Here is a 57,671-nt window from a genome sequence, read left to right on the forward strand (position 1 = left end):
ACCCGAGCCGAAGCAAAAACCCCATTCCTTCGGGCATAAAAAGAAATAGTTCTGTAGATACCCGCCGCCCGCGAGGGGCCCCCGCGGGCCCCCCCCCCCCCCCCCCCCCACGTCCGTCCGTGGGCCTGTCAGTCCAGGGCCCAGGCGACATCCCTGAGCAGGGCCTGCCGCCAGCCCGCCCGGTCGTGCTCGGAGGCCGAGCGCGACACCCGCACGGTCGCACCGGCCCGCCGGACCAGGTCCTCGACGAGTTCGCAGTGCGGGCGCATCCGGGTCTCGTGCTCGCCCAGGTCGAAGGCGATCCGCAGCCCGGCCGGGGCGGGGCGCTCCCGCAGGCGGGCGGCGACGGCGCCGCCGACCGGCCCGCCCAGCGGGTCGGCCGGCAGGTCGGCCGGGCCCGGAGCCTGGGGCGTCCACCAGAACGACCCCGACTGGCAGGCGACCCGGGACACCAGGTCAGGGAACTCCAGCGCCGCGTACACCGCGCTCAGCCCGCCGAGGCTCTGTCCGGCGACCACCAGCCGTTCCGGGTCCGCGGGGACCCCGCAGTCGGCCACCCGGGGGAGCAGTTCGTCCCGCACCGCCTGCCACAGCTCCGGCCGGCAGGTGTACTCGGCGAGCCGGTCCGCGGCCGGCAGGAAGACCAGGGTGACCGGGGGCAGTTCACCGGCGGCCGCCGCCGCGTCGAAGGCGGTCACGGCCGGGTGCAGGTACAGCCAGTCGTCCCCGTCGAGCAGCAGGACCACCGGTCCGCCCCCGGCCACCGGGTGGACCCGGGCGGTGCGCCGCCCGCCGAGCCGATCGCTCGCCCAGCGGATCCGGGTGGCCGGCAGCGGCAGCACGTCGTCGGCACCGACGGCCGGCCAGTGCGGCTGCGGCGGGGCGTCCGGGGTCGCGGCGATCGACCGCTCGCCGCCGGCCCCGACCGGGTTGAGCGGATCGGCGTACCACTCGCCGCCCGCGCGGAACCGGTAGGTCACCCGGAGCCGCGCGGGCATCCGCACCTCGGCGTACCAGCAGTCCGTGTCGCGCCAGCGGACCATCGGGACCGGGGCGGACCAGCTCTCGAACTCGACCTCCGCCGGGCCGCCGCGCCGCCGGAACAGGGTGCTCCACCCGCCGCCGGGGGCCGGTACGGAGGTGGGGCCCGGCGCGCCCCAGAACTCCTCGCCGCCGGGCCGGCCTGGCAGCCCGAACGCGGCGAAGGGGTGGTCGGGACCGGCCGGGGGGCCGGGAACGGGATCGGTCATGCCCGGGCTCCTTGTGAGGGAGGAGGGAGAACGTTAGGCTCGAAACCCAGGTTAGCCTAACCTAAGTGACCTGGCCCGGGGACGGCCGACCTGTGTTCCTGACCCGAGCTCAGCACATCATCCCAGTCGCCCACATGGAGGACCCGGACATGAGCACCAACCCCTTCGACGACCCCGACGGCCGCTTCCTGGTCCTGGTGAACGACGAGGGCCAGCACTCCCTCTGGCCGTCCTTCGCCGAGGTCCCCGGAGGCTGGACGACCGTCCTCGCGGAGACCACCCGCGACGCGGCCCTGGAGTACGTCGAGTCGAACTGGACCGACCTCCGCCCCCGCTCCCTCGCGGCCGCCACCACCGCCACCGCGGCGACCGACACCGCCTGACCGCAGGCACCCGCCCGTGCTGTGCAGCCGGCTGACCAACGCGAACATCCTCACCATGGACCCGGAGCATCCGGTCGCCCATGACCTGGGCATCTGGCAGGGCCGGATCGTCGGCCTCGACGAGGCCGTTACCTCCCTGCCCGCCCGCGAGGTCGTCGACCTCCAGGGGGCCACCGTGCTCCCCGGATTCATCGACAGCCACGTGCACCTCGCCTGGACCGGTCTGAAGCAGAGCGCGCCGAGCGTCGCCCCCTGCCGCGAGGTCGCCGCCGTGCTCGCCGCCGTCGCCGAGGCGACCGCCCGCACCGGCGTGCCCGGCGACTGGGTCGACGTGATGGGCTACGACCAGCGGGCCCTCGGCCGGCACCTGACCGCCGCCGAACTCGACACCGTCAGCCACGGGCGCAAGGTGTTCCTGATGCACGACTCCGGTCACGGATGCGTCGTCAACAGCGCCGTCCTGGACGCCGTCCTGGAGCTGCTCCCCGCCGGGGTCCCGCACCAGGACGGCTTCCTGGTCGAGGCCGCCATGGCCGAGGTCCGCCGCCTCCGGCTGCCCTACGCCCAGACCGAGATCGCCGACGCCGTCGAGCGCGCCGCCCGGACCTGCCTGGCCGAAGGCGTCACCGCCGTCGCCGAGGCCGGCATCGGCGGCGGCCTGCTCGGCCACAGCCCGGTCGAACTCGGCGCCTACCAACTGCTCCGCGACCGGGGGCGACTGCCCCTGCGGGTCCAGCTGATGGCCGCCGCAGACACGCTGCGCCCGCGCGCCGCCCACCGCGACGACCGGCTGCCCCGCACCCTGGACCTCGGCATGCGCACCGGTTTCGGCGATGACTGGCTGTCGCTCGGCGCCCTGAAGATCTACACCGACGGCGGCATGATGGCCCGCACCGCCGCACTCACCGCCCCCTACGAGGGCCTGGACCACACCGGTCAGCTGCAGGACCACCCCGAGCAGCTCACCCGGCTCGTCGTCGACGGACACCTCGCGGGCTGGCAGCTCGCCGTCCACGCCATCGGCGACCGCGCCGTCGACCTCGCCCTCGACGCCCTCGAACACGCCCAGCGCCTCCGGCCCCGACCGGACGCCCGGCACCGGATCGAGCACGCCGGACTGGTCCGCCCCGACCAGTTGCCGCGCTTCGCCCGCCTCGGCGTCGCCGCGGTCGTCCAGCCGGCCTTCCTGCACTCCTTCGGCGACGACTACGCGACCCTGATGGGCCCGGAACGCGCACCCTGGCTCTACCGGGGCCGGAGCTTCCTCGACCACGGCGTGCCCCTCGTGGGCAGCTCGGACCGCCCGGTCACCGACGGAGCGCCGCTGCGGGCGATCCAGTTCATGGTCGAGCGCGCCGCCGCCTCGGGCCGCCCGGTCGGCCCCGCCGAGGCGATCACCGTCGACGAGGCCCTGCACGCCTTCACCGTCGCCGCCGCCCGCGCCTGCCACTGGGAACACGCCGCCGGCAGCCTCGCCCCGGGCAGACGCGCCGACCTCGTCGTCCTCGGCGACGACCCACGACGCGTCGACCCCTCCCGGATCGCCGGGACCGAGATCGTGGCGACCTACGTCGACGGCCGCCCGGCGGGGGACGGGGACGGGCGGCGCGCCGCCGGCGAACGGAACACGAGTCCGCACGGGCCCGATGGTCCGGCCTCCGCCGGGCCCGCGGCATAGGATCACCGCTCGGAGAGGCCCCCGCCCGTCCGTGCCCGCCCCCGTGCCCTGCCCGTGGCCCATGCGGAGGAACCCGCCATGACCTACACCGTGGACTTCGAGACCGTGTCGACCGTCGGCCTGGAGTCGTCACCCGTCGCGGACGCACTCGCCGGGCTGCGGGCGAACGAGGCCCGGTACTTCCGGAACAAGTACGACCACACCTTCACGGTGGAGCCCGCGGCCGAGGCCACCGAGGTCGTCGACCGGGTGCACCGGATCCTCCGGGAGGAGCGCGGGATCGTCATCGCGTCCCGGCCCCTCGAAGCCACCGCCTTCGAGGTCGAGGGCATCAGGATGGCCTACGTCTTCTACGAGAGCGGCCTGTCGGTCAACGTGATGTACACCGTCGAGGACGCCAAGAAGCGGGCCGTCGGCTTCAAGCTCTCGGACGGGATGGAGGTCCCGGCGGAACTGGCCCAGCGGTTCAAGTTCGCCCGCCAGAAGTCCAAGCTCGCCGGGACGATCCGCGGCTCGTTCTTCGTCATCAAGAACGAGTACGGCAGCCGGTAGGCCGTCGGGCGGCCCACGGTCCCGCCCGCTCGCCAGCCGCAGCCCTGAGGACATCGCAGGCGGTCGCGGTACTCGAACTCGACTGCCCCGCGGACGCGGCGGCTCCGGCTCCGTCGCCGCCGCGAACGCCATGAGCAGCCCGTGCTCCGGCCTGCCGTCGCGGAGGCGGTCCCGGCGGGGCCGGGAGGCCGCCGCCGCAGAGGCGGGATCTACTTCAGCCTGAGGGTCATTTCGGTCTCCTGGTTGGGGGTGTTGCCCTGGGGGACCTTGACGAAGTACGCCCAGCGGTCCCAGTCGCTGGAATGGCTCGAGTCGCCCTGCCAGGTGGAGTCCAGGTACGACCCCCGGTGGGTGCTCACGATGTGCACCACGGACCGGTCGTGAAGAACGTCACCGGCATTTCCGCCGGAGCTCTTGATCTTCCCTTCGGCCGTGAGGGAGAAGGTGATTCTTCCCTTTTTGAAGGTCAGATTTCCGGACGAGTCCTGCTGGACGGTCCAATCACCGACGGTGATGGCTCCTGGCATTGTCTGCCCCTTTCAGGTTCAGGATTCACTGGTGCGGACGGTCGGCGGGGCCGGAGTGGCGGCATTCGCCGAACGGTTGCGGCACGGGCTTGCGTTAGCCCATGCGGGTTCTCCTCGAGGAGATTGGACCTGTACGAACTTTCTGGTGGGTAGTTCTCCGGCGACGGCAAAATTGTCGGGATCCGCGCCGCAGCAAGAAGGCTGCCGGTGCGCGGGCGGCGAGCGGCTGTCACGGAAGTGACTACAGGAGGATCGGAATGAGCATCGCCAAAAAAGTGGTGGCCTCGATCGCGGCTGTTGCCGCAGTGTCGGCCGTCGCAGTCACAAGTGCGGGAGCGGTGGCCGCCCGGCCTCGGTCCGTGGAATTCACCACAGCCGTGCAGAATTTCGCCGACAACCTCAATCTCGATTACTTCCACAGTACCGAGATCGACACCAGGCCTGCAGGCGGGTCGACCCAGGAGTGGATTTTCAAGCTGGTTGCGAAGACCGAGGACGGAACGGGCATCTACACGATCCGGTGGGGCGACCGGAGCTGCATTGCGAACAACGGGCTCGACCGGCCGGTGAACCTCAAGTTCTGCCAGGACGGTGATCTGGCGCAGCGGTGGATCGTCGACACGGCTCAGGATCACACCACGATCTCGAGCCAGAAGAACCCGAACCAGGTCCTGCAGGGCAACGGGGAGAACAAAACCGTTACAGCGGGCGGGGTCTTCGGTCGGCCCTCGCTCAGTCAGCTCTGGACTCTCTATCAGCCGTAGGACGTCGCCGGGCTCTGTCGTGTCGCGGGATCCGGGGAGGTCGCGCGGTCAGGGGAGGTCACGTGGTCAGGGGAATCCAGTAGAAATTTGATTCGCAGGATTCTTCCAGGTCCTCGGAGAGCGTGTACTGCTTTCCTGTGGGAACGGGGATGCTGAAGCAGTTGTCCCACACGTGCTGATCGCCGTTCGCCGACACCCTGACGCGGGGAAGGCCGTCGTACTCGATCTGGACATACGATTCCCTGTTCACTTTGTCCCTGGAGTGCACCATTCCGACGATCATCCCGTCCTGGGCTTCGGTGTGCGGGCCCCGGTAGCGGCGCTGCGGGCGGCCGACCTTCACGCTGTGGCGGGTGGGAGCGGCAATTCCGCTGGGGGTGATCATGAATGACTTGCTGGTTCTGCTGTTGTGGAAGACCAGATTGTCGTCCTTGTCGGTGGAGATTCTCCAGGGGTCGAGGAAGATCCCGGAGTCCGGCGCACTTGCCACTGTCGATCGTCCGCCTCTCGCCGGCCGGTTCTTTCCGGCCTGTCGGATGTCAGTGCAAGTATGGTGCGCCGTTCAAGTAGTTCGTGGACGACTCGCTGGTGAATCCCGCTTGCGTGTCGCCATTGGCCGTTAGTCTGAGTCGTCGCACTGGGGACCCCGGTGCGTGGAGTGAGTGAAACCGTCGCGCAATCGACCGAAAGGAAAGTCGTATGAAGTGGCGAGGTCTCGGCGGGAAGGCGTCCGCGGGGGCGGTGGTCTCCGTTCTGACGGTGGCACTGGTTTCCGTGGCCGGACAGGTGCCCGCACACGCGAACGACCTGGTGTACACGTTCCAGAATGTCGCGTCGGACCAGAATCTCGACATGGTGCAAGGGGTGAAACAGCTGCGCGCCTGGTCGCCGCAGTTCGACGGCAGCGACAACATCAAGCCCCAGCAACGGTTCGCGGTCAAGGCCGGGACGGTGCTGCCTGGTCATCTGCTCCAGAGCGTGGCAACGAGTCAGTGTCTGCGGGCGGTCGGAAAGGACCTGGCGGTCGAGTCGGCGGCGTGCAACCCGGGCGTGAAGGCTCAGCTCTGGAGCGCCTCGTTCGCATCCGACGGAGACCGGATCGAGAGCACCAAGTTCCCCGGTTACTGCATTCAGGACGAGGGAGCCGACAGGGCGGTGGTACTCCGTTCGTGCAACAACCAGACCAAGCAGTCCTGGATGGCGCTTTCGTAGCCGACCGCCGGACGGGGCCGCGGCCGTGCGGGCTTCGCACGGCCGCGGTGCGCTGTCGGCTCGTGGCGGACTGTCCGAGCCGCCGTCACTTGACCTTGACGGTTGCGGCGTGCACGGTCCCGAAGGTCGCGTCGCCCGTCACTTTGAGCGTCTTGGCGACGGTCGCGTCCTGCTGGGCCTTCAACTCGCCCTTGACCGTGGCGGTTTTCTCGGCTGTCAGGTCGCCGCCGACCGTGACGGTGCTCCTGGCGGTCAGTGCGCCGTGGATCGATCCGGTGCTCTTGGCGGTCAGCGTGCCGTCGATCGTGGCGGCTCTACTGGCTGTCAGGTCGCCGCCGACCGTGGCGGTGCTCTCGGCGGTCAGCGCGCCCGCCACGGTGAGCGTGCCCTTCGCCTTCACCGTGCCGTTGAGGTCGGTGGCGCCATCGACGGTGACGGTGTTCTTCGCCAGCAGCGGACCGTTGACGGTGAGCCGGTGGACCACCAGGTCGGGAGTGAGGACGGCGACGAGGGTGGTGAGGGAGCGTTCATAGGTGTTGCCGCTCTGCGCGAAGTGGCCCTGGAGCAGGAAGTTCGTGTCCTTCACCAGCGGGTCGGGGCAGGTCCACTGCCCCGGCGGTGTTTCGGGGCCCGGGGTGATGTGCGCCTTGGAGTCGTTCCAGTACATGGTGTAGGCGGCGCTGCGGGTCCCCTGCCATTTGAGAGTCGGCCGGTCGCCGTTGTTGATCTGCAGCGGGTCGGCACGGAAGCTGTGCAGCTCGAACTCCCGAGGTGCCTTCTGAACGGTATCGGTGATGCTCCTCTCGGAGGTGGAGCCACCCGTCGAGGTCTTCTCGATGACGAGGAGCTTCGCGTGGCCGGCCTCCTTGTTCAACTTGATGCCGCTGATCCGGAGTTCCAGGTCCCAGCTACCGTCGAAGGAGGCCGGCGCCTTGGGGGTGAAGATGACGTCGTACCAGGTTCCCGGCTCGTCGTCCCGATCCTTCGTCGTCCTGAACTTGGCCGTCCACCCTTCACCGTGGCCGATGCCGGACCCGCCCGTGACACGGGCCCTGATGGATTGGGCGTCCTTCTCCTCGACCCATGCGACGTCGGCGTTCCCCATCAGGAGTGCCACGGTGATCCTGTCGCACTGGACGAGCTTCGTCGAGGTGGGAGCTCTGTCGACGGTGAGGATCAGGTCCACCGGGTCCGGGTAGTCGACGGTGAGCTCGTCCGGGTAGGTCGAGATCCGGTAGTCCAGGAGCATGGGCCCTCCCTGGATGTAACGCTGCATGGTCACGAGGTTCCCTTCCGGCGGCGCACTTGCCCGCCAGCTGTGCCGGGGCGGAGTTGGAGGTAGCCGGCCCGGGCGGTGGGCACCGGGTCGTCGGGGTGCAGGCGGGTGTCGGCCGGCGCGACGGGGACGGACGTCCAGGTGGGGGTGGTGGCTCCGTCGGCGAGGGCGGGTTCGGCCCAGGTCCAGGTGCCGTGCAGGGCGGCGGGCTGCGGGACGACGATCCCGTCCACCGGATCGGCGTCCTTGGCCGAGGGCGGGACGGGGGAGGTGCGCAGCGGGGCGAGCAGCGGGGTGAGGCGGAAGGAGGCGCGGATGCGTTCCAGGGCCTGTCGAACGAGGTCGGCGGGAAGTTGCAGGGCCTCGCTGGGCAGGATGCCGGTGTGCGCGTGGACGGGGGCGTGGGGCTCGACCAGGAGCGTCAGGTGATGGGTGACGGGCGGTTGGGTGAGTGGCCGGGAGGGGAGTGCCAGGTGGTCGCCATTGCCGATGGGGACGGTGTAGGTCCTGTCCTTGACCGGGAAGTCGGTGCGGATGGTGCGGTAGCTGATGGCGTCCCCGGCGGCGCCGTGCGTGGCGTAGTAGCCGATCAGTCCGTCGGAGAGCCGATCCGCGGCGCCCAGGCGGACCGGCCAGGTGTAGGAGGGATAGTCCTCGGTCGGGGGGTCGAGAATCGTGTCCAGGCCGGGGTCGCTCAGCGGCGGGCCGTTGAGGTCGATGGTCACATCGGCGCGCAGCAGGGCCAGCGGCCGCCCGTTCAACTGGGCGGGTGCGAGGGGCAGATCGACCGGGGCGATCCGGGTCAGGGCGGTGTCGATGCAGGTGAGCAGGGTGTCCAGGTCGTCGGCGGGCTGCTCGAGCAGGGCTCGGACGAAGTTCCGCAGTTGCGGATCACCGGCCAGGAACGACGGGTCCTGAGGGTGGCCTGCGAGGGACTCGGGCAACGGGTTCCAGGCGGTCTCGCGCGTCCCGGAGGTGCCGGTGACCGCCCGGAGTTCGCCGAGCGGCGCGCCGTCGGGAGCGTGCACCTGGAGGCTCCGGTCGAGGTAGTTGAGCAGCAGCCAGCCGGCCAGCGGCCCGGCGGGGTCCTTGCCGGTCCGGGGAGTGGGGCGGTCCGGCTCGGGCAGGCAGGCTGTGGCGGGGCCGGCCGCGTAGCGGGTGCCGGTGGTGGCGTCGACGGCCTCCAGGCGCAGCCGGGCCGACTGCAGCAGCCGGGGTGGGAGCTGGACGAACCGCTGGGCTCCCTGGACGTGGGCGAACAGGTGCTTGGACGGTGTGACGCTGTCGGCGCGACGCGGCGCGAACTGCTTGATGCGGTCGCCGGTGTCGGAGAGGATGTCGACGCTCCGGCCGAACCGGTCGATGAGGCGCAGGTCGGCGAAGAAGAACTGTCCGGCACGCACCGGTTGGAAGGTCGTGCTCGACGATTCCCGGTCCCCGACCCTGGGGACGGTGCCGCCGGCCGTCTCGAACTCCGGGGTGCGGCGGGCGGCACCGTCCTGGCGCAGCAGCCAGTCGTTGAAGCCGTCCAGTGTCTGGGACAGGACGTCCAGGTAGGCCAGCCGGACGTCCAGTGTTCCGAGGCTGTCGCGTTCCTGGGTGCGTAGCAGGCGGTAGGTCCGTCCGTAGCGCCTGGCCTGGGCGCGGAGGGTGTGGCCGAGGGTGGGGGTGAGGAAGGAGCGGCCGGTGAAAGTGAGTCTGCGGGCCTGGTCCTCGTCGGTGGCGAGGGCGCCGGTGCCGTTCCAGGTGTAGTCGTCGCCGTCGAAGGTCCAGTGGGTGCGTTGCCCGCTCCGGTAGGGGGTGGGCGTGTAGTGGAGCTCCCACTGGAGGAACAGCGGCAGCCAGGGCTGGGTCCACAGGGAGGTGTAGGCGGCCAGCGCGGCCGTGCTCGTGGCGGTGGGTCCGTGCAGCTGGGTGTCCGGGTTGTTCAGGATGTCGTACAGGCCGCTGCCTCCCACGCCCTTGGCGCGGGCGGCCTGGTCGAGGACGGCGAACTCGTGCAGCAGGTCCTTGCACACGGCCGGGACGTCGCCGCCGAGCGGTGGCAGGGTGGGGGCGCCGGCACCCGTGTACTCCAGGCCCACGGAGGTGACCGACTTCACCAACTGGCCGGGGAACCGGCACGGCAGCGGTTGGTCGGGATCGCGGCCGAGCGGCTGCCGTGCGCCGGCGCCCTGGAGCAGGACGACGGGGTCGGACGGTTGGTAGAACGACGGCGAGGCCACCCGTCGGAGCTGGAGGCCGGCGGGGAGGCCCTTCCTGGCGGCGAAGTCGGCGATCGCCCGGTCGAGGTCCTCCGGTGCGTCCGCGTGCGGGACCTTTGCCAGGCGTGCGGCCGTTTCCCCCTTGAGTCTGTCGATCTCCGCCGCCAGCTCCTTGAGTTGGGCTCTGGCAGCGTCGACGAACTGCCGGTCCTTCGCTCCGGTGTCCTGACCGAGGAGCCCGACCAGCCAGTGCAGGAACCAGTAGCGCTGCTGGGCGGCCCGCAGCCGGGGCGCCAGGCGGTCGTAGGCGGCCTGGTCGCTGTTGAGGGTGCCGAGCCATCCCGGTTCCTCCGCGCGGTGGTGCCGGAGGGGCGTGGTCGGGCCGTCGGTGGGCCGGTCGGTGACCTCCCAGGCACATCCGGCGTCACGCCCGGCGAACCAGGTGCGGCGCAGTGCCTCGTCGAGGTCGGCGGGGCCGTCCGCGTCGTCGAACCGTTCGATGAGCCCGTGGTAGAGCGCGCTGGTCAGGTCGGCCGCGCGCAGGGCCGTGCCCCGGTCGGCCTTGGAGTCGGACCGGGTCTGCGCGGCGATCAGGGCGTGTGCGGCGTCCATCGTGCTGTGCCCGACCGCGACGGTCACGTCGTTGAGGTTCGGACGTGGGGAGTCGGGGGCGGCGCCCGCTCGTTCCCACGGGACGCGGAGGGCGGTGCCCAGGTAGCGGGTCCTGGTGTCGGCGGTCGCGGAGGTGTTCGGGGGCAGCGACCAGCCGAGGGCGCGAACGACGTCGTCGGGGCCGGACGCGTCCGGTGGCAGCAGTTCGGAGATGTCCTTGGCGGTGCGGAGGACGTCGGTCTCCGGCTCCGCGTACCAGCCGACGGCGAGGTAGCTGAACACGTTCCGGTTCCAGGGGCGTTCCTCGGCGAGCCCGAGCGAGTCGAGGTCGGAGAGGTTGTCGAAGAAGGACAGCACGTTGCGGTGGTAGGGCTCGAAGGCCGCGAACGCCGGAAGACCCGGACCGATCGCCGTCAGGTGCGGGGGCCTGCCCTCCGAGGGGTCCTTCCAGACCGTTTCCGCGGAGAGCCGGTCGGCGCGGCCGATCTTCGTGCGCCTGGGAGACGTGGTGGACCGCGGGTCGATGTACTCGGAGAACTGGTCGCCCGGGGCCGGGCGCCAGTCGTGCTCTTCGAGGATGTAGTCGCTGCTGACGACCCAGCCGGCCGCCCCGAGCGCGTCACCCTCGCCGTTGCGGTGGTGGCGGACGATCAGCCAGCGGTTGGGGATCAGCGGGAACCGGGTGTCGCCCGTCGCCGGGTCGTAGTGGCCGGTGGCGAGGACCTCGGGAAGCTGCCACTGGAGGCAGATGCCGCGTTCGTCCCATTCTTCGGACGTGACGTCCGGGGGGAGCGGTTCGGCCACGGCCCGGTCGTTCAGCATGGCGGTGAACTCCGGCCGCCACCGGAAGGAGGCCTCGTGCCGCACGCCGTTGTTGTAGACCAGGGCATGCAACTGGATCGGGACGATCAGGTCGGTGGTGCTCATCAGCCCAGGAGTCCTCTACGCGGTGGTCAGATGCTGCTCGATGGGGGAGTTGATCATTTCGACGGCGAACTGGGCGGGTGTGAGCTCCAGGCCGAGCTGGGCGTTGAAGTCGGCGATCATGCCTGTCGCGGCGTCCTTGCCGAGCAGGTCGAGGACCCCCGGGAGGGCGTCCTTCCCGGCGCGCAGGTAGTGGAGCACCGTCCTGCCGGGCCGGGCCGGGAAGTAGGCGCCCCGGATGGTGGCACCGGTGTCCGGCCGGTCGCTCCGGATCTCACGCAGGTTCACCCGGTCGTCGGCGTCGATGCCGAAGTGGATGCCCTCGGCGGGCTCCCGCAGGACCAGCCTGTCGGGCACGTCGTCGAAGAGGCAGAGCACGGTGTCGGTGTCGGGGCGGAGCCGGTTCAGCTCGCGCAGCACGGTCGTCCCCAGCGCGGCCGTGATCCGGACGTTCGGCCAGGCGGCCACCAGCGCCGATCGGATCAGCAGTCCGGCTCTGGGCGTGCCGTTCGCCACACGGAGGCGGGAGACCGCGGCACGCAGGTGGACGTCGAGGTCGCGGTCCAGCGAGGTGTGCACGCCGATGCTCTGCGCCCCGGCGAGCAGGGCGCGGATCCACGCCGGGTCGATCCGGAACAGCCGCAGCGACTCCGGGGGCAGCATCCGCGGGTCGGGGACGAGGTAGCACATCGGCACCCCGTCCAGCAGGGACAGCCGGTCGAGGAACGCGGGCATGGCCGCGAGGCGGCCCCGGGCATCGTGGGCGAGCGCCTCGGTGATCTGGGACTTCGTCAGCTGCTGCGGGGAGGCGATGGTGGTGACGGCCGTGCCGCGGACCAGGTCCTCGGTGACGGCGGTCAGGTCGTGGAGGGCGGGCAGCCGGGGCGGTCCCTTGTCGAGCGTGCGGAAGTCGTCGTCCGCCAGCGGTGCGTACCCGCAGGCGTCGATACGCATCCGGGTCGCGGCGAGGGCGCGGCGGGCCTGAAGGACGTCGCCCGGGTACGACGGGTCGGCCAGTGCCAGGGTGCGGCCCAAGGTCCAGGCGCAGGCGTAGCCGACGTCGAACACGCCCTGGGCCTGATCGTAGACGAGGGCGTGGTCGGCACTGGTGCAATCGGTGCCGCCGACCTGCCCGGGCACCTCGGGCGCGGTGACGGGTGTGGCCGGGCCGCGGTACCAGGCGAACGTCCGCTCTCCGGACAGCACCCGCTGGGCGACCGGTACGAACCCCCATTTCAGCCGGTTCTGCACGGCGGCGCTTCCCCCGCTGCCGGACGGTGGCAGCCGCAGGGCCAGGTGCTCCGGGTCGGACCTGCCCGGAGCCACCAGCGCCTTCAGGACGCCCGACGCGTCGAAGGCCGCGTCCGGGTCGCTGCTGAACGACCAGGACCACAGGGCGGCCAGCCGCACGGCGGTGTGGCCCTCGAGGTCTCCCGAGAGTTTCCCGTCGAAGCCCTCGAACGAGACCAGGTGCGCGCTGTAGGCGGTGGCCTCACAGGGAAAGCGATTCCCCGTGACGACGGCGTAGCGGCCCTCGGAGAGGCGCTCGCCCTCCGATCGGGTCTTCTTCGGCCGCACGTCCCGGACGTGCGCCAGGTAGTGCATTTCCTGCTCGCGCGGCACCAGGGAGTTGAAGACCGCGAGCGGAACGTCGATGGTGCGGCACTCGCTCGCCAGGATCTCCTCCGGCAGGGTGTCGAGTTTCGGGCCCAGCACCCCCTGGTCGGTCGGGGTCACCAGCTCACGGACCGGGCGTGCTGTGGTCGCCCCCAACCCCTGCGGATCGCCCGGGAGTTCGCCTGCCCGGAACAACAGCACGGCCATCCACGGTGCTCGCTGCCGGATGTCGCGCGACCACTTCTGCTGGCGCTCCCAGGGCAGTGCCGGGCGCGCGATCGTGACATGCGGCAGTGTTCGGGCGAAGTCGCCGGCCGCGGACGGCGGCGGATGGACCGCCTGCACGCTGGAAGCGTCCAGGACGAACTGCGGAGCTCGGACCTCCACCTGATGATCGATCGGTGTATCGGTGCCGTTGAGGAGGGTGCCGCCCTCGTCCTTGACGACCTGCCGGGCCTCGAACCGGTAGACGCCGGCGGTCGCGGCCGGCTGCACGAAGTCGGTGAACGTGGTCAGCAGTTCGGCGTCCGCGCCGGCTCGCGGGCGCTCGTTCGGCGGGGTGGTCGTGGCCGTGGTCATGAGGCATCACTTCGAGGTCGTGGTCAGTGGGGCATCGGTCAGGCTGTGCTCGACCTGCCGGGCGTACTGGGCCAGCGGCCCGTTCCAGTCGCCGTCGGGCGCGACGCCCAGCCCGGCCAGTGCCCGGTAGGTGGCGGTACGGGCGCTCTGCTGCGCACTCGCGTTCAAGGTCCTGGCAATGAGGCCCACGCTCTGTCCGTCCACCACCGGCACCGGGCCCTGCGCGGCGGTGTGCCGGAGCGGGATCCGACCGTCGGGGAGGCGCTCCGAGCCGAGGGACTCCTCCGTGGCGGGCCCGACGCTGCCGCCGACCAGGGCGGGCGGCACCTCGATCCGCAGGCCGCTCACCCCCGTGAACAGCTTCCGGTCGTTGGCCTCCTGGCCGCCGCCGGGGACTCCCCACAGCGCCGAGGGAACCTGCTGGGTGAGCGGGGTGATCCTCCAGCCGGCCCCGTGCCAGTCGTAGGGCGAGTTGTTGCGCAGCACCCGTACCCGGTGTTCGCTCGTGATGCCGCTCTTGTCCATCGGACGGATGCTCAGCGGTCCGAGCCCCGAAGGGAGCCCGATCTCCTTGCCGTTGACCGTGACCTTGTTGGCGGGGACGGCGGATCTGGTCGCCAGGGCGAAGTCGTACGCCGACACCAGCATCGGCCCGGCCTTCTCGGCACGTGCCTTCCGCTCGGTGTCGGTGACGTCCACCAGTACCCCGCGCAGCGGGGTGACCCCCAGCGGTTCGGGCAGCTGCTGGCGCAGCTGCGCCCAGGTCGCCGGCGGCGGGGTGACGCGGCGGGAGCCGAAGGTGAAGGAGAACGAGACGAACCAGACCTTCACCGTCACCCGCCCGCCGAGTGGCGGCGCCCACAGCTGGAGATCGATGCCGGTCTCGATCGAGACCCGGGTGTTCACCCACAGCACCTTGATGGTGAACGCCACCCCGATCCGGATGCCGAGCGCCAACTCCAGTCGGAACGGCGACCAGCGGATCAGCGCGTGCAGGTGCGCGACGAACCACGCCGACAGCATCCCCTTGTCGTAGCGGGCCTCCAGGGTCCCGCCGAGCATGAAGGCGCTCGGCGTCAGCGCCGTGTAGCCCTGCGAGGAGATCCGGACCTTGCTGTCCGGCGACCAGACGAACCCCAACCGGGCCGGGCGCGGATAGTGCGCCGGAACGAGGTAGTCGGGGTGGTAGCCGCCCGCCGAGACGACGAAGTCGCCGCCGTGCACCCCGCCGGTCCACACCCGCATCCCGATCCCGCCGGTGAGCCGGACCGACTCGTCGAAGACGAACGACCCGTCGGCGACCACCGCGTCCAGGGACAGCAGATGCTTGGCCGGCTCCACCGCGAAACGAATGTCGACGGTGAGCCGGGCGTGGACCTTCCGTCCTGCCTGGGCGTTCTTCGGGAAGGTGATGGAGGCGCGGCCGAGGACGGTCGCGGTGAACTCGTCGCCGAACTCCAGCAGCGCGAGCGCCCGCACCTGCAGGAACTTGAAGCAGCTGAAGTCGATCCCGAGCGCCGCCCAGTAGCGCCCCTGGCGGGGCTGGATCCACCCCTTCTCCATCAGGTCGGTCATCACCTGCTGCGGCGTGGTGCCCCCGCCCCCGCCGGCCAGCCGGGCCACCAGGGGGAACCGGCCGATCTCGGTGACCTCCGGCACCCGGACGGTGCTGTTCACGCCGAAGCCGCCCGAGAGCGCGTTCACCGTGAACGCCGGCGGACCGAACAGCCCCGCCCCCGTCCGCGACCCGATCTCCCCGAACAGGAACACCGACGTCCAGCCGGCCTTGGCACGCGCGTAGCAGCCCATCGCCTCCATGGCGATCACACTGGTCTCCACCGACAGCATGCCGGTGATCAACTCGCTGTATTCGGCGGTCTTCCGACGCTCCAGCAGGCCGGCGACCCTCAGCGGTGGTTTGTCGATCAGGAGCGAGGCGCCGCGGAGCTGCGGAACGAACTCCGGTGGTGAGGCGAGCCGAATTCCGAGCCCCAGCCCGAGCAACGCGAACTCCACCGGTCCGATCACCAGCGCGGCGTCCAGCGCCGCCGCCACCATCGCGCCCTCGGCGGTCAGTGTCAACCGGCGCAACCGGACCGGGCCGAACACCAGTCCGAGCTGCTGCCCGTCCTGCTCGGTGCCGGCCTTGGCAGGAGCGGCCCGCACTGGAACGAACAACTCGTGGACCTTGTCGCCCACCCTGACGACCAGCCCGAACTGGAACTTCTGGGGCATCCCCGCCGCCGCGACCCGAGGCAGCGTTCCCGTGGGATCGGCTGCCGTCAGCAGGGAGTTGATCCGCTGCGCCTCGGCGGCCGTCACCGTTCCGGTGGTGATCGCCAGCTGCGCCCCGGTCAGCGTTACGGCATCGGCGGGCAGCATCGCCCCGACGAGGGGCAGGTCGGAGAGGCCCACGGCGAACTTGGCGCGCGCCAGGAGGAGCCGGAGCGCTTCGTTCGCCCTGTCGGCGTCTGCGTCGAGCACCGGAACGCCGACGACGATCACCGGATGCGCACTCAGTTGTTCATCGGTCACCGTTCCTGCCCTTCGACGAATCCCGGGTGACCCCCGCGTGCTGTGACGGGTGCGAGGTGGTTCCCCGAACATCTCGCAGCCTTGCGGATCGTTTACGAACTGTCATTGCAGCGCGCCGATGACATCCTGCCGGTGGGGGCGTCGTGCGCTCCATATGGGGGAGGGGTCGGTCGATCCGTCGTGTGCCGGGATCGGGGCCGTGTGTCACCCGTGCGGGGCCGTCGGCCTTCCCGTGACCGCTCAGGCCCAGTCGCTCCTGACGATCTTCTCGATCTGCTCCTGCTCGCCGTTGAAGTATGCGTTGATGATGTCCTCCCGTGTGATCCCTCCGTTGTCGAGCACCTTCCTGATGGCCTGCGTGTTCTCGCTGTAGACGGTGCAAGGGCCCAGGCTTCCGGTGCGGGTCCACCGTTGATCGATGCCGAGCGCCTCCTGGGTGAAGTACTCGGTGCAGCCTTCCAGCAGGAACGGCCCCAGGCCTCCTGCTCTGTCGTGCTCGTGGAGATGGAACAATTCGTGGGCGATCGCACCGACTGTGTAATTCCCTTTGTTCATCTTGATCTTCCCTCCCTCGGTGAGCCCCTCGGCGTCCAGCGCGCTGCCGCGCAGCTGCGCATTCGCCTCCGCCCAGGCGCCGGCGTCCAGGAACGCGACATGGTCGTCCGGGCTCTTGATCACCTTTTCGAGAAGATCGACCGAAATCCCGAGGCTCTTCAGGAAGGGTTCCACGGCCCTGCCCGCGCCGACCACCTTGTTCTGGTCGGTTCTTGCATGTCTGACTTTTATCTGGTTGTCGACGATCAACAGCAGGCGGTCGTGGGGATCGTTCCAGATCTGGACTTCCCTGCCTTTGAATTCCTCGTGTTGCAGGATCTTCGTCCGCACCCCCGTGACCCCGGTGGGGGTGAGAACCGTGAAGTACGGCTGCCGGCCACGAGCCGAACCCTTCTGGAAGAGGCAGGCGACTTCAGAGAAGTTCTGATGGTCCGTCTTGACTCGGATGGTGCTCTCGTCCGGTGAGGCTCCTACGAGACGGGCCATGAGGTCGGCGGCGAACGTGTAGTCGATGACGGCTGGCATCAGTGCTTCAAACCCCTCTCGGAATGCCGATTCGGCACACGGCCCCCTGGAACCCGGACACGTCGAACGTGAATACCAGATCGCCGGTCGTGCCGTCGTGATAGAAGCCCAGTTCCCTCAGTTCCAGGAGTCGCAGGCCGGATGCGTCGAGGCTCGCGCCGAAGAATCCCAGGAGGTCCTGGAGGGTCACACCCCCCGCCGCGTCCTTCCAGTGGAGGGCGATGGCTCCGCCCTTGCCGGTCGTGGTCAGCGACCCGGTGAACTCCATGGCGACCGTCCGGCCGTCGGCCGTCGGCAGCACGACGGCAAGGCGCCCACCGATCGTGAACAGGCCCGCGCCGCGCGCGGCGATGATCTCGAAGGGCAGCGAGAGCCCCATGATGTCGATGTGCCCGGCGGCCCGGAGGGCGAGGTCCTTCTGTCCCACCACCGTGGAGACGAGCACTTCGTCCAGCGCGCACGCATGGAAGACCTCGGGGAGCTGCTGGCCCGTCACCGTCTCGATCCACCGTGCGACCGGCTCCGTGGAGAGGTCGAACGCCGCACCGGAGACGACCCAGCGTTCGAGGACGGCGGCGTCGTACTGGGCGATCAGGCGCATCTGCGCCGTTCCGACTTCGATGCCGCCGACGCAGTACACCGAAGGGCTCCCGCCGGCCCTGCCGCGGACACCGGCACCGATCCCGGTCAGCCTGATGACGTCCCCGACCACGACCCACGGGTCCTCGACGCCAAAATCCAGTGCGTACGACTTGTCGGTCAGGTCCAGGGTGCCGGAGAGCGTCACCGCGCCGGGCGTGAACCCGTCGGGAAGCTCGAACAGTTGGGCCACGTCGACCTGGCCGACCGCCTCCACGTACACCACGCCCTGGGGAATGGAGACACTCGCGAGGAAGTCGATGCCCAGGAGCCTGAACCGGCCCGCGGCGACGGCTCCGCAGGAGAGCGGACCGTTCGGCGGGGCCAGTACCGAGACCGACAGGCTGACGCTCCGAAGGCTCAGGAATCCCGGGACGATGTCCCAGTCGCCCGCGAGGCGGAGCGTGATCCACGCCGCGTCCAGGGAGCCCGTCGCGGAGTCGGTCTCGATTCCCAGCCCGCTCAGGGAGAGGCCGCGCGGGAACGCCACCCCGGGCAGTGAGTCCAGGTGGACCGAGGTGCCGACGATCTCCTTGAGCAGCGCGTCGATGCCTGAGACATCCAGATCGCAGTCCCTCGCCACGAGGCTCTGACGCCCGTTGCCGGTGTCCGACAGCCGCACCTCGATGTCCTTGCTCCTCCCGTTCGCGCCGGTGAGCGGCCAGTCGAACACCCCGGCGAGGTCCTCGGTGACGCTCTCTCCGTTCGTCACGGTCGTGTCGTAGGCGAGCTCCAGGCAGGTCCGCGGATTCCTGGCGCCGCGCGCCCGGTACGCCGTCATGTCGGTCAGCCAGTGCCCGGACCGGGCGCGCCAGTCCGGGCACTGGACGACGAATCGCAGCGATGCCACGGACGTGGACCCGGTGTCCGCGGTGAAGTGCAACTCGATGCCCGTCCCGTTCGCGTCCCAGGGGAGCTGGACGAATCCCTTGAGCGTCCTCGTTCCTTCGTCCAGATCCGCACCCGACAGGCTGATGCTGGAAGCCATGAAATGGTCCCGAACGAACCCCTCGAACGCCGGGGAACCGAAGTCGGCGGGCCTGATCGAGCAGTTCCCGCTCTCCGGCCTGATCTTCTCGGTGAATTCCTTGAGATCGATGGGCATGACGCCTCTCCTGCGTTCACTTCGGAAGCCTGGTGTGAAGCACCGAAATCTGCGAACCGGCGACTCCGGATTCCCCGTTGGTGTCCACCAGCACGCTGGTGACCCAGTCACCGGTGGCCATCTCCCACGGCCAGTAGTCCAGCGCGCCGGCGGGCGGGCTCCCGGTCACTACGACCCGGTCCGTCTCGCCGCCGATGTGAACGGCGTCGACGGTGCCCTGGACCTTCTTGCACAGCGCCGCCGGCGCGGACGACATCAGGAGCACGCACATCCGGCCGAAGGCCAACCTCAGCACCATGCTGTTCATGTCCCGGTCGACCGGGCCGCTGCCCGCCCCGGAGACACCGGTCCGCCCCGAACCGTTGACGGCCTCTACCGCGAGGAGAGCGCCGCCGCTGCTCACCAGGGCGGGGCCGCCGAGGGACGAAGCGCCCAGAGCTCGGGCGTCGTTCTTGATCAGCCAGTCGCGGGTCGGTGACTTGTACTCGTCCGCTTCGGCGCCGTGGAAGACCTTCCCGATGCGAAGGCCGGTCGTGGCCCCGGAAAGTGCCGAGTGGTGCCGGGCGCCGGTGTTGGTGACGAGGACCAAGTCCAGTCCGAGATCGTTCGGCGGTTGTCCGCTTTGCCTGAGCACGTCCTGCAGGCTCGCGCGGATCCTCGTCACGGGCTCGGCTCCGGGTGTGTCGGACCCGCAGTCGACGAGGACGGTCACCGGGCGGTCGCCGGCGGGATCACCGCCGTCCGCCGAGGGCCACACCGGCAGTACGAGGAGCAGGCCGAAGTCGGATGCTTCCCCGAGTCCGGCGACGCGCACCGTCGGATCTCCCTGCGCACCCCCTGAAGTACTGGTTTCCACGCTTGTCTCCCGAACGGTCAGAGTTTCGTGGGCTGAACCGGCTCCCCTTTTTCGTTCCAGTACTCCCGTTCCCGCTTCCAGTTCGCGGGCGCGGTGTAGTTCCGGCTCCCTGGCGGCACCGCGGCATTGAAGCCGATGATCCCGTCGTAGCGCGCCGAGGGGTCGGTGAAGGGGTTGAAGACAGCAGCACTGGTCCTGCCGTTCTTCCGGCTCTCCCCGGCCGTCGACCTCAGGTGGCATTCCGTCAGCTTCGCAGGGGATTTCTTGTCGGCGCCGGCACTCATTACCACGGTGATAGTGTGCTTCGTGGCGTCGAGAACGGCCGTGCCGAGGATCCGGTACGGCGCGTCCCATTCTGCTTGCTCCCAGGCGTAGTTGCGCACCTCGGGAGTACTGTAAGGGAGTCGGGTCTCGTCCCAGATGTTTTTCTGGGCGGATATGTAGTATTTCGTGGGAACGATCCGGTAGCACCAGAAGTCGCGGGCCTCGATGGTGAGGGAATCTCCTTCCTTGTGAATTTTGAACCCCTGCTCCTCCAGTAGTTTGATCGCGAGGTCGATGCTGGAGCCGACCAGTCCCTTGAAGGCTCTGCGTCGGGCCTCTTTGAACAGGTGCAGCCCGAGGACCACCGAGGTGGTCGTACTGATCAGTCCGGTGTCACGCCCGATGAAGTCGTCCCCGGCGATGTGTTTGACGAGGTCGTAGTGCGTCCCGCGGGCAGTCAGGCCATTTGTGAACACGTCGTCCGGATGTCTGTCGTCGAATCGGTAGACCTCCCCCGGCCTCCACTCGTTCGCCACTCTCAGGATCTCCTTTCCCGGAGACACCTGTGTGCGCAACCCCGGGGGGACGGGAGGCTGCTGTTTGAACGAGTACTTCTCGTTGTGCATGAGACGGAAAACCTTCCGGTGTGCCGCCCGGACTCCATTTGTGCGCGACTGCATCAGGTCCGGTTCGCCCTCGTCCGCAGAGAACTCCGAACAGTCGCATGTCGTTCGACTACGGAGGTTCTGGTCCTACGGCAACACGGAGAGAGTCCCTCCGCAACCCTGAGTGCGGCGTCCGGACTGCGGCACAGCGCGTCTCATTCGTATACATATGACAGTCGACCATGAGGGACCACGCCGTCCATGAATGTTCTCGGCCGGTGCACGGAGCGCGGCCGTCGGCGCGTTCGGACCGCTCCGCTCGGACCGCCGCCCCGACGGCAGCACATCGAACACCGGTACCCTGGAACGCGGGCGCTCGATCGACCTCGGTGCGCCGGATTCTCCGGGAGAAGTACGGGACCGTCGTCGCGTCCCGGCCCCTCGAGGCGACGGTCCCCGCTCCCTGCGTTCGGTGCCCCGCCGTAGGCTGCGTCCTGTGCGTACACAGGTGATCGTCCTCAACGGAGGCTCCAGCTCCGGCAAGACCACGCTCGCTCGGGCCCTTCAGGACCTCCTGCCCGGCGCCTGGCTCGCGTTCAGTGTCGACACCCTTGTCGAGGCCTTGCCCGCCCGGCTGCGGGACGGCGCCGACGGCATCGCGGTCGACACCGAGACCGTCACCGTCGGGGACACCTTCCGGCTGCTCGACACGGCCTGGGCCCACGGCATCGCCGCCATGGCCCGGGCCGGCGCCCGCGTCGTCGTCGACGACGTCTTCCTCGGCGGCCCGGCCTCCCAGCAGCGCTGGCGGGACGCCCTCGACGGCCTGGACGTGCTCTGGGTCGGGGTGCACTGCGCCCCCGAGGTTGCCGCCGCCCGCGAAGCCGCCCGCGGCGACCGCGCGGAGGGCATGGCGGCCGCCCAGGCGGTCGCCGTCCACGGGGGCATCGACTACGACCTCACGGTCGACACCGGCACCCACCCGACCGCGTGGTGCGCGGCACAGGTGGCGTCCGTGGTGGCGGCTCGGGTGGCGGCCCGGGAGGAGCGAGTGCCGGGGGAGGCCGTGGGCGGTCCGGGGGCTCCTCTAGAGTTGGGGGCCGGTCCGGTGAACGGGGGCCGGTGGGTCTAGTGAGGAGCAGGTCGTGAGCGACGTGGCGGCTGTGCAGCGGGAGATCGCGCGGGAACTCCAGGTGGAGTCGGAGTTCGACGCGGAGGTGGAGATCGAGCGGCGGGTGGCGTTCCTGGCGGAGCGGCTGACCTCGACCGGCCTGCGGTCGCTGGTGCTGGGCATCAGCGGCGGCGTGGACTCGACGACCGCCGGCCGGCTGTGCCAGCTGGCGGTGGAGCGGGCGCGGGCGGCCGGGCACGAGGCGACCTTCTACGCGATGCGCCTGCCGTACGGCACCCAGGCGGACGAGGCGGACGCCCAGCTCGCGCTGGAGTTCATCCGCGCGGACCAGGTGCTCACGGTCGACGTGAAGGCGGCGAGCGACGCCACGCTGGACGCGGTGCGGGTCGGCGGGACGCGGTTCCGGGACGCCCACCACGAGGACTTCGTGCAGGGCAACATCAAGGCCCGGCAGCGGATGATCGCGCAGTACGCGGTGGCCGGCGCGCACGACGGTCTGGTGGTGGGCACCGACCACGCGGCGGAGGCCGTGTCCGGCTTCTTCACCAAGTTCGGCGACGGCGCGGCGGACGTGGTGCCGCTGACCGGGCTGACCAAGCGCCGGGTGCGCGCCGTGTCGGACGCGCTGGGCGCGCCGGCCGCGCTGGTCTGGAAGACGCCGACCGCCGACCTGGAGACGCTGAAGCCGGGCCTGCCGGACGAGGACGCGCTCGGCGTGACCTACGACGAGATCGACGACTTCCTGGAGGGCAAGCCGGTGTCGGAGGAGGCGTTCGCCACGATCGTCCGCCGCTACCGGCTCACCGAGCACAAGCGGCAGCTGCCGATCGCGCCCTGACGGCTCGGCCGTTCGGACATCGGGTGGCCCGGTGACCGCCGAGGATCCTCTCGGCGGTCACGGCGCCGGATCGGTCCGGAGCCGCGGTCGGCCTCCCTGTCGACCGGCCGGCCGGACCCGCACCGGATGTCAGCCGGCCGGACGCTGCCCGCGCAGCGGGACGGTCGCCACGGGCTCCCACGACAGCTCCCAAGCGGGCCGGCCGTCGGGGCCGGGCCGCGGGCGCCACAGGACGTCCAGCAGTTCGACACCGCCGATGCCGAGCGGGGCGTGGCTGGGCGAGATCCGGCGCAGTTCGGTCTGCAGGGCGTCCGAGGACGCGGTGTCGAAGGCGTAGCCGAGGGTGAGGTGGGGGCGCCCGCCGTCGTGGAGGAGCGCGCCGGGCCCGCGCGTCTCGCTGATGGCGTCGCGGACGCGGCGGCGCAGGGCGACCAGTTCGTCGTCGGGATGGCAGTCGAGGTAGGCGCCGGCCCTGGTGGCGACGGGGCTGCCGACGGTGACCCGGATCGGGCCGGTGCCGGCGAGGTGGCGGTGCAGCGCCTCCGCCAGGGTCGAGCGTTCGGCAGGCGTGATCCTGTCACTGGTGGTGTCGGCCACCATCTCCACGGTGCAGTGCAGGGTGCTGGTCATCGGGATGATCGGGAAGGCGGCCATGGCCTTGTGGGATTCGCCGACCAGCTCGGCCAGTTCGGGATGGGCCGCGAGGTCCGGTACCGCGTAGACGTGCAGCGCCCGGGCGCCACCCGCGGGCCAGTCCTGCCCCTGCCACTTCGGTACGAACCGTTCCATCGTTCTCCTTCGTGGATCGTCATGCGGACGGTGCAGCCGGTGCAGCCGGCGGTGAGGTGGGAGACGGCTGCTCGGCGGCGGTCAGCTGTGCGCGGACCCGTGTGGTGAGGGTGGCCATGTCGGCGGGGAACCGCGCTTCGAGGTCGATGCCGGTCGCCTCCGCGATCACGAGGAGGGAGAACAGGCAGTCCGACAGTTCGTGGGCGAGGGCCTCGCGGTCGGCCCTCACGTCGGTGCGGTGACCTTCGTGGGCCATGACCAGCTTCGCGAGGTCGCCGACGTCGCCCACGAAGCCGAGCGCGTAGTCGGTGAGGTCCCACCGCCGTCCGAGCCGTTGGTCGTTGAGCCGGTCGTAGGCGTCCCGGACTTCGCGTGCGGCGTCGTGCAGTCGTTTCCGGTCGGGCATCGTGTACTCCAAGGGCATCGGTGGCGGTGGCAGGTGTCTCAGGCGCCGACCAGGGCGCGCGGGTCGACGGAGCTGTCCCAGCCGTGGGTGGAGAACCCCCGTCGGTCGCCCGCGAGGTAGGCGGTGAGGGCGGCGTGCGAGGTGGGGAACATCGGGGTGGGCAGCGCCCCGGCGTCCGTCCAGAGGACGGCGAGGTGCTTGTCCGGTTCGGCGTTCGTCAGCTCGCCCTGCCAGGAGGTCGCTGCGAACACGGAGAGCAGGAACGGACCCTGGCCGTCCCACCCGGCCTTGACCTGGACGGTGTGGACCAGGTGCAGCTCCTCGGCGTCGACGGCCAGGCCCGTCTCCTCGCGCAGCTCGCGGGCGGCGGCCTCGTCGAGGCGCTCGCCCTCCTCGACCTTGCCGCCGGGGACGGTCCAGGCGGGCACGGCGGACCAGGTGTCGTTGGCGTAGTGCACACAAACGACCTTGTTGGTCCTCTCGTCGTGGACGATGACGCAGACGGCCTGACGCAGGGACTGCATGGGAGCTCCAACCGGTAGGAGGACAAGGGGCGTTCACATATCGTGGTTCGGGTCGTGCGGTCGACCGTGGTGATGTCGGTGCTGATGGCCGGGGTTCCGGGTAGCGCGATGGTGACGGCGAGCCGCGACGGGCGTCGGCGGCAAGCAGGGCCGGGCCCGTCCGAGGCCGAGTGGCGTTCGGCGAAGAGGCGGCGCCCGCTCTCGTCGACGATCTCCCCGACGCTCAGGTGCCGGGCGCGGTCGTGGGAGGGAGCGCACGCCCGGCGGCTCGTAGGGACCTGCCGCGTCGCGCAGCAGCCGGTCGGTGTCCCGGGGCGGGCGGGGCGTGGTCATGCGGGCCGGCCGACGGTGGACAGGGTGCTGCCGCGAGTGATCTCGCGGAGCGCGTGGGCGGCGTAGAGCACGGTGTCGCCCGGGCGCTGGGTGTTGTCGAGCGGATTCACGCGTTCCTCCCGGAGGCCGGGCCGACCGTGTCGGCGAGCAGTGGCAGGTAGTACTGGAGGCAGGGCGGGGCTTTCGGGTCGGCGAGGTGGGTGAGTCGGCGGAAGTCGATCACTGAGCAGGCTCCTCTGTGTCGTGGGCGGGCACGGCCGGACGGCCGGGGGACGTGAACTCGGCGGCCGGGTCGGTGCGGGCTCCACGAAGGCCGGCGGGCATGGGCGGTGTTCGAGCGCGGGGAGTCGGGCATCGGCATCCGGGCGCGGCAAGTACGGCATTGGGAAGATGAGTTGGATGGCCGGTCGGGGATCGAGGTGACTTGATGATGAAGCTGTTCGAATCGGCCCTTCAACCGGATTTCCTCCGGGCGAGCCCGGGTCGAACAGGGACATTTCGAACACTCGCAGCCACGCGCCAGTACCTCTTCCGCTCGACCGGGCGGGGGTCCGACAGGGGGGCGGAGCCCCGTGCGCAGACGGCGAGCGCCCGTTCGAGTGCGGTCTCCCGGCTCTGCTCGAGGTGCCGGCGGGCGCCGTCGTGAGCGGGGCGCCCGAGAGGGGCGGATCCGTCGCCGGATTCACTCGTTCGGCCGGCGGGCCGGCCGGGAGGTCGCCGGGCAGCGGAGGTGCCGGGGGCGGCGTGGCGCCGTGAGGACCGAGCCGAGTGCCTGCGTGGTGCTCCGGCGCAAGGGGCAGAGGGCGTCCGGGGAGGCGGCCGGATCCCCGGCGAGCACCGTGTTCCCCGTGCTGAGGCGGGGAATGTACGAGCATTTCTCGCCCGGGCTTCACGCAGCTGTTCTGACTGTCCGTCGGCAGCGTTGCCTACCGCACCGACCCGCTCACGCCGCGCACCCGCGGCCGGCAGGCCGGCCACGGGTGCGCGGCGCCCCGCCCCGGGCCGGCCGGGCGCCTACGGCACGTGGTCGTAGAGCTTGAGCGCGCTGGTGATGTCGGACCCCTTCAGCCAGAACGTGCCCTTGTTGCCGTAGCGGTCCCAGGCGACGATGCGCGAGGTGAACCAGGCCGACCAGGCGGTCAGCGGTCCGTTCGGGATGACCCAGCCGTCGCCGCCGGTGGTGGCGTGCACCCAGGTGCAGCACAGGTAGCGCCCGGGGTACTCCCGGTCGTAGATCCTCGCCCAGTCCGACCACAGGTTGCCCTCGGGGAAGTCGACGATCTGCCCCAGGCTGCCGCCGTCGTCCTCGGAGTAGTACGCGGAGTCGTGCGGCTCCTGGTACCAGATGTAGGCGCCGTAGAAGTCGTCGCGCCCGGACGGGATGCTGTACGCGACGAGTCCGTCGTAACCGTCGTCGCTGTAGTGGCCGTGCACCCGGAAGGTGACGAAGTAGTTGCCCGGCACGTTCAGGGAGAGGTAGTAGTTCCAGGCGTCCGTCGTCACGTCGGTGGTGTCGTCGCCGAACTGGGTCGTGGCGCGCGAGTAGTTCCAGGTGATGTCCCCCAGCATGTACGTCACGGCCGCCCTGGGGGTGAGCGCGACCTTGCTGTGGAAGCTCCCGTCCTGGGAGCTGGTGACGGTGTTCCCGGCATCGGTCACGACGCGCACGCCGATCGACTTCGGATTCGCCCCGGGCTGGCAGTAGACGTAGAACTTGACCTGCTGGGCGCCCTGGTCCGCCGTCGACGTCCCGGGGCGTTCGCCGGACCGGCCGGGGACCGCGACGAAGTCGTTGGCGACGTCCGTGTAACCCCAGCCCGTGCTGCCGCGCCAGTTGAGCTTCGTCCCGTCGACGTAGTCGACGAGCCAGAGATTGGCGACCAGGTCCTTGGGGTCGACCTCGATGCTCTTGCCGTGTTCGTCGACCGGCGTGATGTCGATCGTCACGCCGATCATGTTCTGACCGTTCGCGTAGACGTCGCAGTTCTGCTCGCCGCTCTCCAGAACCACGGAGAGCTTCGACACGTTCGTCCAGATGGGCACAGTCGTCTCCTTCGTTCGTGCGGGCCGGTGCGGGCCGGTGCGGGCCGGTGCGGGTCTGCGGGGGCCGGGGCGGTCCCGGACGGCGCTCAGTGGGCCGGGCGCGGTCGCCGCGGCACGTAGGAGTAGGTGGCCTCCAGGCCGAGGAACTCCCGGACCAGGTCGTCGTTGCGGCTGAAGCAGAAGGCCGCGATCACCTCGCACCCCGGATCGCTGTTGAGGATCTCCCCGATCCGGTCGATCGTCAGGTCGGGTGTGTTGTGGACGTACACCTGGTTCGCCCAGGTCGTCCGCAGCGGCCGGTTCGGCGCCCTCCTGAGCGCCCGGGGCGTCCGGCCGAGGTCCTCGACGAAGAAGCCGTACTCCGTGTGGCGGACGGTCCTGGCGCCGAGCGGGTCGCCGTGCGTTCCGCTGAGGATGTGGACCCGCTTCCCGCGCTTCAGCGCGTCCCGGGCGACGTCCTCGACCATGGTGCCGTTGACCGGGTCCTGGCTGACCCACACCCGTTCGCCCCTGGCGTTCTCCACGGACTGGAAGCTCCAGATCCGCCGGCCCGGCCGGATCATCGGCCGGCCGAGCAGCCCGGGGCCGACAGCGGGCGGCTCCAGCGCTCGGGCGGACGCCCCGCCCGCCTCCTCCGGCAGGGCGAGACCGCGCGCCGCCCCTCCGGAGAGTGCCGGGGCGCGCCCGGCCGCCGTGCGGGCGAAGCCCAGGCCGCCCGCGGCCAGCCCGGCCGCCCCGGTGCCGAGCGAGACCCAGCCGAGGATCGAGGACGCCTTGGGCGAGGCCGTCTCCAGCGCGCCTCCGACGATGGCGGTGACGTCGGAGGCGACACCCAGGGTGCCGACGACGAGCGTGGTCGCGGAGGCGGCGCCGATCGCGGCCATGACGCCACCGGCGGCGGCGATCGCCATGCCTCCGGTGACCACCGTCAGGGCGAGGCCCGCGATGCCCAGGCCGATGCCGAGCCAGGCCTGCCAGCTCAGGTGGCCCGAGGGGTCGATCCGGTTGACCGGGTCGCCCTCGCAGTACAGGTAGGGGTTGATGCCGCCCGCGCCGAAGGGGCTCAGGGTGTCGGGGGAGTTGAACCGCAGGAGGGCCGGGTTGTACGCCCGGGTGCCGTTGCCGAGGTGGTGCGCGCCGGTGACCGGGTCGCACGGCTGGCCGGCGAAGCCCAGCAGGCTGCCGGTCGCCCCGGGGGGACGCTGGCCGTGGGGGGTGAAGGCGTACTGCTCCCGGCCGTCGGCGCCGGCCGCCAGCCGCACCGTCCCGGTGCCGTCCGTAACGAGGAGCCCGGTCGATCCCCGGCGGACCTGCGCCACGTAGGTGCCGTCGGCGAGCTGGACCAGACGGCCCGGCCGGTCGTCCTCGACCACCGCCGCGAGGGCCTCGCCGCGGTAGTACCGGACGTCGGTGCCCCCGCCGGCCTCCTGGGTGAACAGGCGGTTGAGCGGATCGTATCCGTACCGGCTCGCCGGGCCCGCGGACCGCAGCCGGCCGAGGGCGTCGTAGCCGAGACTGCGGCCGGCGTCGTCGGTGGTCAGCCGTCCGGCGGCGTCGTAGCCCAGGTCGGTCCGCGACGGCCCCTTGCCGCCCGTCCGCCGGACGGCGGTCAGCTGGCACGGGTCCGACGGGTTCTCGAACAGGTACGTCGCGGTCCCGGAGCCGTCGGTGAACCGCGACCGGCACTGGGTGACGTTGCCGAAGGCGTCGTAGGCGAAGGTCTGCCCCACGACCTCGTTCCCGTCCACGTCGGTGGGCGGGGCCGGGCCGTCGCAGGTGTACGTGGCGAGCCGGTTGCGGCTGTCGTAGGTGAAGGTCTCGTCGCGCAGCAGGTTCGCGCCGTCGGAGAAGGTCCGGCGGCCGAGCAGGTCGTCGTCCTGCCAGTGCTGGACGAGCGACCAGGTGCCGCCCAGGTTGTCGCTCGTCGCGCGGAGCACCTCGCGGCCGAAGTCGTCGAAGGTCAGCGTCGTGGTCAGCGCGTACCCGGACTGCTGGTCCTCGGCGGTCCACCCGGTCGCCCGGCCCGCGCTGTCGTAGCTCGGCAGGACCCGCACGGCCGGGTCCGTGACGGCGGTGATCCGGCCGTGGAGGTCACGCGTGGTCCGCCGGGCGGAACCGTCCACCCCCACGTAGTCGTGCTCCAGTCCACCCAGGGTGAAGCTCCAGCCGGCCACGGCGTCGGGGTGCCCGGACCGGGCGGTGGTCTCCGTGCGCGGCAGGCCGGCGGCGGTGTACTCGCGGGTGACGGTGACCTCGCCCTCCTGGGCGCTGGTCAGGACGCCGGAGCGCGGGTCGTGGCCGAGCGCCTGGGTGACGGTCCCGGCCCGCACCGCGGAGACGGCGTTGTCGAGCTCCGGCACGAACGTGAAGGAGACCTGCTGCCCGTCCGGCGCGGTGACCACGGCGGGCAGCGGGTCGCTGTCCCGGGCGTACCGGTAGGACCAGGTGCGGCCGCCGGAGCTCGCCGCCGTCGACCGGCCCAGGCCGTCGAACTCCTGGGTGCCGTAGGGCACCGCGCCCACGGTGAGGCCCGTGCTGAGGCTGTCGGAGGAGAACGGCGCGTAGCCGCGGGTGGTGACCGTGCCGTCCGGCAGGGTGGTGCGGGTGGGCCGGCCGTGGGCGTCGTAGTCGTGGCTCGTGGTGCGGCCCGCCTCGTCGGTCGCGCGGCGCAGCCGGCCCCAGCCGTCGCGTTCCAGCACCCGCCGGCCCGCCGACACGCCCCGGAGGTCGAACCGCTCCATCGCGACCGGCTCGCCCCGGAGGTCGTGCGTCGTCACCCAGGTACCGGTCACCGGGGAGCCGCCGCCCAGGTGCCGCACCGTGGTGGTGAGCGCGACGGGATCCGTCGCCGCGGTCCGGCCGGTGCCGTCGCTGCACGCGCTGCCCGACACCTGGCCCCAGTCGTCGTAGGTGTACGTCTGGGTCAGATCGACCACCTGGCCGCCCCCGCCGGGCAGGTGGTCCGCCGCCGTGGCGGAGGACGTCCGGCCCTGCTCGTCGTAGGCCGTCCGCTGGACGGTGCACCAGCCGCCGTCGCCGTCGGTGTCCCGGCGCTCGCCCAGGACCGGCCGGCCCGCTCCGTCGAAGCTCGTGCGCTGCTGGTTGCCCAGCGCGTCGGTGGAGGTCACCACGAACGGCGCGGAGGTGCCGACCTCGTAGCTCCAGCTCTCGGTCGCCTCGTACGGGGTGTCCGGCCCGGTGGTGCGGGTCAGTGGGCGTCCCAGGCCGTCGTAGGTGGTCGCGACGACGTTTCCCTGCGGGTCGGTGGCCGAGCGCAGTCGCCCGGTGAACCGCGAACGGCGCTGCGAGCGCGTGACGGTGAGGCGGTCGTGCGTCGTCAGCGTGTGGGTCTGGACGAGCTCCTCGCCGTCCGTCCGGAACGCGAAGGTCTGGGAGGCGGTGTACGACGCGCCGCCCTCGCCGTCCGGGAACTCGGCCTCGTCCACCCCGGTGAGGCGGCCGAACTCCGGGCCCGAGGTGCTGTGGGCGAAGTCGTCCCGTTGCAGGAGCCGGCCGTCGGCGTACCGCCGCTCCGAGGACTTCAGCACCACGGTGGGCACCCGCGCGTCGGGCGTCGAACAGGCGGTGTAGGCGTAGGACGTCCGGTGGACCGGCGCGTCGAAGCCGGTCGGCGGCGGGGTGCGGGTGACGTCCTTGAGCCACCGGGTGAAGCCGTGGGGGTCGGGCGGGCAGTCCGCTCCGCTCCCGCCCGGCGGGTAGTACTCCCAGTCCGTCCGGGCTCCGTCGGGATCGGTCCGGCTCTGCGGATTGCCCGCCTCGTCGAATCCGGTCAGCGTGACCTCGCTGCGCGTCGCTCCGGTGGGTCCGGTCCAGGTGACCGTGTGCGTCCTCGGGAGCTGGAACCGCTCGTCCTGCTCGTCGAACGGGAGACCGGCGGTGGCGTAGTAGTCCGTCCGGACGTGCCGGGAGGAGCCGTTGCGGCCGGTCGTCTCGTCCGTCAGCAGGTGGTAGCTGTTGTACGAGCGGGTGGTGGTCGTGGTCGAGCCGCCGCAGGTGACCGATTCGGTGGAGCCGTAGGAGTAGTCGGTCATGACCCCGTAGAGCGTGTCCTGGTCCGGGTCCCAGGCGGCGCCGGAGTGGCCACCGAGGAAGTTGGTGTCCGTGTAGTCGTACTCCACCTCGATCTGCGGCTGCCCGCCGCCGGGGGCCCGGACGTACCGGTCCACGCAGGGCAGGGCGGGCAGGCCCGCGGAGTCCGGGAACCGGTGGCCGGATTCGTCCTGCCGGTAGGAGACCGTCTCGGACATCCCGCCCGGCGTGCTCACCGCGGTGATCCACGACCCCCACACGCCCTCCGGCCCCATCGGCTCGGCCGAGAGGCTCCACACCAGCGGCTCGTCCGCGCCGGGCCCGACGTGGAGCACTTCGGAGAGCAGGTTGTTCCGGAACCGCAGCTCGACGCGGAATCCCTCGGACCGGTCGGGCAGGACGTTCAGGGTGGCCTTGACGTCGTCGCCGTATTCCACGGTCAGCAGGCTGTCGCTCTCGTCACGGACCTCCTGCAGCCGCGGGAGGGGACCGTCACCGAAATCCCACGTCAGACTCAGGAAATGTCCGGCGGGCGTGATCAGTGCCGTGGGCACCTTGAGATCGAATCCGTTGTCCGGCCCGGTCAGGATCTCGACATCACCGGACTTGTGCACCACGCGGTAGGAATCGTCGTCCTTCGTCACCCGAACCGTGTCGAGCTTCTTCTGCATCAGAAAGACATCGGTGTCGGTCTCCAGTACTTTGTACTGCTCGCCGGAGGAGAGGGTCAGCAGCCGAGCGGCCCGGTCGAAGGTGGTCAGTCCCAGCGAAACCCCCTGCCCCAGGCCCACGTCGGCGCTGGTGAGCGGCGAGTATCCGAGGGTCAGCGGGAACGACGGTCCGAGGTTGCGATTGCCGACCGGGTTCCCCAGTCCGATCCGGACGTTGAACAGGCCGGTACGGGGATCCACACCCCCGGACACCGCGCTTCCGAAGCTTCCGGCCTGTGTGAAGAACGACGACATGGAACTCATGCTGAGGCTCCCGGGGCAACAGACGGCAGGAGAGAACCCGGCCCGCCGAAAGGGCCGGTTCACGCACCCGTGCAACATCGAACCGTCCTGCGGGGCGCCGCACACGGAACTCACGGTCCGGCTGATGCCCCTACGGCTTTCCTTCACTTTGACGCGCCGTCGGTCCCCGCGTCCTCGGCACCCGCAGAATGGCTGATTCCCGCGCCGGTCGGTCCGGTGACGAACGATCATCGCGAAGTCGGCCGACCGGTTCGGGATTTCGGTGCGAACCCGGCGGGCCGTGCGATCCGGGCAAGCCGCGTGATCCCGTCGGGCCGTGCGATCCGGGCAGGCCGCGTTGTCCGGGCGTGCGGTCGCGGAAGGTCGCTCACGCGGACCTGTCGCCGATCTGCCAGTCCCTCGGTGACATGCCGTAGGCGGCGCGGAAGGCGCGGCTGAAGTGGCTGGAGTTGGCGAAGCCCCAGCGCCGGGCGATCCCCGCGACCCCGACCTCGCCGGCCACCGGCCGCAGGAGGTCCCGGCCGCAACGTTCCAGCCGCTGCGTCCGGATCCACCCGCCGACCGTGACGCCCTCGCGCTGGAAGAGCTTGTGGAGGAAGCGGACCGACATGAAGTTCGCCTCCGCGATCGAGGACGGTGAGAGGTCCGGATCGCGGAGATTGCGCAGGATGTGGTCCTTGACGCGCTCCAGGGAGGCGTCGGTCCGCGAGTCCTGCGGCCGGGCACGTCCGCCCCGGTCGTCGATGAGCATCGCGAGCAGGTCGAGCGCCGTGGCCGCGGCGCGGCGCCCGAGGGCCTCGTCCAGTCCTTCGGCCTCCTGCGCCATCCGGGAGAGATAGGTCGCCACCAGCGCGGCGCTGCCCTCGGTGCCGCTGAAGGTCGTCGCGGTGAGCGCCCGCAGGTCCGTCTCCCGGATGTCGAGTTCCGCGCGGGGGAAGAGGAAGGAGGTGAAGACGAACTCCTCGTCGATCCTCTTGCGGAAGACGCGGGAGGTGTCGGTGAGGGAGAACTCGCCGGGGCGCACGAGGGTCTCCCGGCCGTCCTGCTCCTTGAGCGCGGTGCCGCGTTCCTGGAGGGTGAGGATGAGCGAGGAGGGGTCGCTGTCGGCGATCATGCGCCTGCCGCGCGCCACCACCTGCGGGCCGGCCTGGACCCTCGATATCCGTACGGGGCCCAGCCGGTGGCCGACGATCCGGCCGGGCGACGGAACCTTCTCCAGGAGGTTCACGGCCATCGGGACGAAGGCGTGGGAGACCGCCTCGTGCCAGCGCTCCGCCCGGTCGGAGGGGGAGAGGGACGTGGTGGAGAGGGGCGTGCTGGAGAGGGGCGTGGACACTTGGGTCCTCTCGGAGTGAGGGGGCATCAGGACACCGGGCCGCGGGTGTCGCGGTACTGGCTCGGTGAAATGCCGTACCGGGCACGGAAGGCGCGGCTGAAGTGGGCCGGGTCGGTGAAGCCCCAGCGCCGGGCCACGGCTGAGACGGTGCTGCGGCGGCCGTCCCGGCGTGCGAGTTCCCAAGCGGTCGCCCGGAGCCGGCGGCGCTGGATCAGGCGGCTGACGGTGACGCCCTCCCCTTCGAAGAGCTTGTGCAGGGAGCGGACCGAGATGCCGTGCGCGGCCGCGATCGTCTTCGGGTCGAGCCCCGGGTCCTGGAGGTACCGGTCGATGTAGGAGTGGATCTCCTGGATCCGGTGGTACCGGGAGTCCTCCTCGGCCGGCGCGCCGGGGGCGGTCTGCGCGGTGACCAGAACGGCCACCAGATCGGTGAAGTTGCGGGCCAGACGGCCGGTGACGAGTTCGGGGCAGTCGCCGGCCGTCTCGGTCAGGGCCAGCAGGGACTGCGCGACCAGGGCTGCGACCGGGCCGCCGGTGTCGGCGACGGTGGCCGTCACCCGCCGCAGTTGCTCGTCCGGGACGCCGAGGGCGCGGCGGGGGATCACGCACACTCTGACGTCCACGCCGTCCGGAGGGTCGACTCGGTGGGGGGCCTCGGAGTACCAGAAGGTGACCGCTCCCGCGGGCACCTCGGCGGTCCGGCCGTCCTGGCGCACCACCGCACCGCCGGCTCCCACGACCGCGACCACGAAGTACCCCTCGGCCTGCTGCGAGTCAGGGGCGACGGTCTCCCGCGCGTCACGGGCGGTGAGCTCCCGCGCGCCGGGGCCGCCGACCTCCCGTCCGCCACGCGCGATCTCCGGCGCGCCACAGGTGCGGCAGCGCGGAGCCGCCCCGGTCGTGATGAAGAGCAGGTGGCCGAGCCGCCGGGTCCTCGTCCGGCCCGGGTCCGCCGGGGTCCCGTCCGGGGCGACCGCCACGGTCACGGGGAAGGGGGCGACGGAGGCGGCCCGGTCGGGGGCGATGGAGGCGGCCCGGCCGGAGCGGCGAACCCTGTTTCCGTCGTCCGTCATGAGTCCTCTCCCTCCGTCGGCATGGCATCCAGCATGGGACACGGGATGACTTACGTCGGCGACAGGATGACTGTGCGGCGACTGCGATCGGTGTGTCGCCGGACACATGACTCTCAGCGCATTCGGGCTGTGCAACGCGTGCGCCTACACTGCATCGGTCCAGGTCGGAGCAGTGGCGAGAGGCGCAGAGGGACATCGGATGTCAGGCACCACCCTGTTCGGTCGGGAGGAGGAGCTGGCGGCCGTCGACGCATTGGTCGACGCCCTGCCCGGGCACGGCGACGCGCTGCTGATCCACGGGGGCCCCGGGACCGGCAAGTCCGCCCTCCTGGACCACGCCGCCGCCCGGGCCCGGAACTCCGGGTGCACCGTCCTCAGGGCAGTGGGTGTGCAGGCCGAGAGCCGGCTGCCGTTCGCGGGGCTGCACCAGCTGACCCGGACCTTGACGGATCGCCTCCCGCGACTCCCCGCCGCCCAGGCGAAGGCGCTGCTGGGCGCCTTCGGCATGGACGAGCGCGCGGAAGGACGTGGGGAGGACCGTGGGCAGGAGCGTACGGAGGAACGTGGGGCGGAGCATGCGGAGGAACGTGGGGAGGAGCCGCCGCCCGGCGCTTCCGCGCCCCGGTTCTTCATGATCGCCCTGGCCGTCCTCGGCCTGCTCGGCGAGGCGGCGGCCGAAACACCCGTGCTGCTGGTCGTGGACGACGCCGAGTGGCTCGACCCGCCGACCCTGGACGTGCTCGGGTTCCTCGCGCGCCGTCTCGGCACCGAGCCCCTCGGCCTGCTCCTCGCCGGTCGGGAGGACCGTACGGTGTGGCCGGGTGCCGCCGGCATCCGCGAACTGTGCCTCGGGCCCCTGGCGCCGGTCGCGGCCGACGCCCTGCTGGACGCCCGCCACCCCGCCCTCCCTTCGGGGACACGCCGCCTCGTGGCGGCGATGTCGGCCGGCAACCCCCTCGCGCTGACCGAACTCCCCCTCACCCTGGGGGCGGGCGGGACGTCCACGGAGTCGGCGATGACGCCGGAGCTTCCTCTCACCGCCCGACTCCGGCGCGCCTTCTCCTCGCCGTTGGCCGACCTGCCGTCCGACACCCGCCACGCGCTGCTGGTGGCGGCCACCGCCGACGACGCTTCGCTCGCCGAGGTCCTCGCCGCGGCTTCGGCCATGACCGGCACCGGGATCGCCGCACGTGCCCTGGAACCCGCCATAGCCGCGGGCCTGGTGCGCATCGACCGGTTCCGCATCGACTTCACCCATCCTCTGCTGCGCTCCGCCGTCCTGGCCTCGGCCCTGTTCGCGGACCGGCTCGCCGCCCACGGGGCGCTCGCCCGGACCCTCGACGAACAGCCCGACCGGCAGGCGTGGCACCGGGCCGCGGCCGGCGGCCGTCCCGACGAAGCCGTGGCACGGCAACTGGTCCGAGCCGCGCTCGGCGCGAGGGAGCGCGGTGCCGCAGCCGTGGCCCTGACGGCGCTGGAACGCGCCACCGCATTGAGCGAGTCCCCCTCGGGAAGCGTGGCCCGCCTCCTCGACGCCGCCGAGTTGTGCTTCGAACTCGGCCAGGCGGACCGGGTGTCGGCTCTGCTGCAGCAGGCCGAATCTCTGGGCCCGGACGTGCGGGAGCGGGCTCGCGTGGTCCTGCTGCGCGAATGGCTGGAGTCGGAGTCCGACACGAGCACGTCCCGGATACACCTGCTGATCGCCACGGCGGAGCAGGCCGCCGGGGCCGGTGATCCCGAACTCGCGCTGCGCCTGCTGCGCGTGGCCGCGTGGCGCTGCTGGTGGTCCGACCCGGGGTGGGAACTGCGGGAACGCGTCGTGGCGGCCGCCGAACGGCTGCCCGTCCCGGAACTCCACCCCGACCTGGTGTGCACGCTGGCCGGGGCCGCCCCGCTGGAGGCGGCGGCGACGGTGATCGACCGGCTGCGGCGTCTCGAACGCGAGGGCGGCTACGACGCCCTGACCGCCGCCACCCTCGGTAATGCCGCGATCATGGTGAACGGGTTCGACCACGTCAGCGGATTCGCCCGCCAGGCGGCGGACGGACTGCGCCGGCAGGGGCGGCGGGGCCCGCTGACCAAGACGCTGGTGCTGCTCGCCCTCGCCACCGTGCACACCGTCGACCGGGAGACCGGACTCCCGGCGGCGGCCGAGGCGGCGCGGCTGGCCGAGGAGACCGCGCAGCCGCGCTGGCTGACCGGAGCGCGGGTGGCGCAGGCGCAGTTCGCGGCGCTGCGGGGGGATCTTGACACGGCGCTGCTCGCGATCGGCGAGGCGGAGGGTCAGGGGCTGACCGTGGTCGACCCCTCCAAGCTCGCGTACATCCAGATCGCGCGCGGCCTCGTCGCGCTCGCCGCCGGCCGGCACGCCGAGGCCTTCTCCTGCGTCTGGCGGGTCTTCGACCCGGCCGATCCCGCCTACCACCCGTTCATGCAGACCATGGCCATCGCGGAGCTGGCCGAGGCCGCCACCGGCGACGAGCGTCGCGCGACGGCGAAGGCCGCCCTTCGACAGGTCGTCACGTTCGCGGGGACGAGCGAGGTGCAGATGATCCGGGTGAGTCTGGGATTCGCCCACGCCCTGCTCGCCGACGACGATGAGGCCGAGGAACGGTACCGGGCGGCCTTCGACCTGGACATGTCCCGCGCGCCCTTCGTCCGCGCCCGGCTCATGCTCGCCCACGGCACCTGGTTGCGCCGCCGTCGCCGGGTGATGGAGGCCCGGACCCCGCTGCGGATCGCCCGGGACTCCTTCGCGGCACTGGGTGTGGAGCCCTGGCGCGAACGGGCGTCCCAGGAACTGCGTTCGGCGGGCGAGGGCAGCACGGGGCCGAGCCGGACCGGCCGGGACCTTCTCACGCCCCAGGAGATCCAGATCGCCGGGCTGGCGGCGCAGGGCCTCTCCAACAAGGAGATAGGACGGCGGCTGAGCCTGTCGCCGAGGACGATCGGCGCGCACCTCTACCGCATCTTCCCGAAGCTCGGGATCACCTCCCGCAGTCAGCTGAGCGACGAACTGAGCGACGAACTGAGCGACGAACTGAGCGACGAACTGAGCGACGACCTGGGCACGGGCTGAGCACGGGCTGAGCACGGGCTGAGCGCGGACGCCGAGCGTGGACCGAGCACGGCGCGTGCCGGGCGGTGACCGGACGTCAGCCGGACATCAACCGGCGAGGCGTTCCAGCTCGGTGTCCCAGTCGATCGTGCCGGCCTCCGTGCCCGGGGGGACGAGCGCGAAGGTCTCCCGGCGGAGCCAACGGCGCAGCTGCCGGGGCGGGAGGTCGAGGAGGACGACGTCCTCGCGGTTGCGGAGCATGACGCGAAGGGCCGTGCGGCCGTGGCAGGTGCAGGGCGGCCAGACCCGGACGTCGCCGGAGCCGCTGGGCCTCTGCAGCCCTTCCCACAACAGGTCGCGGGAGAACCGCCAGACGCCGGCGTCGGCCGCGGGCCCCAGGAACGTGAGCGCGACGGCGAGCGGGTCGTCGCTGCGGTAACCGAAGCGCACAGGGACGTCGACGGACTCGTGCTCGCCCAGGACGAGCCGGGCGTCGAGGAGGATCTCGGTGCTGATCGCCTCCGAGTGGGGCCGGGAGCCGGGCAGCGGCTGGGGGGGCGGGCATGGAATCTCCTGGGTCGGTGTCGGTGTCGGGGTCGCGCTACGGGTGCCGGCGCCGGGCCCGCGCGGGTGACGGGGGCCGCCACGGGGCGATGTCCGGCGATTGCGGTGTCCGGTCGGACGGGGCCCGCCGGGCAGTGGGGAAGCCGACGCGGCAGGCGGTGTGGTGCTCCCGCCCCGGGCCCCGGGAGCTGCCGTCGCACAGGTGAGGCGGATTCGCCGCCCAGCCTAGGGGGCCGGGGCGGTGCGGATGTTCCGGAGGCGCACCGCGATGTGCGGTGCGCGCACCGTTCACCCGGTACGCGGGGCGGGGTTCGGGTTCCTCCTGGTCGTGCGGCCTCGCCCGCGAGGCCGGAGACCGGCGCTCCGGGGGGACCGTGCCGGTCGGTGCGAGCAGCCTGTGGCAGGCTCGAACTCCACGACGCCGAAGGCCATTTGATCAGCTCCGGATCCGCCCGTGGGGTCGTGCGAACAGCCTCCTCCAGGGGGCCGGCGCTGCCCGGGGAGGCTGCGGTCGAGGCCGGACGGAACGGCGTGGTCCTCCGTCCGTCGAAGCCTTGTCCATCCGGTTTTGCTCCTTGTATGAATGGCGCCAGGAAGCCATTGATCATGAAGAAGTCGAATCGGCGCGCCCGTCCCGGGGAGGAGGCGCTCCAGTCGCTACCCCCTCCCGCACCCCCTCCCGCACCCGCTTCCTGCACCCGCACAGAACCAAACGAACCGGTCGGAGTCTCCCGTGAGCCAGTCGGGTCCCTCACCCATGTCCGAGAACGAGCACCACCAGCTCGACCAGGCCGCCCGCGACGGCGGCGGCAGCTGCATCGACATCCTCTCCCCGCCGCCCGGAACCGATCCCGGGGACTGCCTCTACGTCGTCCTGCACGTCCGGGGCACGGCCTCCGTCCGGCGCCGGGGCGACAGCACCACCCTGGCGCCCGGGGACCTCCTGATCGGCACCACCCCGCACCCCGCGGGCCTGCTGCAGGACTCCGAATGCCGGATGGTCCGCTTTCGCATCCCCTGCTTCTACCTGGGCGTCCGGCACGGTGACGTCCGGCGTACGGGCGGGCTGCTGGCGCGGGGGAGTGAGGGGATCGGCTCGCTCGCCTCCCAGTTCCTGCGGACCCTCACCACCCAGGCCCGGGCCCACCGCGCCCGGCCGGGCAACCACCTCGCGCGCAGCGTCTCCGACATCGTCGCCGTCCTGGTGACCGACCTGCTCGAACGGGAACAGCCGGAGCACCCGACCGGCGCGGCCGAGCTGCTGTCCCGCATCCGCGCCCACATCGAGGACAACCTCGCGGACCCGGACCTCTCGCCCGACTCGGTCGCCCGGTCGCAGCACATCTCGGTGCGCTACCTGCACAAGCTGTTCCAGCAGGACGGGACGACGGTGGGCCAGTGGGTACGGCAGCGGCGCCTGGACGCCTGTCGCCGGGAGCTGGAACGTCCCTCCCGGCGGCAGACCAGCGTCTCCGCCGTCGCGCACCGGTGGGGCTTCGTCAGCCACTCCCATTTCAGCCGGGCGTTCCGTGAGACCTACGGGGTCTCCCCGCGGGAGTGGCAGGCCTATGCCGTACAGGCCGACGGTCACAACCCGGCCTCCTGATTCCGCCGCCGCGGCGCCCCGACCGCCGCGGCGGCGCCCGACAGGCCGCCCGCCGACCTCTCCGGCCGGGCCGCCGTCCGGCCCGGCGCGGCCGGTCGAGGGCCAAGGACACCTGTGCCGACCGCCCGTGGACCGGTCACCGCCCCTGCCCCACGCCCCGGCCGCACAGCCGGCCGCGCGGTACGCGAGCCAGGCCGCCCGGCCGCGGGGCGGGGCCGACCCGTCCCGGCGCCTGCTCAGTCCGTCCGGCCGCTTCCGGTCGGGTCGCCGTCGTCAGGCACCGCCGACCGCCCCGCCGACGGGAGACCCTCGCGGGCGCGGACCATGTCAGCACGTGCGTGCACAAGGAGGGCGAGCGCCTTCAGTATCCCTGCGACGCTGAGTCCGGTCGCTGTCATCAGTCCGCCGACCGCTGTGATGATCTGCGCCGTGTCCGACGGGCTGAACCGCTGCTGCCCAAGGCTCTCCAGCACGTTGTGCGTGGCATGGACGGCGACGTAGTAGCCGGCTGTCGCGAGCCAGAGGAGCACAATCACGGCGAAGAATTCCGCCTGCCGTTCGGCTCGGTGCACACGTTCCTGCCGCTGTGCCCGGTCACGTTGCCTGCTCTGCCGATTCTGCCGCTCCGTCGCGCGACTGTGGGAGACAAAGGCATTCCAGGTCAGGAAATCCGACGTTGTCGCGGCCAAGGCCTTTGACGCCGAATCGCCCACGGCGGTGTCCATCTCCAGCTGGACCTCCGTACCGCCGTCCGACGGCGCGTGTATCCGGGCTGTTCCGCCGTGCCGCCGCATTCGGCCGATGATCGATTCCCGGATGCCCGTCCGGTCATCGGGTACCGAAGCCGGATCGAATCCCGGCCCTCGGTCCCGCACCGAAAGGAAGACCGTGCCGGCCGTCACCTCGCAGTACACCGACACGGCCCCTCTGCCACCGAATCTGGCAGCGTTGACCATCGCCTCGCGCGCTGCCAGTGCGAGCCCGGCCAGCCTCTCGTCGAGCGGGCAGTCGCCGACGAGGACGCTTGTCACGGGGACACCGTGAATGTCCTCGACCTGGGCGAGGACCAGCCGCACGGCCTCGACCAGCGTCGTCGGGTCCCCGGACGGTTCGGCCGGTCCGCGGCCCCCGTGCTGCGCCACTCGTTCTCCCCTCGCCCTGAACCGCGGCCGCCCGTCACGAGCAGGTCGCCCCACTGTACGAGAGCAGGCTCGCCCGTTTCAGGGGAACAACTGACCAGGCCTCAAAGATCCCCGGTCGTTGTGGTGTCGGAGCCCCGGAACCGGCTGTGCGGCCGTCGACCGGTCGGAGCGGGTGGCGAAGCCGGGACGGTGGACGGCCAACGACGTCCGGGCACCGCACGAACCGCTGCTCCTGCTCGGGAGTGCTCGAAGCCCCGAGGGGCACCGGATGTGTCCGGTGCCCCTCGGGGTGCGGTCGTGCAGGCCGGCCGTCAGCCGGTGAAGGTCACGTCCCAGTGGTTGCCCTCGTTGGCGTAGACGTTGCCCGAGGGGGCGGTGTAGAGGGCGGCGCCGTCGCCGCGGATGCCGCTGTAGGCGAAGTTGCCGGTGATGTGGCTGGTGAGGCAGCTCACCATCGCGAAGTCCAGCTTGTAGCCGTTGGCGTGGCTGTAGGTACCGGCGGCGTGGCCGGTCTCGGTGCCACCGGTGATGGTCAGGCCGCAGCCGCCCACGGCGTGCTTGAGCGCGACGGCGCCGTCCGCCGAGGCGCGGCGCAGGCCGTCGAAGGAGGTGCAGCTGCTGCTGTTGCGGTTGGAGCAGTTGCCCGAGGAGGACCAGGTGATGCCCGCGGAGGAGAGCAGCGAGGCGGCCTGGGACTGGCTGAGCACGTCGCCGGTGCCGCCGCCGGTGCCGCCGCCCCCGCCGGAGAGCAGGGCGGACCAGGTGGCGGGGCCGACGATGCCGTCCACCGGGCTCAGGCCCGCGGACTGCTGGAAGCCGCGCACCGAGGAGTCGGTGCCGGCACCGAAGGCACCGTCCACGGAGAGGTTGGCGCCGCGGGCGTTCAGCTGGACCTGGAGCGCCTTGACGGCGTCGCCGTTGTCGCCCTGGCGGACGGTGACGATCAGCTTCGGCCAGGTGCCGCCGCCGACCACGCCGTCCACCGGGCTCAGGCCGTTGGCGCTCTGGAAGCTCTTGACCTTGGCCTCGGTCGCGGGACCGAACGCGCCGTCGGCGCCGGTCGCGTAGCCACGGGCGTTCAGCAGGTACTGGACGGTGGACACCTTGGCGCCCTGGTCGCCGCTGCGGACGACGGGCCAGCTCGCGGCATGGGCGGCGGGGACGGACAGCACGGCTGCCAGGAGGGCGGCGAAGACCGCGGCCACTGCGGCCGGGAAGCGCTTCACGGGAGTTCCTCACTTCTGCGGAGGGGACGAGGGGAGGAGGGGAGGAGAGGACGGGCAGGTCGAGGGGACCGGTAGCCACCGTCGACCGACGGCCCCGGGAACGGGCGGGGCCGGGCCGGGCTACCAGGTCGGCAGGTTCTCCCAGCAGGTGTTGCCCCAGTCGTGCTCGTTGTGGACGATGATCTCCAGCAGCTGGGAGCCGGTCTGGACGCCGATGATCCCGTCCACGTCGAGGTGGTTGGCCTTCTGGAACTGGCGCACGGCGCTCTCGGTACGGGCGCCCCAGATTCCGTCCGTCTGGAGGCCGGAGTGCAGGGAGGCGTTCAGCGCGAGCTGCACGCACTTGACGCCGGTCCCGCGGTCGCCGTAGGCGATCTCGCCGGCCGTGGGCCGTGCGCTGGCGGTGCCCGCGAGAACGGTGACCGCGACGGCGGCGGTGGCCGTCACGACGGCGGCGCGCTTGATGATCGGGAACACGGACATGGTGGGGCTCCTGGGAGAGGTGGGTGAGGGCGGACGAACGACCGCCGGTTGCCGACACTAGGAAGCCCCGAAGGCGTCCCGCGAACGTTTCGCGTCCCTGGGACGCCCTCCCTCCCGGGTGTGCCGGCCGGGGACGGAGCCGGATTCGTCGTGCCTGGTCAGGAGTGCTGCGCACCGGCTCCGCAGTGCGGGCGGCGACGGTGTCCCACGGCGTCCTTCCACGAAGGCCGTGTCTCACATCGCGAGGTGACGGTGTCTCAAACCGCAGCTCAGGACGGTGGCATACGTCGTACGCGTCCCAAAGTCCGGAAAATTGTGGATCTTCGTCCCGGGAATGGGACAGAGTGGATCAGGTACGCAGTACGTGACCCGGGGAGGGCCGTGCTGCGGGAGGGCGCACCGCGGGGGCGGGCTCGGCCGCCGGGCGACCGGTACGGCCCGTGGGGACCGGCCGGCGGGAGTGCGGTACGGCACCCGGCTCCGTCACGCGTCCTCGAACGCACTGGAACCACCTGGGGGATACACATGATGGACCGTCTTCTTCCGTCCGGCGAAGCGCAGAAGGGCGCTGTCGACCGGCTCTCCGAGGAGCTTCAGTCGCTGAAGTCCTCGTCCGGCCTCACCTACGCCCGGATCAGTGAGCACACCCACTACGCGAAGTCCTCGTGGGAGCGATGGGTGAACGGCAAGCAGTTCCCGCCGCGTGACGCCGTCGAGCGGATCGCCGCCGTGTGCCAGGCCGACGAACGGCATCTGCTGGAACTGTGGAGCCAGGCGGAGGCCAGCCGCACCCCGGCCGCCGCACCGGGCACTGCCGGCCGCTCCGGCACGCCGGGCGAGGGGGAGCCGGCCTCGCCGGACCACCGGCAGGTGGCTCTGTGGTCGCTGACCGTGCTGGCACTGGCCCTGACGGCGGGTCTGGCGCGCTCCGTCGTCCAGGGACGGGAGCTGCGGCGCGGCATCCTGCCCGGCGGCACCCTTCCCGGCGGCGGCGTGTAGCGACGACACGAGCAGGGCCCCACCCCGCCCGGGGTGGGGCCCTGCCCGCTCTGTCCGCGGCCGTGCGCCGATCGAGGTGGATCCGTGCGCGGCCGTGTGCTGGTCCGTGCGCGGCCCGCGTGCCGCTCAGTACCAGTTGTGGGACTGCCAGAAGCTCCACGCCGAGCACGGGTCGCCGTAGCGCGACTTGATGTAGTTCAGGCCCCAGGTGAGCTGGGTGGCCGGGTTGGTCTGCCAGTCGGACCCGGCGGACGCCATCTTGGTGGCCGGCAGCGCCTGGGGTATTCCGTACGCACCGGACGAGGGGTTGGTCGCGTAGACCTTCCAGCCGCTCTCGTGGGTGTAGATCTGCTCCAGGCACCCGAACTGCCCGCTCACGCTCCAGCCGAGGGCGGGGAACTTCCACTGCGCGCTGATCCGCACCGTCCGGGCGATCCCCAGCGCGTTCATGGTGGCGGGCCCGGCGATGCCGTCGGAGCCGAGCCCGTGCGCCCGCTGCCAGGCGGCGACCGAGGAGGTCGTCCCCGCGCCGTAGGCCCCGTCGGCGCCGGAGCCGGTCGCGCGCTGGACCTCGGCGACCTTGTTGTGGAGGGCGAGTTCGGTCCTGGGGCCGTAGGCGCCGTCCTCGTCGAGCCCGTTGTCGCCCTGGAACCTGCGGACGGCGGCGGTGGTGGCCGGGCCGTAGTCGCCGTCGACGCCGCCGCTCGCCAGGTAGCCGATCCCGACCAGGTTGCGCTGGATCCAGGTGGTCGAGTCGACGGCCTGCGCCTGTGCGGGCAGCAGAGCGAAGGCGACGAGTGCGAGCACGGCCACGGCGAGGCCGCGCAGGGCTGCGATGTGTTTCACGGTCATCCCTTCCGGTGCGCCTGTCGGACGATCAGGCGATGCCGCTCACTCTCGGCCCGGGAACCGGCGTCCCGCCACGGTCCCCGGCGGTCCGGGGACGTCCCGAGACGGCCGGGGCCGACCTTCGGGCGACGGGGACTGTCGTGCGCCCCGTACGACGGACGCGGCGCCGCCCGCGGTGAACCGGTTCGCGGGCGGCGCCGGAGAGGTACGGCATCGGAGGGGTGCAGCACCGGAGGTGCAGGACATCGGATCCGTACGGCATCGGGTGTCAGGCGAGCAGCCGGCTCCAGGTCCGGGCGTCCACCACGCCGTCGGAGGGCAGCGACGCCGCGCTCTGGAAGGACGCCACCCCGGACTGCGTCCCGGGCCCGAAGGCGCCGTCGACCGCCACCGCGATGCCGTGCGCGACCAGCTGGCTCTGCACGGCGGTCACCGCGCTGCCCGAGGCCCCGCGCGCGAGCGGCGCGACCGCCTGGCTCCACGTCTGGTTCCCCGCGACGCCGTCGGCCGAGGCGTGCACCGTGTTCTGGAAGGCCGTGACGGCGCTGCGGGTGGCGGGACCGAACGAGCCGTCCACGGTCAGTGAGGCGCCCCGCTGCACCAGCAGGTACTGCAGGGTCTTCACCTGCTCGCCCGAGGCGCCGCTGCCCAGCACCGGCCACACCGGACCGGTCGGGTCCCCGCCGATCCGGGCGGCCACGTCGCGGCGCAGCTGCGGGATCAGCGCGTAGAGGCGGTCGCCGGGGCACTCGGTGTTGTTGAAGTCGCGGTGCCCGTAGATCTGGTAGGCCCGCAGCCCGTACTGGCGGCAGATGTGGGTGATGAGGGCGACCAGCGCCGCGTACTGCTCGCTGCGCGGGTCGACGGTGCTGTAGGTGCCCTCGTTCTCGATCCCGATCGCCACCGTGTTCTGCCCCGTGCAGTGGGCGGACTCCACGTGCTGGGTGCCGCCGGTCAGCGTGGACAGGCTGTTGTGGCGGCCTTCCGTGATGTACGCGCCGCGGCTGACGGTGAAGTGCTGGCCGGTGTCGATCCAGCCCTCGCTGTCCATCTGGTAGGTCTGCATCGACCTGGCCAGCGAGAACGCGGCGGCCTGCGAGTAGTCGGTGACGTTGGCGGTCGCGGTGTGGTGCACGATCACCTTGTCCGGCGCGCCCGGCAGGACGGTGAGCGGGCCGGACGCGGGCCGGGCGCCCCAGGTGGCCGCGGAGGCGATCGCCGGGCCGGTGGCCGCGCGTGCCGTGCCGGCGGGGAGCGCGGTCGCGAACAGGGTTCCGGTGCCGAGCGCGAAGGCGCCGGCGAGCACCGAGCGGCGGCCGGGGCGGGAGGTGGGGTCAGTGGTCATGTGGAGGGCTACCTGGTCCTTCGGAGGGGAGCGGGAGGTCCGGGGGCGCGGCGGAGCGCCGCTGCCCCCGCGCCTGCGGACGGCGAGAGGGCAGCGGTGGGCCGCACGGACCCGGTGGGCGGGTCGTTCGGGTTCGGGCGGCGGACCGGCCGACGGACAGTCGGTCGGTGCCGGTTCAGCGGGTGGTGGGGATGACCGTGGGGCAGAACTCGATCTGGGGCAGGTTGCCCGAGGGCTGGAGGTAGCCGTAGTACAGGGCGTCGCCGGTCTTCGGGCCGACGATGCCGTCCGCCGAGAGGCCGCGGTTGTGCTGGAAGTCGGTCAGCGCCGCGTAGGTCGCGTTGCCGTACAGGCCGTCGACGTCGATGGAGTACCCCGCGTTGCGCAGCCCCTGCTGCACGCAGGCGACCGCCTTGCTGTGCTGGCCGGGCTTGATGTAGGCGACACCCCGGTCGGCGTGGGCGACACCGGCGAGCGCGGTGACGGCCATGGCCGTGGCGCCGAGGGTGACGGCTCCGCGCCGGAACATGTTCTTGATCATGGAAGGTTCCCCCATTTTCGGAAACGGTCACGGGCCGCCCCGGCGGGACACTCGCCCCGGCTGCGGTCCGTGACTCGGACACCGCCCATGCTCGGCGCCGCGCCACCCGTCCCACCAGGGGCTTCGCGTCCCTGGGACGTCCTGCACCGGCCGGGGGAGAACGGCCGGTGTGCCCGCTTCCGTCCCGCTCCTCCTTTCCCGGCACCGGACCCGGTGCCGGGACGCCGCCGCCGGGGCCGACCGGAGATGCCCGGAGGGCGGGGCGGTCACGGCATCGAGCCGTGACCGCCCCGCCCTCCGGTCCCAGAGTGGTGGCCCGGCCCTCCGGACCGCCGGAGGGCCGGGCGGGCGTCAGTTCTCCGTTCCGAAGTAGCGCGTGAGGTAGCCGATGATCTCGGCGGCGTGGGGGAGGAGTTCGGGCAGCTGGGCGGCGAGGGCGTCGCGGGTGGCGGTGGCCAGGGCGGCGCTGCTGGTGGCGGCGGGGCGGACGTACGGTTCGAGGCGCCTGATCAGCTCGTAGTTGCTGTCGATGTTCTCGGCGCGCATCGCCTTCTCCAGCGGCGGCGCCCCGGGCGGCGGGACGGGTGCGAGCACCCGGCTGACGTAGGTGACGCGGTGCAGGACCCGCCAGCACGGGGGCTTCGCCGTGTTCTGCCGGGTCTGCCGCAGCGCGGCGGCGTCGGGGGCGTCGCTGTTCGACAGCCACTGCGGGTCGACGACCTTGTGGTAGAAGTCGTCGAAGTTGGCGCTGTTCTCGCCGAGGTAGAAGGTGAGGAAGCGGTAGGCGTCCACCTTGCCCGGCACCAGCACCGGCTTGCCCGCCGCGTCGTACACGGCCTTGCCGTCCTTGTCGCGGCGCTGCAGGTCCCCGTTCGGCGCGCACTGGACGTCGAGGCCGAAGGTGCGGGAGGAGTCCTTGGTCTTGGCCTTGGTGAGGCTGAGGCTGCCGCCCCGCGAGGCGTCGAGGTGGATGGAGAAGCCGAAGGGGCCGAGGCCGAAGCTGAAGTCGAGGGAGCCGCCGACCTTGACGCTGAGGTCGTACGCGCCGGAGGTGGTCTCGCTGACGGCGTCGGTGGCCTCGGTGGTCTCGGCGAAGAAGCCGCCCTGGGCCGTCCAGACGTAGGTGTTGACCAGGTCCCGGCGCGAGAAGCCGCTGGCGCTCTTGCTGCCGGCGGTGGTGCGGCGGGTGTCCGAGCCGGTGATCACGCCCATCGACTGCAGGGCCGACTTGGCCTGCGCCTTGGCCGCCTCGTCGATGGTGTTGCGGTCGATCTCGGTCGAGATCGACTCGTAGAAGGCCTGCAGCCGCTGCTGGTCGCGGGTGATCCGGCGCTTGAGCGCGTAGGCGTCCCGCGGCTTGAAGTAGCTGTACTCGCCGTAGCCGGTGGCGGTGGGGTAGTCGGGATCGGTGACCTTGCCGCGGTCGTCGAAGCCGACCGCGCCGTCCAGGGTGCCCTGCTTGGTGTACCGGGGGTTGATCGGGAAGTGGATGATGTTCCAGTCCGGCGGGATGTCCGGGTTGGGCATCATCCGGTAGGCGACCAGGGCGCCGGTGTGCGCCAGGCGCAGCGCGAAGACGTCGGCGGTCTGCGACTGCACCAGCGCCATGCCGGTGTTGGCCGGCACGTACCGGCGGCCGACGGCGGAGTTCAGCACCTTGGCCGGGTCCTCGACGTGCCCGGTCAGCGCCAGCTTGGACTTGCGGGCGGTGTTCGTGCCCTGGCTGATCCTGGTGTCCTCGCTCCAGGAGTTGGAGAACTCCAGGCTGCCCGTCACGGCGAGCTTCAGCTGGGCCTTGGCCGCCGGGGTCGCGGTGCCGAAACCGAGCGGCGCGGCGACCGCCATGGCACCGGCGTCGGTCTCGGCGCCGAACGAGGCGTTGAAGGCGGTGTTGGTGCTCTCGGTCTTGCTGGTGGACAGGCTCTGCAGCACCTGGTCGGCCTCGGTGAACTCCACCGAGGAGGCGCCGGCGTAGCCGTCGGACTTGTCGGTGAGGTTCTCGGACGGCACCGGCGGCGCGCCTTCGATGTAGCCCATGAGCTGCGGGTCGAACTGGGCCTGGCCGACCCATTCGGTGATCAGGTCGCCCACCTTGTAGCCGGTGATCAGGTGCCAGCGGCCGTCGCGGACGAAGCCGTAGCAGCGCTTGAGCACGCCGATCGCCTGTCCCTTGGCGTCGTACTGGAGGTCGGCGTACTCGGTGGCGCCGGGGGCGCCGGCGATGGTGCTGTGGAAGGGCGTGCGTACGTCGGCGAGGGCCGAGCGGACCTGGGCGGTGTCGGCGGAGATCGGCGCGGTGGAGAGAAGGATCTTCGGCCGGTTCGGGGAGAAGTGCAGGTCGTTCCCGCGCAGGCCCTCGTCGCGCACCGAGGTGGTGCCGGTCGCGGTGGAGTCCCGGTCGAACGGCCAGTAGCCGAGCAGGTCCTGCTTGTCCCCGCGCAGGCGGGTGAACAGGTTGTCCGAGATCTGCTCCTGGGTGCGGACGGCGCGCCAGATCCGCACCTCCTCCAGGGTGCCGGTCAGCAGCTCGGTGGGCTTGCCGCCCACCAGCCGGGCGCCCAGGGTGAACTGGTTGTCCCCCGCGGTGTCGTGGTCGTGTGCGACCGTCGTGCCCTCGGTCAGCGGTTCGCCGTTGCGGTAGAGCCGCAGGATGCTGGCCTTCGGGTCGGGGTCGCGGGTCCAGCGCGCGCCCCGCAGCTTCGCGGGGAAGGAGCCGCCGAGGTCGACGGAGACGTTGCCGGTGTTCTCGTTGAACGGCCAGCAGGCCAGGAGCCCCTTGTCGCGCGGGCCGACCGGCAGGCCGAGCTGGGGGGCGGTGCGGGCGGTGTTCCACAGCCGGACCTCGCACAGGACGCCCCGCAGCCCCCGGCCCATTTCCACCGGGCGGTTGTTGGCCTGGACACCGGCGCCGCCCCACAGGGTGCTGAGGGCCAGCCTGCCGTCGAGGTACAGGTAGACGCGGACGGCCGGTTCGGCCGGCTTGCTCTCGCTCGCCTTGACGGTGTCGGGGGTGTCGGGCTGGCGCTGCCGCACCACGGTCACCCGGTGGAAGGTGCCGGGCTTCACGGTCTCGCCGGAGGTGAACCGGGTGGCCTTGCCGGCGGCGTCGGCGAAGGCGAACTCCAGCCGGCCGTCGGCCAGGACGCTCAGCTGGTACGGGACGCCCTCGCGGCCGCCGTCGACCGCCGCTCCCTTGGACACCAGGACCGCGGGCTTGCCCAACTGCTCGATCTGGACGAACGCCTCGATGGTGAGGTCCTCCAGGATGTTCAGCGAGTCCTGGGAGGCCACCGACAGGCCCTCGCCGCCGTCCAGGCGCACCGCCCAGGACTGGGTGAAGGTCGCGGCGACGTGGCCCCACTCGTTGCACGGGAAGCGCTCCGCCGACCGCACCGCCTGCTGGCCCACCCGCGCGACCACCTGGTAGCCCTTGATCGGCGAGGCCGTGTCGTTCGGCCCGCCCTCGAACTTCCAGTGGCCCAGCAGTCCGGGCTCCAGGCCGGACAGCCGCTGGAACCGCTGGGCGAGGATCTCCTGCGGGGTGCGGACCCGGTCGAAGACGCGGACCTCGTCGATCTGGCCGTAGAGGGAGGTGCCGGTGAACTGCTGCTGGCCGAGGACCAGCGGTCCGTTGCCGAGGTACGCCCCCTTGGCGACGTCCTTGGCGACCTCGACGCCGTCCCGGTAGACGATCCGCTCGCGGGTGGCGTTGCGGTACACCACGGCCCAGTGGTGCCACTCGAGGTCCGTGTAGGTCTGGGGGGTGGTCAGGTCGTCGGCGTAGAACCCGAAACCGAAGGCGCCGTTGGGCTCGAAGTGCAGGCACAGCGTCCGGTCCGTCTGGCCGCCCGGCAGGTGGCCGTGGGTCAGCAGCGGCTCCCGGACGCCGCGGACGCTGTCGCGCTTGGCCCACAGTTCGACGGTGAAGTCGCGCTTCGACAGGTCGAGCGAGGCGGTCGGCTCCACCCTGGAGTTGCCGAGGAACTGCCACACCGGGAGGCCGGCGGCGGCGAGCGCCAGGGAGTAGTTCGCCCCGTCCGTCCGGCCGTGGACGAGCCGGCCCTGCCCGGTCTCGGGGTGGACCCAGGCCTCCAGGCTCAGGTCGCCGCCCGGGGTGACGTCCTGCTGCTTGGCGGCGGGCAGCGTCAGGTACTGGTCCTTGCCGTCGAGCAGGAACGCGCGGCCGGGCATCTCGGCCCGCCAACGGCCGCCGCGACCGGTGACCGAAGCCTTGGCCGTGCCGTTGGGCACGGAGTCGACCCCGTTCGTGGTCAGCCCGATCAGCCGGGACCCGCCGGACAGCAGCACCCCGGGGCGGCTGGACTGTGCCCGGCCCCAGTCGTAGGAGACGAGGCTGACCTTGTCGCCGGGCTTGATCGCGGTGCCCGCGGAGGTGAGGGTGAGGGTCTTGGCACCGACCGGGGCGTCGGCGGACGCGGCGTGGTTGAGGCTGCCGACGAGCAGGTGGGCCTTGGCCGGGACGCGGACGGTGGTGGCGGCGGTGAGTTCCACCGTGTCGCCGGTCACCTTCGCGACCGTGCCGACCGTGACGGGACGGCCGGGGTACCCGGCCAGCGCGGCCGCCAGCTGGTCGGCCTTGCGCGGCAGGGACGTCCAGGTCTCGGTGACCGTCCCGACGGTGACGGTCAGGTCGCAGCGGTCGGGCGCGTCGCCGTCGCCGACCTGAACGGTGCAGGTGTCCAGGGCGACGGCCGGGTCACGGGCGACGAAGCCGAGCGTGCCGCCGTCCCCGGCCAGCGTCCGGGTGCCGCGGACGACGGCGGTGTCGTAGTACACGGCGAAGAACTGCCCGTTGACCCCGCGGAAGTACAGCACGAGGTTGCCGGTGCCGCTGTCGAGCAGGGCCGGCCGGTCGGTGCCCCGGGCGAAGTCGAGCAGGCAGCCGGACAGGCTCAGGCCGGTGGCGTCCATCGCGAGCAGCGGCATGGCCAGCGTCAGGTCGTCGTCGCCCTGCTGGGCGTTCGACAGGGCGGCCAGCCGGCTCCGGGCGTCCTGCAGGTCCGCCTGCCGGGCGGTGAGCGCGAGCTGCAGCTCCGTCGTGCGCTGCCGGGCCGTCCGCGCCCCCTCGAGCTGCGCGCTCAGGGTGTCCATCGCCAGCTTGGCCGGCCGGTACTGCACGTCCAGTCCCGACCGCAGGCCCAGGCTCGTCATGACGAACACGCCCGAGTCCGCCTTGAGGCATTCGCTCGACTGGACCGGGAGGACGTTCTCGGTCGTGGAGGGGGAGCCGATCGCGAGCCTGGTCCGGCGGTTGACGATGCGGACGTACGTCTCGTCGGCGTTCGGCCGGCTCTCGACGACCAGCTGGAACTGCTCGAAGTGGTTGCCGGGAATGGGGTTGCTCAGCAGGATCCTGGCGTTCTCCGCCGTCGAGTCGTTCTCGACGCGCAGCCACAGGTTCCCGTCGAAGACCAGCCAGTAGCAGGGCCTGCCGTCCTGGCTCTCACCGACGGCCTCCAGCCGCCAGGTGAACCTCTTGGCATCCTCCGTCCTGGTCTCGTTGAAGAACGCCACGCCCCTGGTCGCGTCGTTGCGCGAGCCGAGCAGCCACTGCCACCGGTACCCTGCCGAGCTCACCCGCTGGTTCTTGAGCCGCAGGGTGTAGTTGTAGGCGGTCGGCAGGTCCTTCTCGGCGAGGTAGCGCCGCTCCAGGTCGTCGAAGTCCGGCTTCGTCCGGTCGTACTGCGCCTGGTAGTCGCTCTCCTTGCCGACCTCGCCGGCCAGTTCGGCGATCTGGCGCTGCAGGCCGGCGATCTCCGGCTCCAGGCGCTTGATCCGCTGCTGCTGCTCGCTGATCGCCTCCGAGTCCTGTCCCACGACCGGCCGCTTGAGCGCCGTCGGGTCCAGCACGTCCGGGGCCTGGGCCAGTCGGCCGTCGCGGCCGACGGCGAAGTCCAGGGCGGCCACGGCCGGGCCCTGGCCGTCCTTGGCGGTGAACGTCAGCATCACCCGGGCCTGCCGCTTGGCCGGCTTGGGGTCGGGGCGGTACCCGGCGACGACGTTCTCCTGCTGGTGGTAGAGCACGGCCGACATGCCGGACTCGACCGTGCGCCCGGCGAGGGTGAAGCTGTCGCGCCGCACCCCCGGGTGGTCGCCGACCGGGGCGTCCGAGCCCGTCCACTCGGCGTCGCCGTGGAGCGTGCCGTGCAGCGCGTTGTCCGTCTGGTCGTGGGCGGTGGTGCCCGTGCCCTCGTCGAAGCGGTAGTAGGCCACCAGGCCGGCATCGTTGCCGATCAGCCGGTGGTTCATCTGCTCGGCGAGCTCGGTCTCGGTCCGCACCCGGTTCCACACCCGGAGCTCGTCGAGGTCGCCGTCGAAGTGGTCGCCCGCGCCGTCCTGGCCGATCAGGGTGTTCACACCGGTGGCCGGGGTGAACGGCAGCGCGCCGCTGCCGGCCGGCTTGCCGTTGACGTACAGCTTGGCGGTCCTGCCGTCGAAGGTGGCGGCGATGTGGGTGTAGACGTCGGTGGGGACGGTCTCGTCGGAGGTCAGCGTCGCGGGCGCGCCGGCGTGGGTGAGGGTCACCGCGCCGGTGCTGTCCACCGCCAGCCGGTACTCGCCGGCGCGGCCGAGCACCGGGCCGTCGTGGGAGCTCGGCTTGATCCAGGCCTCGATCGAGTAGGCCTTGCCCCCGAAGCGCAGCGCGGCCGGGTCGCCCAGGTCGACGTACGGGTCGGTGCCGGTCAGCCGCAGCGCTGTCTCGGCGTGCCCCTCGCCGCCCGTCACCGGGACCAGCTCGCGCCCGGTGAACGGGCAGGTGCCCGGGCCGCGCTCGAACACCGAGTCGCGGTAGGAGGCGTCCGGGCTGGTGTAGAAACGGGTGCCGAGGGTGTTGAACAGGCCCTGGGCGCCCTGCTCGACGTTGAAGCAGTCGACCCGGCCGGTGGCGTCGTTGTGGGCGAACAGCTGCCAGCGCTGCACGTTGCTGATCGCGGTCGGCACGAGCACGGCGGCGAAGCGGCCCCGGGTCAGGTGCCGGACGAAGGACAGCTTCTGGGTCGGCTCGTGGAACGGGCGGCCCTCCATGTCCTCGGTGCCCAGGCTGTCCTTGGCCGATTCGGGGAGGGTGGCGTGCCGGCTGCGCTTGAAGCGCACCTCCAGCACGGGCTTGAGCTTGCCGTCGACCAGCAGGAAGCGGTCGCACAGCAGGGTGTTGTGGGCCAGCGGGATCTTCTCGGTGCCGGTGAGCTGGTAGTCCGTGCGGCCGGGGTCGCCCGAGGAGCCGCGGCCGGTCAGCTTGTGCACCGCGCCGGGGTCCGTCCCGGCGATGGACTGGCGCAGCACCACCACGTAGGTGCCGTCCGAGACCACGTGGAACGGGGCGTCGGCGGTCAGCCGCGCCGTCGTGGACAGGAACGGCTCGATCTCGGCGGGCAGCGGCCGCTCGTCGGGGCCCGCCTCCGCCCCGCCGCGCTTGACCGTCGGCATGGCCGTCGGACCGACGACGGCGAACCCGACCTCGGCGATCTCCCGGGGGAACGCCAGCTCCGCCGGGTTCTCGCTCCAGTACGCCGAGTCGGTCTCGCCCTTGGTCTGTTGGCCGGACAGGTCCAGCACCGAGTAGACGATCCGGCGGGAGGCGTCCATCGCGAAGGCGATGGTCGTGCCCTGGTGCCGGGCCATGGTCACGTGCCGGTACGACCGGTCCCCGTAGGTCTTGAGCAGGGATTCCTGAGGTGCCACTGTTCCCCTTCCAGAAGCGTTGACACCGCTCTCGGACCACTCCCTTGATCCGCAGCGGTGAAGGCCCCGCGGCGAACTCGTTCGGGGCGTCGGCCAGTCTGGCACGGGGGGCTCCCAAGCGGAGGGAAGGTTACGAAATTCCCTTGGTGGACAAGCGACTTGGACAATTCACCGGCTGGCCGGATCTCGTCGGTGAGGTCGGCCCCCTCGGCACCTTGGGTCTCCTCCACCCCCTCTGCCCCGTCGACCCGTTTCGGAGCGTCGCCCCGTGCCTCGGCCGCCGGGCGGGGACGTCCGCGATTCGTAAGGACCGGCGGCCCGGATCCGGCGCGCTCCGTTCCTACAGTGGCCCGGAGGCTGTTCCCGAGAAGAGAGGCGGACCGTGATGACGGTCGACGAGGACGTCCTGCCCAGCGCCGAGGTGGGCGTGATCGGCGGATCCGGGCTCTACGAGCTGCTGGAGGACGTGACCGAGGTGCGGGTGGACACCCCGTACGGCGAGCCGAGCGACGCGCTGTTCGTGGGCGAGGCGGCCGGCCGCCGGGTCGCGTTCCTGCCGCGGCACGGACGGGGCCACCGGCTCCCCCCGCACCGGATCAACTACCGCGCGAACGTGTGGGCACTGCACACCCTGGGCGTGCGCCAGGTGCTGGCGCCCTGCGCGGTCGGCGGGCTGCGACCGGAGTACGGGCCGGGCACCCTGCTGGTGCCCGACCAGTTCGTGGACCGGACGTCCGGGCGCCCGCAGACCTTCTACGACGGCCTGCCGCTGCCGGACGGCACGGTGCCGGAGGTGGTGCACGTGTCGACGGCCGACCCGTACTGCCCGGTCGGGCGGCAGGTGGCGATCGAGGCCGCCGGGGAGGCGGCCTGGCAGCCGGTGGACGGCGGCACGCTGGTGGTGATCGAGGGCCCGCGCTTCTCCACCCGCGCCGAGTCCCGCTGGTTCACCGCCAACGGCTGGTCGGTGGTCGGCATGACCGGCCACCCGGAGGCCGTCCTCGCCCGTGAACTCGGGCTCTGCTACACCTCGGTGGCCCTGGTGACCGACCTCGACGCGGGCGTGGAGAGCGGCGCGGGCGTCACCCACGGCGAGGTGCTGCAGGAGTTCGCCCGCAACGTCGACCGGCTGCGCACCGTGTTGTTCAAGGCGGTGGAGCGCCTCCCCGCGGAGCGCGACTGCCCGTGCCCGCACGCGCTGGATGGCCTCACGACCGGTCTTCCCGGGGTGCCCGCGCCCTGACGGCCCGATCCCGGCGCCCGGCGCCCCGGTCGCGCCGCCGCCACCGCCCGACGAGCGCGACCAGCAGCGCGAGTCCGGCGGTGGCGGCGAGCACCAGCAGCCAGTTGCGCAGATACGGCAGCGGCAGCACGGACGGGTTGCCGCCGTCGTCGTCGGCGCGCAGTACGGCCGGCAGGCCGACCGCGGTGACGGCCGCCGCGACCACGAGCCAGCCGCGCAGCACCGGGCCGCGCACCAGGAACGCGCCCAGCACGCACAACAGCGGCACCCACAGGCCGTCGTGGAGCACCAGCCCGCCGAGCCCCCACACCAGGACGTCCACCGGGTCGGTGATGTAGGCATCGCCGAGCAGCCCGTACAGGCCGTAGCCGGTCAGGGCGAGGCCGGCCGCCATGAGCAGAGCGCGGACCGCGGCGGTCATGCGACCACCTCGATCCTGGTGACCCACTTGGTCTGCAGCACGCCGGGCCGGTTCGGCGCGATGATCCGCGCCGGGAACCCGTGGTCCGCCGTCAGCACCTCGCCGTTGACCCGCAGGGCCAGCAGACTGAGCGGATCGTCGGCGTACCGGGCGGGCATCTCCATGACCCGGTAGGGGCCCTCGGCCTCCAGCGAGGTGACCCGGACGGAGGAACCGGCCGGGGCTCCGGCACGCGCCATCAGTTCGGAGACCCGGACCCCGCCCCACCGGGCGCTCGCGCTCCAGCCCTCCACGCACGCGATGGGCAGTTCCACCTCGTACTGGGGGAGTTCGCCGAGCTCGGCGAGGGTGAGTTCGTACCGCCTGGGCCCGTCGACCACGAGTCGCCAGCCGGCCGGCACCGTGAGCGTGCCGGCCCGGGCGGCGGTGCGGTTCACCGGCAGGCCCTGGGCGCCGAGGTCCGGGCGGCGCGGTGCCAGCAGGTCCAGGCCGCTCAGCCAGGGCACCGTCTGCCCGGCCGTGACCAGGGTGACCGCACCGGTCGCGGCGAAGACCGAGGTGAGGAACGCGCGCCGCCCGGCCAGGGCGGGAGCGGCCCGGCGCCACCAGTTCGCCGCGATCAGCGGCGCCTTGACCGCGAGGTGGACCAGCAGCCCGCCGGTGGCCAGCCAGCCCAGCCAGAAGTGCGTCTGCCGGAACGGGAACGGCCACGGGTACCACTGCAAGGTGTTCAGCAGCCCCGTGAACAGCTCCAGCAGGACGGCCGCGACCAGGACCGCGATGCCGAGCCGCTCCAGGGCGTGCAGCACGCTGCGCGCCGGCGGCCATTCGAACAGCCGGGGGTAGACCGCCCACAGCTTCGCGCCGGCCAGCGGGATCGCGGCCAGACCACCGATCACGTGCAGGCCCTGGGTGACGCGGTAGCCGTTCGCCGGGCGGGCGGGCAGACGGGGGGCGAGCCAGCCGGGCGGGTCCTGGAGCAGATGGCTGGTGAGACCGGTCAGGAAGCACAGCAGCAGGGCCGCGCCCAGCCACCGGCCCACGACGACCACGGTCCGCGGCTCGTGCAGCGACGAGGTGAACACGCCCTCGCGGAACGGCCCGCGCCGCAGGAACGACGGGGGAGCGGGCAGCGGCGGGTCGTAGCGGCGACGGGCAGGCGGGGCGCCGGAGTCGGCGGGTTCGGATTCCACGTTTCCATCGAACCGTTCCCGGACCGTGCTCCGGCACTTCGACGTGCTTACGGAATCCGAACGGCGGCCCCGCCGCCCAGCCCGCCGGGGCCCGCCGGTGGGAGGGTGGCCGACGTGAGCTCCCGTACCGCGCCGCCCCGCCTCCTCGCTCCCGCCGCCGCCCTCGCCGCCCTGGTCACCGCCCTGGCGCTGACCGTCGCCCGGGCCGGCGCCCTGCCGCGCCACGGCTGGTACCTCCTCGATGCCGCGCTCTTCGCCGTCGCGGTGGCGCTGCTGCGCAAGGTACCCGGCCGACAGGCCGTGCCACTGGTCCTGGCGGGCAGTGTCGCGGTGGCCGCCGTCGGGCTCCTGGCCCCGCCGCGGACCAGTGACGACGCCTACCGCTACGTCTGGGACGGGCGGGTCCAGGCCGCCGGGATCTCCCCCTACGCACACACCCCGGACGACCCGGCGCTCGCCCGGCTGCGCGACCCCGGGCTCTTCCCGGTGGGTGACGGCTGCACCGGCTGGGACGAGCGAACGACCGCGGCCGGCGACTGCACCCGCATCAACCGGCCGGCCGTGCACACCGTCTATCCGCCCGTGGCGCAGGCCTGGTTCCTCGCGCTGCACCCGGTCGGTGGCGGGGTGCGCGGGGTACAGGCCGCCGGGGCACTGCTGGCCGTGGCGACCACCGGGCTCCTGCTGGGCGCGGGGCGGGCGCCGTGGCGCGCCGCGCTGTGGGGCTGGTTCCCCGGTGTGACCGTGTGGGCCGTCAACGACGCGCACGTGGACACGCTCGGCGCGCTGCTGACGGTCGCCGGGCTCGGCTGCGCGGCCCGGGGACGGGCGGTGCGCGGGGGACTCCTCCTCGGCGGCGCGATCGCCACCAAACTGCTGCCCGCCCTCGCCCTTCCCGGGGCGCTGTCCGGTCTGGCGGCCCGCCGACCGACCCGCGGCGACGTGCTGCTCCTCGGATCGGCGCTGGGCGCGTTCGCCCTCTCCTACCTCCCGTACCTCGCCGCCTCGGGCACCTCCGTCCTGGGCTATCTGCCGGGCTACCTGCGGGAGGAGGGCTACGAACTGGGGCACCTCGACCGGTTCGGACTGCTGCGCCTGGTACTGCCGGACGCGCTCGCACCGTGGGCGGCGGGGCTG

General features: G+C 71.8%; 39 protein-coding genes and 2 pseudogenes (1 of these 41 running past the window's edge). 12 read left to right on the forward strand and 29 right to left on the reverse strand.

Going from position 1 to position 57,671, the window contains the following annotated elements:
• Window positions 1-128: 128 nt before the first annotated feature.
• Window positions 129-1,250, reverse strand: coding sequence for an alpha/beta fold hydrolase (locus ACIPYS_RS08245; protein ID WP_400744737.1), 1,122 nt, complete (start codon window positions 1,248-1,250; stop codon window positions 129-131).
• A gap of 149 nt (window positions 1,251-1,399) precedes the next feature.
• Here ACIPYS_RS08245 and ACIPYS_RS08250 point away from each other — a divergent pair, with 149 nt between their 5' ends.
• The 3 genes from ACIPYS_RS08250 (at window position 1,400) to ACIPYS_RS08260 (ending at window position 3,863) form a co-directional block, all read left to right on the forward strand.
• Window positions 1,400-1,633 carry an MbtH family protein gene (locus ACIPYS_RS08250; RefSeq protein ID WP_400744739.1) on the forward strand — a complete coding sequence of 78 codons (234 nt, stop codon included), beginning with the start codon at window positions 1,400-1,402 and terminating at the stop codon, window positions 1,631-1,633.
• Between the two features lie 16 nt (window positions 1,634-1,649).
• A complete protein-coding gene (locus ACIPYS_RS08255) occupies window positions 1,650-3,311 on the forward strand; it encodes an amidohydrolase (protein WP_400744741.1) in 1,662 nt (553 codons plus the stop codon).
• A gap of 78 nt (window positions 3,312-3,389) precedes the next feature.
• Entirely contained in the window at window positions 3,390-3,863 is a 474-nt protein-coding gene (locus ACIPYS_RS08260; protein WP_400744743.1) for a phage tail protein, read from the forward strand.
• 209 nt (window positions 3,864-4,072) lie between these two features.
• On the opposite strand, the gene ACIPYS_RS08265 is transcribed toward ACIPYS_RS08260, so the two are convergent.
• Complete coding sequence (locus ACIPYS_RS08265) at window positions 4,073-4,390, reverse strand: hypothetical protein (protein ID WP_400744745.1); 318 nt, start codon at window positions 4,388-4,390, stop codon at window positions 4,073-4,075.
• Window positions 4,391-4,647: 257 nt separating this feature from the next.
• On the opposite strand from ACIPYS_RS08265, the gene ACIPYS_RS08270 reads away from it, so the two are divergent.
• A complete protein-coding gene (locus tag ACIPYS_RS08270) occupies window positions 4,648-5,154 on the forward strand; it encodes a hypothetical protein (RefSeq protein WP_400744747.1) in 507 nt (168 codons plus the stop codon).
• Between the two features lie 58 nt (window positions 5,155-5,212).
• On the opposite strand, the gene ACIPYS_RS08275 is transcribed toward ACIPYS_RS08270, so the two are convergent.
• Window positions 5,213-5,644, reverse strand: a complete 432-nt coding sequence (locus tag ACIPYS_RS08275) for a hypothetical protein (protein WP_400744748.1) — start codon at window positions 5,642-5,644, stop codon at window positions 5,213-5,215.
• A 209-nt stretch (window positions 5,645-5,853) separates the two neighbouring features.
• Between ACIPYS_RS08275 and ACIPYS_RS08280 the strand changes: the two genes are divergently transcribed.
• Window positions 5,854-6,366, forward strand: coding sequence for a ricin-type beta-trefoil lectin domain protein (locus tag ACIPYS_RS08280; RefSeq protein ID WP_093858470.1), 513 nt, complete (start codon window positions 5,854-5,856; stop codon window positions 6,364-6,366).
• 85 nt (window positions 6,367-6,451) lie between these two features.
• Here ACIPYS_RS08280 and ACIPYS_RS08285 read toward each other — a convergent pair whose 3' ends face one another.
• From ACIPYS_RS08285 to ACIPYS_RS08320, 8 genes are all read right to left on the reverse strand, one after another.
• Window positions 6,452-7,615 (reverse strand): hypothetical protein, encoded by a 1,164-nt coding sequence (locus tag ACIPYS_RS08285; RefSeq protein WP_400744749.1) that lies wholly within the window; start codon window positions 7,613-7,615, stop codon window positions 6,452-6,454.
• 29 nt (window positions 7,616-7,644) lie between these two features.
• Window positions 7,645-11,385, reverse strand: a complete 3,741-nt coding sequence (locus ACIPYS_RS08290; RefSeq protein WP_400744751.1) for a hypothetical protein — start codon at window positions 11,383-11,385, stop codon at window positions 7,645-7,647.
• 15 nt (window positions 11,386-11,400) lie between these two features.
• The gene (locus ACIPYS_RS08295) at window positions 11,401-13,578 is read right to left on the reverse strand and encodes a hypothetical protein (protein ID WP_400744753.1); all 2,178 of its coding nucleotides are present in this window, start codon (window positions 13,576-13,578) and stop codon (window positions 11,401-11,403) included.
• Window positions 13,579-13,584: 6 nt separating this feature from the next.
• On the reverse strand, window positions 13,585-16,113 hold the full coding sequence (locus ACIPYS_RS08300) for a DUF6603 domain-containing protein (RefSeq protein WP_400744755.1): 2,529 nt from the start codon (window positions 16,111-16,113) through the stop codon (window positions 13,585-13,587).
• A gap of 240 nt (window positions 16,114-16,353) precedes the next feature.
• Window positions 16,354-17,193, reverse strand: coding sequence for a hypothetical protein (locus ACIPYS_RS08305; protein WP_400744757.1), 840 nt, complete (start codon window positions 17,191-17,193; stop codon window positions 16,354-16,356).
• A 7-nt stretch (window positions 17,194-17,200) separates the two neighbouring features.
• A complete protein-coding gene (locus tag ACIPYS_RS08310; RefSeq protein WP_400744759.1) occupies window positions 17,201-18,937 on the reverse strand; it encodes a hypothetical protein in 1,737 nt (578 codons plus the stop codon).
• A gap of 16 nt (window positions 18,938-18,953) precedes the next feature.
• Window positions 18,954-19,751, reverse strand: a complete 798-nt coding sequence (locus ACIPYS_RS08315) for a hypothetical protein (protein ID WP_400744761.1) — start codon at window positions 19,749-19,751, stop codon at window positions 18,954-18,956.
• Between the two features lie 59 nt (window positions 19,752-19,810).
• The gene (locus ACIPYS_RS08320) at window positions 19,811-20,683 is read right to left on the reverse strand and encodes a hypothetical protein (protein WP_400744763.1); all 873 of its coding nucleotides are present in this window, start codon (window positions 20,681-20,683) and stop codon (window positions 19,811-19,813) included.
• A gap of 475 nt (window positions 20,684-21,158) precedes the next feature.
• On the opposite strand from ACIPYS_RS08320, the gene ACIPYS_RS08325 reads away from it, so the two are divergent.
• Both ACIPYS_RS08325 and nadE read left to right on the forward strand, forming a co-directional pair.
• A complete protein-coding gene (locus ACIPYS_RS08325; protein WP_400744764.1) occupies window positions 21,159-21,794 on the forward strand; it encodes a chloramphenicol phosphotransferase CPT family protein in 636 nt (211 codons plus the stop codon).
• Between the two features lie 13 nt (window positions 21,795-21,807).
• Window positions 21,808-22,632, forward strand: a complete 825-nt coding sequence (nadE, locus tag ACIPYS_RS08330; RefSeq protein WP_400744765.1) for an ammonia-dependent NAD(+) synthetase — start codon at window positions 21,808-21,810, stop codon at window positions 22,630-22,632.
• Window positions 22,633-22,761: 129 nt separating this feature from the next.
• On the opposite strand, the gene ACIPYS_RS08335 is transcribed toward nadE, so the two are convergent.
• From ACIPYS_RS08335 to ACIPYS_RS08365, 7 genes are all read right to left on the reverse strand, one after another.
• Complete coding sequence (locus ACIPYS_RS08335) at window positions 22,762-23,421, reverse strand: 2'-5' RNA ligase family protein (protein ID WP_400744767.1); 660 nt, start codon at window positions 23,419-23,421, stop codon at window positions 22,762-22,764.
• A 19-nt stretch (window positions 23,422-23,440) separates the two neighbouring features.
• Complete coding sequence (locus ACIPYS_RS08340) at window positions 23,441-23,827, reverse strand: nucleotide pyrophosphohydrolase (RefSeq protein WP_400744769.1); 387 nt, start codon at window positions 23,825-23,827, stop codon at window positions 23,441-23,443.
• Between the two features lie 38 nt (window positions 23,828-23,865).
• Entirely contained in the window at window positions 23,866-24,351 is a 486-nt protein-coding gene (locus ACIPYS_RS08345) for an NUDIX domain-containing protein (protein WP_400744770.1), read from the reverse strand.
• Window positions 24,352-25,698: 1,347 nt separating this feature from the next.
• Window positions 25,699-26,727 (reverse strand): hypothetical protein, encoded by a 1,029-nt coding sequence (locus ACIPYS_RS08350; RefSeq protein WP_400744771.1) that lies wholly within the window; start codon window positions 26,725-26,727, stop codon window positions 25,699-25,701.
• Window positions 26,728-26,813: 86 nt separating this feature from the next.
• Entirely contained in the window at window positions 26,814-31,688 is a 4,875-nt protein-coding gene (locus ACIPYS_RS08355) for an RHS repeat-associated core domain-containing protein (protein ID WP_400744772.1), read from the reverse strand.
• A gap of 430 nt (window positions 31,689-32,118) precedes the next feature.
• The gene (locus ACIPYS_RS08360) at window positions 32,119-33,087 is read right to left on the reverse strand and encodes a helix-turn-helix domain-containing protein (RefSeq protein WP_400744773.1); all 969 of its coding nucleotides are present in this window, start codon (window positions 33,085-33,087) and stop codon (window positions 32,119-32,121) included.
• 26 nt (window positions 33,088-33,113) lie between these two features.
• Window positions 33,114-34,160, reverse strand: a complete 1,047-nt coding sequence (locus tag ACIPYS_RS08365; protein WP_400744774.1) for a helix-turn-helix domain-containing protein — start codon at window positions 34,158-34,160, stop codon at window positions 33,114-33,116.
• A gap of 199 nt (window positions 34,161-34,359) precedes the next feature.
• Between ACIPYS_RS08365 and ACIPYS_RS08370 the strand changes: the two genes are divergently transcribed.
• Window positions 34,360-37,239, forward strand: a complete 2,880-nt coding sequence (locus tag ACIPYS_RS08370) for an ATP-binding protein (RefSeq protein ID WP_400744776.1) — start codon at window positions 34,360-34,362, stop codon at window positions 37,237-37,239.
• Window positions 37,240-37,326: 87 nt separating this feature from the next.
• Here ACIPYS_RS08370 and ACIPYS_RS08375 read toward each other — a convergent pair whose 3' ends face one another.
• Window positions 37,327-37,668, reverse strand: a complete 342-nt coding sequence (locus ACIPYS_RS08375) for an SsgA family sporulation/cell division regulator (protein WP_400744778.1) — start codon at window positions 37,666-37,668, stop codon at window positions 37,327-37,329.
• A gap of 871 nt (window positions 37,669-38,539) precedes the next feature.
• Between ACIPYS_RS08375 and ACIPYS_RS08380 the strand changes: the two genes are divergently transcribed.
• Complete coding sequence (locus ACIPYS_RS08380) at window positions 38,540-39,388, forward strand: helix-turn-helix domain-containing protein (protein ID WP_400744780.1); 849 nt, start codon at window positions 38,540-38,542, stop codon at window positions 39,386-39,388.
• Window positions 39,389-40,101: 713 nt separating this feature from the next.
• Here ACIPYS_RS08380 and ACIPYS_RS08385 read toward each other — a convergent pair.
• The 4 genes and pseudogenes from ACIPYS_RS08385 to ACIPYS_RS08400 form a co-directional block, all read right to left on the reverse strand.
• Window positions 40,102-40,500, reverse strand: a pseudogene (locus ACIPYS_RS08385) (sensor histidine kinase); the annotation flags it as partial.
• Between the two features lie 341 nt (window positions 40,501-40,841).
• Complete coding sequence (locus ACIPYS_RS08390; RefSeq protein WP_400745191.1) at window positions 40,842-41,513, reverse strand: peptidoglycan-binding protein; 672 nt, start codon at window positions 41,511-41,513, stop codon at window positions 40,842-40,844.
• A pseudogene (locus ACIPYS_RS08395) lies at window positions 41,490-41,756 on the reverse strand (peptidoglycan-binding protein); the annotation flags it as partial. The pseudogene ACIPYS_RS08395 and the gene ACIPYS_RS08390, both read right to left, overlap by 24 nt.
• A gap of 120 nt (window positions 41,757-41,876) precedes the next feature.
• Entirely contained in the window at window positions 41,877-42,239 is a 363-nt protein-coding gene (locus ACIPYS_RS08400) for a peptidoglycan-binding protein (RefSeq protein WP_400744782.1), read from the reverse strand.
• Between the two features lie 528 nt (window positions 42,240-42,767).
• Here ACIPYS_RS08400 and ACIPYS_RS08405 point away from each other — a divergent pair.
• Window positions 42,768-43,238 (forward strand): helix-turn-helix domain-containing protein, encoded by a 471-nt coding sequence (locus ACIPYS_RS08405; protein ID WP_400744784.1) that lies wholly within the window; start codon window positions 42,768-42,770, stop codon window positions 43,236-43,238.
• A gap of 126 nt (window positions 43,239-43,364) precedes the next feature.
• Here ACIPYS_RS08405 and ACIPYS_RS08410 read toward each other — a convergent pair whose 3' ends face one another.
• The 4 genes from ACIPYS_RS08410 to ACIPYS_RS08425 form a co-directional block, all read right to left on the reverse strand.
• Entirely contained in the window at window positions 43,365-44,084 is a 720-nt protein-coding gene (locus ACIPYS_RS08410) for a peptidoglycan-binding protein (RefSeq protein WP_400744786.1), read from the reverse strand.
• Window positions 44,085-44,355: 271 nt separating this feature from the next.
• On the reverse strand, window positions 44,356-45,432 hold the full coding sequence (locus ACIPYS_RS08415; protein WP_093858444.1) for an N-acetylmuramoyl-L-alanine amidase: 1,077 nt from the start codon (window positions 45,430-45,432) through the stop codon (window positions 44,356-44,358).
• A 175-nt stretch (window positions 45,433-45,607) separates the two neighbouring features.
• Window positions 45,608-45,973: a peptidoglycan-binding protein gene (locus tag ACIPYS_RS08420; protein WP_400744788.1), complete on the reverse strand. Its 366-nt coding sequence runs from the start codon at window positions 45,971-45,973 to the stop codon at window positions 45,608-45,610.
• A gap of 351 nt (window positions 45,974-46,324) precedes the next feature.
• Window positions 46,325-53,677: a LamG-like jellyroll fold domain-containing protein gene (locus tag ACIPYS_RS08425; RefSeq protein ID WP_400744790.1), complete on the reverse strand. Its 7,353-nt coding sequence runs from the start codon at window positions 53,675-53,677 to the stop codon at window positions 46,325-46,327.
• A gap of 385 nt (window positions 53,678-54,062) precedes the next feature.
• Between ACIPYS_RS08425 and ACIPYS_RS08430 the strand changes: the two genes are divergently transcribed.
• The gene (locus ACIPYS_RS08430) at window positions 54,063-54,920 is read left to right on the forward strand and encodes an S-methyl-5'-thioadenosine phosphorylase (RefSeq protein ID WP_400744792.1); all 858 of its coding nucleotides are present in this window, start codon (window positions 54,063-54,065) and stop codon (window positions 54,918-54,920) included.
• Here ACIPYS_RS08430 and ACIPYS_RS08435 read toward each other — a convergent pair.
• Both ACIPYS_RS08435 and ACIPYS_RS08440 read right to left on the reverse strand, forming a co-directional pair.
• Window positions 54,886-55,341: a hypothetical protein gene (locus tag ACIPYS_RS08435; protein ID WP_400744794.1), complete on the reverse strand. Its 456-nt coding sequence runs from the start codon at window positions 55,339-55,341 to the stop codon at window positions 54,886-54,888. The genes ACIPYS_RS08430 and ACIPYS_RS08435 overlap by 35 nt on opposite strands.
• The gene (locus tag ACIPYS_RS08440; RefSeq protein WP_400745193.1) at window positions 55,338-56,426 is read right to left on the reverse strand and encodes a molybdopterin-dependent oxidoreductase; all 1,089 of its coding nucleotides are present in this window, start codon (window positions 56,424-56,426) and stop codon (window positions 55,338-55,340) included. The genes ACIPYS_RS08435 and ACIPYS_RS08440 overlap by 4 nt, the downstream gene beginning before the upstream one ends.
• Before the next feature lie 222 nt (window positions 56,427-56,648).
• On the opposite strand from ACIPYS_RS08440, the gene ACIPYS_RS08445 reads away from it, so the two are divergent.
• Window positions 56,649-57,671: the 5' portion of a glycosyltransferase 87 family protein gene (locus ACIPYS_RS08445; protein WP_400744796.1), read on the forward strand. Its footprint extends 327 nt past the window's final position; only the first 1,023 of its 1,350 coding nucleotides appear in the window; the start codon lies at window positions 56,649-56,651; its stop codon lies off the right edge, out of view.

It is taken from the genome of Kitasatospora sp. NPDC089913, assembly GCF_044748625.1.
In the GTDB taxonomy this organism is placed as follows: Bacteria; Actinomycetota; Actinomycetes; order Streptomycetales; family Streptomycetaceae; genus Kitasatospora.

What these genes read in the sequence shown, in the direction of transcription:
- ACIPYS_RS08245 (WP_400744737.1), bottom strand. Translation starts at nt 1,250, where the DNA reads ATGACCGATCCCGTTCCCGGCCCCCCGGCCGGTCCCGACCACCCCTTC.
- ACIPYS_RS08250 (WP_400744739.1), top strand. Translation starts at nt 1,400, where the DNA reads ATGAGCACCAACCCCTTCGACGACCCCGACGGCCGCTTCCTGGTCCTG.
- ACIPYS_RS08260 (WP_400744743.1), top strand. Translation starts at nt 3,390, where the DNA reads ATGACCTACACCGTGGACTTCGAGACCGTGTCGACCGTCGGCCTGGAG.
- ACIPYS_RS08265 (WP_400744745.1), bottom strand. Translation starts at nt 4,390, where the DNA reads ATGCCAGGAGCCATCACCGTCGGTGATTGGACCGTCCAGCAGGACTCG.
- ACIPYS_RS08270 (WP_400744747.1), top strand. Translation starts at nt 4,648, where the DNA reads ATGAGCATCGCCAAAAAAGTGGTGGCCTCGATCGCGGCTGTTGCCGCA.
- ACIPYS_RS08280 (WP_093858470.1), top strand. Translation starts at nt 5,854, where the DNA reads ATGAAGTGGCGAGGTCTCGGCGGGAAGGCGTCCGCGGGGGCGGTGGTC.
- ACIPYS_RS08285 (WP_400744749.1), bottom strand. Translation starts at nt 7,615, where the DNA reads ATGCTCCTGGACTACCGGATCTCGACCTACCCGGACGAGCTCACCGTC.
- ACIPYS_RS08290 (WP_400744751.1), bottom strand. Translation starts at nt 11,385, where the DNA reads ATGAGCACCACCGACCTGATCGTCCCGATCCAGTTGCATGCCCTGGTC.
- ACIPYS_RS08295 (WP_400744753.1), bottom strand. Translation starts at nt 13,578, where the DNA reads ATGACCACGGCCACGACCACCCCGCCGAACGAGCGCCCGCGAGCCGGC.
- ACIPYS_RS08305 (WP_400744757.1), bottom strand. Translation starts at nt 17,193, where the DNA reads ATGCCAGCCGTCATCGACTACACGTTCGCCGCCGACCTCATGGCCCGT.
- ACIPYS_RS08310 (WP_400744759.1), bottom strand. Translation starts at nt 18,937, where the DNA reads ATGCCCATCGATCTCAAGGAATTCACCGAGAAGATCAGGCCGGAGAGC.
- ACIPYS_RS08320 (WP_400744763.1), bottom strand. Translation starts at nt 20,683, where the DNA reads ATGCACAACGAGAAGTACTCGTTCAAACAGCAGCCTCCCGTCCCCCCG.
- ACIPYS_RS08335 (WP_400744767.1), bottom strand. Translation starts at nt 23,421, where the DNA reads ATGGAACGGTTCGTACCGAAGTGGCAGGGGCAGGACTGGCCCGCGGGT.
- ACIPYS_RS08340 (WP_400744769.1), bottom strand. Translation starts at nt 23,827, where the DNA reads ATGCCCGACCGGAAACGACTGCACGACGCCGCACGCGAAGTCCGGGAC.
- ACIPYS_RS08345 (WP_400744770.1), bottom strand. Translation starts at nt 24,351, where the DNA reads ATGCAGTCCCTGCGTCAGGCCGTCTGCGTCATCGTCCACGACGAGAGG.
- ACIPYS_RS08365 (WP_400744774.1), bottom strand. Translation starts at nt 34,160, where the DNA reads ATGACGGACGACGGAAACAGGGTTCGCCGCTCCGGCCGGGCCGCCTCC.
- ACIPYS_RS08370 (WP_400744776.1), top strand. Translation starts at nt 34,360, where the DNA reads ATGTCAGGCACCACCCTGTTCGGTCGGGAGGAGGAGCTGGCGGCCGTC.
- ACIPYS_RS08380 (WP_400744780.1), top strand. Translation starts at nt 38,540, where the DNA reads ATGTCCGAGAACGAGCACCACCAGCTCGACCAGGCCGCCCGCGACGGC.
- ACIPYS_RS08400 (WP_400744782.1), bottom strand. Translation starts at nt 42,239, where the DNA reads ATGTCCGTGTTCCCGATCATCAAGCGCGCCGCCGTCGTGACGGCCACC.
- ACIPYS_RS08405 (WP_400744784.1), top strand. Translation starts at nt 42,768, where the DNA reads ATGGACCGTCTTCTTCCGTCCGGCGAAGCGCAGAAGGGCGCTGTCGAC.
- ACIPYS_RS08415 (WP_093858444.1), bottom strand. Translation starts at nt 45,432, where the DNA reads ATGACCACTGACCCCACCTCCCGCCCCGGCCGCCGCTCGGTGCTCGCC.
- ACIPYS_RS08420 (WP_400744788.1), bottom strand. Translation starts at nt 45,973, where the DNA reads ATGATCAAGAACATGTTCCGGCGCGGAGCCGTCACCCTCGGCGCCACG.
- ACIPYS_RS08430 (WP_400744792.1), top strand. Translation starts at nt 54,063, where the DNA reads ATGACGGTCGACGAGGACGTCCTGCCCAGCGCCGAGGTGGGCGTGATC.
- ACIPYS_RS08435 (WP_400744794.1), bottom strand. Translation starts at nt 55,341, where the DNA reads ATGACCGCCGCGGTCCGCGCTCTGCTCATGGCGGCCGGCCTCGCCCTG.